Here is a 57671-nt window from a genome sequence, read left to right on the forward strand (position 1 = left end):
CCCGCTCGCTTGATTAACACAGAAGCAGTTAACGCAGAAACAGCTGGTAGGCCGTATTATCGGTTTCATCCCAATAACCATAGCCCAGCTCTTCCAGAAAACTGTGCAGCTGCTGCTGACGGTCATCAGCAACCTGCAAGCCAACCAGAACACGGCCATAAGCTGCACCGTGGTTACGGTAATGGAACAGCGATATATTAAAGTGCTTGCCCAGCTTGCGCAGGAAATTAAGCAGTGCACCCGGACGCTCCGGAAATTCGAAACGGTAAACCCGTTCATCATTAACGGCTGCCGGCGCATGCCCACCCACCATATGGCGGATATGGTACTTGGCCATTTCATCGTCGGTAATATCCAGCACCGGATAATTATCACCGTGCAGTTCATCCAGCAATGCCTGACGCGCACCGTGCTCAGCGCCAACTTTAACGCCGACATAAATCTGCGCCTGATGGTCATCGCTGTAGCGGTAATTAAATTCGGTAATCGGGCGCTTGCCGATCAGGCTGCAGAACTTCTGAAAGCTGCCAGGCTGCTCGGGAATGGTCACTGCCAGAATGATTTCCCGGCCTTCACCGATTTCTGCAACTTCCGAGATATAACGCAGCCGATCAAAGTTAACGTTGGCACCGCTTAAAATCGCCACCAGGTTCTGTCCTTCACAACCTTCACGCTCAACGTACTTTTTAACGCCGGCAATGCTTAATGCACCGGCTGGTTCACATACCGCACGGGTATCGTCGAACACATCTTTAATGGCGGCGCAGATTTCATCCGGCGTACAGGTGATCACTTCGTCGATATGATCTTTACAGATTTCCCAGGTGTTTTTACCGATCTGGGCCACGGCCACACCGTCGGCAAAAATGCCAACCTGGGGCAGAATAACGCGCTTTTTCGCTGCCAGCGCGGCCGCCAGACAAGCGGATTCGGTGCTCTCAACACCAATCACTTTAATTTCCGGGCGCAGCGCTTTGATATAAGCCGCCACACCGGCTGCCAGACCACCGCCACCGACCGGAACAAAAATCGCATCCACCGGGCCACTGAGCTGACGCAGGATTTCCATACCAATAGTGCCCTGACCGGCAATCACTTCCGGGTCATCGTAGGGATGGATGTAAGTCATGCCTTTTTCTTCAACCAGCTTCTGCGAATAGGCAAAGGCATCATCAAAGGCATCGCCCTGCAGTACCACTTTGGCACCACGGGCTTTAACCGATTTCACTTTAATATCGGGCGTGGTACGCGGCATGACGATGGTAGCTTTAATGCCCAGTTTCTGTGCCGCCAGTGCCAGTCCCTGCGCGTGGTTGCCGGCGGATGCCGCCACCACCCCTTTGGCTTTTTCTTCTTCCGTCAGCTGCACCACTTTGTTGTAGGCGCCACGCAGCTTAAATGAGTACACCGCCTGCTGATCTTCACGTTTTACCCAAATTCGGTTGCCCAGCCGTTCGCTCAGGAAGGGGGCAATATGCAGCGGCGATTCGACAGCAACGTCGTAAACGCGGGCGGCGAGAATTTTCTTCAGGTAATCGTTAAGCATGCCGGGGATTCCAAACAGACTGAAAAAATCGGTGCGGGAAGCACTCAGAGGTGAGCATTGTAACGCATCAGCGCATATAATTCGCTGCATCTGACACATCATAAGCCCGAGCTGCCATCATGACACAAGACGAACTGAAACGCGCCACAGGTATCGCCGCCGCCGACTATATCCGCCCTCATCTCGACGACGACAGCATTGTCGGTGTTGGCACAGGCTCTACCGCCAACTGCTTTATTGATGCCCTGGCCGAACACAAACACCTGTTTGACGGTGCGGTTGCCAGTTCTGAAGCTTCAGCCCAGCGTCTGCGTGATCACGGTATTCCGGTGTACGACCTGAACAGCGTCAGCAACCTCGACTTTTATATCGACGGTGCCGACGAAATCAACGAGCACCTGGAAATGATCAAAGGCGGTGGTGCAGCGTTAACCCGCGAAAAAATCGTTGCTGCGGTCGCCAAAGAATTTATCTGCATCGCCGATGAAACCAAACTGGTGAACCGCTTAGGCGCTTTCCCGCTGCCGGTAGAAGTGATTCCGATGGCACGCTCTTATGTGGCCCGTGAACTGGTTAAGCTGGGCGGCGATCCGGTTTACCGCGAAGGTGTAATTACCGATAACGGTAACTGCATTCTGGATGTGCATAACTTCAGCATCGCCTCTGCCATCGAGCTGGAAAGCAAAATCAACCAGATTACCGGTGTAGTCACCAACGGTCTGTTTGCCCTGCGTCCGGCCGACGTATTGCTGCTTGGCACCCAGAACGGCGTTCAGACCATCAAGGCTAAATAACGGCAATGCACGTGCCTGGCAAAGGATTGCTGTCACGCCTGCGGGGGTGGTTGACGTCTGTCCGCCTGCCCAAACTGCTGGCGCGCCTGCTGCTGATTCTGCTCGCCGCCATTGTGCTTATTATTGTCCTGCTGGCTGCCTTACCGACACTGCTCAAACCCGCCCTGAACCGCTGGTTGCCGGATCTGCTGGCCGATGCTGCCGCCCCTGGCAGCAGCGTGGTGGTGCAGATCGACACTTTCAGCTGGCAGCGTTTTCAGCTGACTAAACTGCAGCTGCCTCTGGCCGATGGCAGCCTGATTCAGCTCACCGATTTTGATCTGCGCTACCGCCCGTCGCAATTACTGCAGGGCCGGCTAAAAACTCTCAGTATTGCCGAATTACACGTCAGCCTGCCCGATGAAAGTGCGCGCAAAGTCGCTGCGGTAGCCGCACAGAATGCCGGTAATGCCGCACGTGAACAGTTGCACCAGCTGCTGGAAATTCCACAATTCAGCCAGTGGCTGCAACTGCCACTGGAACAGGTCAGCATTGACCATATTGTGCTGCAACATCCCGCCGCGGTGGCCGAACTCAGCGCCAGCCTGACCCCGCAGCAGTGGCGTATTCATGGCAGTGCTCAGCTGGATAATCTGCCGCTGCCGTGGCAGATCGAACTGCAATTACAACGCAGTGGCGACTGGCTGCTGCTGGTTTCGGAACAGAGCCAATTACTGTTGCAGCAGTATGGCCATATTGAACAGGACGCCGACAATACCCGCCTGACGCTGGATCAGCGCCTCGACTTTGCCGCCCTGAGTGAACGCTTACCTCAGCTCAGCGGGCTGCCCTTGCCCCTTAACCGGATGCAACTCAATGCCGGGCTGCAATTACCCAACAGCGCCTACCTGCCACAGGATCTGAGCATCAACCTGAGTGCCGGCTTCGATACCCGCCGCCAGCAACTGGCTGACAATATGCACTGGCAAAGCGGCAGCTGGCACTTAACCCTGAATAAAGAAAACCCAGCCGCCGACTGGCAATGGCAGTTGCAGAGCAACAACCAGCAACTGCAGTTCACCGATCTGCTGCCAGCGGCAGGCGGCGATCAGTTGTTTACCCTCAGCAGCAGCCAGCAGTTCAGTGGCTACTGCAACGCCAAACTCAGCAGCTGCGAAGCCGAAGGCCAGCTGAAGAACCTGCTGCACGGCAAAAAAAGTGAGCAGTTACTCGCCAGCCTGAACCTGACCCCGGCGCTGAACTGGCAACAGGGCAGCGCTCTCAGCCTGGTGCTGCCGCTGGCGCTTGATATCAGTGCCAAAGATCCGGCTCTGCCACTGCAAAGCCTGCACAGTCAGGGCGAACTGATCGCCCTGCTCGACGCCAGTGGCGACTGGCAGCTGAGCAGCATTCCCGGCATCAGCAACAGGCTGCAGCTGACAGAACCCGAAGGCTGGCAATTACCAATGCTGGAATTTCAGCTGCTGCCCACGCTGTATATCAATGGCAATCTGCACAGCACAAACAACAACACAAACAGCAGCGGCAGCCTGCACAGCGACCCGCTGCGGATGACCATTAAGCCCTGGCACATACAGCACGGGGCAGACAGCTTCCTGCAATTACAGACCAGCGAATTCAGCTGTCAGCCAGCGCCCGGCAGCTCGTTGCTGGTTGCCCTGCAAAGTGTGTTCAGCGGCCAGTGTGATATCAGCCTGCAACTGGCCAAATCACGCTGGCAGGGCTGGCCGGTTCCCGATCTCAGCGCCAAAGGGCCGATAAAACTGCTGTATTCATTGCAGGACGATCAGCAGAACGGCAAGCCGCAGCAACAACTTAACGGCGAGCTGCAGCTCAGTGGCGCCGCTAACCAACTGCACCTGCGGATGCAATTGCAGCATGATCTGCTGCAACAGCGTGGCAGTATGCAGTGGCACCTCGATGACCTGGCGCTCAACTGGGACAAACTCAACCTGCCGGAAATGACGGCGCTGACCAAACTCGAATTTTTAAATGGTGCACTGGCCGGACAAGGCTGGATTGACTGGCAACAAACCGCTAACACCTGGCAGATCAAACCCGACCTGATGCTGCGCAGCGACAATATCAGCGCCGTTTACGACAACAGCATCGGCCTTGAACAATGGAATGCCCTAATCGCCCTGCGCCGGCCATTCAGCGGTGACTATTTACTCGACGCCCAGATCAGCGGCAAAAGCCTGAACCCAGGTATCGAATTAAAAGACATACTGGCGCGCAGCCAGACGCGTATACCAGCCGATTTTTCTTATGCGCTGGCCGAGATTTATGAAATGCACACCGATGTACTCGGCGGCCGCGTTCATACTCCATTAATCCGCTTTGATACACGCAAAGACATCAATGCCTTTGGTATTGAACTCGAGCATATTCAGCTGGCACAGATAGCCGCGCTGGAAGCCAAGGCTGAAGTTCAGGCAACCGGCACCCTCGACGGTGTACTGCCGATAGTTTTAACCAAAGAAGGCCCGCAGATTCCCGGCGGCAGTTTATTTGCCCGCGACCCCGGCGGCGTTATCCGCTACCAGAACGCCACCTCCGCCGCACTGCAGCAATCTGACCAGACCGTTGGCCTGGCCATGCAATTACTGCAGAACTTCAACTACGACAAGCTGCAATCCAATATTCAGTACCAGCCCGACGGCGCACTGAATTTAGGTTTGCAGTTTCAGGGAAAAAATCCGGATTTCTTTGGCGGCCAGGCAACGCACCTGAATGTGAATCTGGAATATAACTTACTGGATTTGCTGGAAAGCCTGCGCGTTACTCAGGACGTAATCAGCAGGCTTGAAGAAAAATACCAATGAATAAAACGCAAAAATAAATAATCAGGCATATTTTATATCTGCCTGTGTCTGCCTATAAATCTATTAAAAACATAAAACATCCGTACCATATAATAGCCACAAACCCTTAAATATAAGGGCAATTCGTGCCAACTATTTCTTTTAATATATATTGCACTAACCCAAAGAGCGCGCTTATGTTTCAATCCGAGCGCCTGAACTTATCCAGGTTAACAGGCCCCGAAAACTGAGTGTCTGCATTCCTCAGAGGCCAGAATAAAAATGGCCACAATAAAAATAATATTAAATCCGCCAATAAGAGCGGGTAATTATAAAAACTTATTCTCACGGTGATCTCTATGACTGCATTCCAGACTCTGCCACAACGCGAATAGTCGCTGCCATTCCGCGATATACGGCACCATCGTACTTATATTGCATAAAACAATAACCGACCTGACATTGCCGCTATCCGGCGATGCGGATTTGTTTTGCCCTGAATAAGGAATGGATTTCAATGACTCAGAATAAAAGAGCATTAACCTGTCGTTTTCTGCCACTGGAGCAGATTTCAGTTAAACATCTGCGCGATATGTACCGGGTATTTTCCCGTTATTACGCCAATACCGATCTGGAAACCTTTGTCCAGGATATGAACCGTAAAAGCGGTGTATTTCTGCTGGCAGAAAAAGCCGGAAACCGGGTGGTCGGTTTCAGCACCTGGACCGAAGTGGCGCTGAATTATGGCAACGGAAAAGCCATTGGCGTATTCAGTGGAGATACCATTCTGGAAAAAGATTACTGGGGAAATAAAGCGCTGCAGCAGGCGTTTGCATTACGGATGCTGAAGCTGAAGTTAACCCGCCCCGGCACCCGGGTTTTCTGGTTGCTGATTTCCAAGGGTTATAAAACCTACCTGCTTCTGGCCAATAACTTTGTTCGCCATTACCCCAATCACCATAACCGCGATAAAAGCCTGGTCGGTGTTATCGACCAGTACTGCGAAAAATTATTTCCCGATTATTACGACCGTAATAATCGCCTGCTGGATTTTGGTGATAACTCCCAGCACCTGAAAGGGGATGTTGCCGACATTACGGATTGCATGCGTGAAGCCAATGCAAAGATCCGCTTTTTTGATGACACCAATCCATCCTGGCGCCGCGGTACTGAGCTGCCCTGCGTCGGTGAAGTCTGCAGCCGAACCTTTATCGGCTTTTTCCGTAAACAGCTCGGCAGCCGGCGCAGCACACTGCAGTAAGGAGTCATTATGAATATTTCTACCCGCTTACTGCATCAGATTTCCTATCATCTGAGCCGCTATGGTCAGCAACGTTTTATGCGCGCCAGTCATGCACTGAAAGCGGCGCAGCTGGCACGCTTTCAGAACATTATGGCGGTTGTATCCGGCTCAGACAGCGGTTATCAGCGCGGCCTTACGCTGGCGACCAACGTTGAAGAATTTCGCCAGCGAGTACCATTAAGCGATTATGAAGACTGGCAGTATGCCATTAACCGCCAGCGCAGTTCCGGTGAATTTATTCTGACGACAGAGACGTGCCAGCGTTATCAGCCAACCAGTGGCTCAACAGCACAGATTAAATGGATTCCCTATACCCCGGAGTTCCTGCGCGAACTCGATCAGGCCATTAATCCGTGGATGGCCGATCTGTACAGCCGTTATCCCGCCATCCGTAAAGGCCGGCATTACTGGTCACTGTCATGGGTGCCGGGCGAATTACGCAGTGTTGCCAACAGCGTTAATGACGATCTGCAGTTACTGCCGTGGTGGAAGCGTTTATTTATGAACCGCACCATGGCCGTGCCGCAGGCGGTGTCGCTGGCACCAAGCTCAGAATTATCACTGTTCGCATCGCTTTGTTATTTATGCGCAGCCCGCGATCTCACCCTGATGTCTGTCTGGAGCCCCACCTTTCTGCTCAGCCTGCTCGAGCAATTAGGACAGCAACGCATGGCCGTTGCCCAGGTTCTGGAACAGGGTCGCTGGGGAGAACAGCAAACCAGCCTCGGACATTTAAGCGCTCCGCGCAATCGTATTAATGCTGCATTGCTGCGTAACTGGAACGGCAGAATAAACGCCACCATCACCCGGAAATTATGGCCTGAACTGGCGTTGATCAGCGCCTGGGATACATCATCATCCGAACCCTGGGCCAGACAACTGCAGCAGTTATTCAGCCACAGTGATTTTCAGGGAAAAGGCTTATGGGCCACCGAAGGTGTAGTGACCATTCCTTATGGTCAGCAATATCCGCTGGCGCTGGAAAGTCATTTCTACGAGTTTGAAAATCTGGCCAACAAACAGATTTTATTCAGCTGGGAACTGGAGCCCGGTATGCAGGTTCGCCCGGTGATTACCACCGCCAGCGGCCTGTTACGTTACCGCACCAAAGACCGGCTGCTGGTTGATGGTTTTATTAATCAATGCCCTACCCTGCGTTTTATCAGCCGCTTATCCGGCACCGATATGGTCGGCGAAAAAATGTCTCCGCAAGCGGTGCTGAATATATTCAGTACCCTGACTGCCGCCCTGCCACTGCAACCGGTGTCATTACTGGCCGTACCGGCGGAACAGGGTAACCACCGTCCAACCTACGTACTGCTGGCCAGTGGTGGTCAGGAGCTGCAGACAGAAACCCAGCAGCGGCTTGAAGCTTTATTGCAGGAACATTTCCACTATAAGCTCGCCCGCGAACTCGGCCAGCTGAATCCGGCACGCGTAATCATCAGCGACAACGCCATGGCAACTTATACTCACCTGCGGCTGCAGTGTGGTGCGGTGGCCGGCAATATTAAAGTAGAACCGTTATTACTTTGCCCTGCCGCCAGCGAGTTGCTGAATACTCTGCCGGAAGACAGCCCGGCGGAAAGCGGAGCCATCGCGTGAGCAGCTATTGCATCCGGCCGGCCTGTACTCAGGATTCGGCCGGCTTACTGAAACTGCTGGCCGCAACCGCCCAACAGGGAAGTATCCGTCTGACCTTTGAGCGTAATCCTGATTATTTTTATGCCGCGGCAGTCAGTAGCCAGCGACCGGAAATCTGGGTTATGGAAAAACCCGGTCATGGCATTATCGGTACGTTCAGCATCGGCCAGCGCCGGGTATTTATTAATGGCCAGCCAACGTCGGTTCGTTATGGCAGTGATCTGCGTATTCACCCGGATTTTCAGGGTGGCCGTACTCTGTACCGCTTATTCGGCACCTATCGTCAGCAAATGCAGAACGAGTGGATGCAGACCGTTATTCTCGACGAAAACCGTGCCTCACTGAGCACCGTTGGCAGCGGCCGCAATACACTGCCGCAATATCTTCCTGCCGGAATGTTTACCACCTGGCTGATCAGCCTGCGGCGGAAAAAAAATATCGCGGATGATCCGTTAACCCATCCGGCCAGAACGGAAGATATTGCCGAGATGCAGGCATTTTTTGACCGCGAAGCTGCCAGTAAACAATTTTACCCCTGTTACGATTTCTCGCGTATCGGCAGCGATGATCCGTACTACCGCAATATTAAAATCAGTGATTTTTTTATTCTGCGTGAGCATGGGGAAATTACGGCGCTGGCTGGTCTGTGGGATCAGAAGGATTTTAAACAGACCCGGATCAGTGGCTACGCACCGCTACTGCATCATTTGCGGCCATTCTATAACAGCCTTACCTGGCTGACCGGACACCTGGCATTACCTGCCGTTAATTCGCTCAATCATTATCAGATGCTGCACAGCGTGGTGGTTAAAAATAATGATCCCGGGCGCTTTGCGCGGTTATTACGCACCCTGCGGAAAACAGCACAGCAACGTAACGCCCTGGCTCTGGCCTGTGGTTTTGACAGCCGTGACCCGCTGTTAAAAATCGTCCGCCGGCATCCCGGGCACGCCTTAAAAAGCCGGAATTTTATTGCTACCTATCAACCAGAACTGGTGCAGAAGCTGGATTTAACCCGCCTGCAATATCCGGAAATCAGCCGTCTTTAACAGGGAATTTATGCGCAAAGATTATATTGCCCAGTGGTACGAAGTACGGGAAGAACAAGGAATTTCCGACCGTATTCACTGTTTTATACACAACAGTCAGGAGCAGCAGACGCAGTGGCATCATTTCCGCCACCGCGATACCGATGGCATTGGTATGCTGGCTAATGTACGCGAGCAACTGGGCTATCCGGCCAGTTCACTGCCACGCTGCCGCGACCTGACCGAGCCCGGTTTCTGGCAAACCCTGAATAAGGTACGGCGGCAACGCAAAGACCGCACACCGAAAACCGTACACTGGAAAAAAGCCAGTGCAACAAAAGCCGGCGAAACAGCCAGGGCTGTTACAGAACCTGAATTTACCGTGCTTAACACAACCACCGTCAGCCGCTTAAAAACAGTGGCTGCTGCACGGGGAGTCTCTCTGGCAAGCCTTACCTTCGCCAGTCTGAATAAGGTTATTTTTTCCGTCTGCCTGCAACCGGGAAGCCGCGCCTGGTGGTTTTATCCGGTAAATGTCCGTGGCGCTGTCAGCGGGCCGGAACAGAGTAATTTATCATCCGGTTTTTATCTGGCACTGGACGAACACAGCAGTGCCGGACACATTCATGCACAGGTAAAAGCAAAGCTGGTCGCCAGAGAACATTGGTGGTTATGGAAGATGGCTCATATTGGCCGCTGGATTGGTAAAACCGGGGTGCGCTTTATTTACCGGCGCATCAGCGGTTCGCAGTTTTATCTCGGCTCATTCAGTTATCTGGGAGACTGGTCACTGCCACAGCATCCGCACAGTGTTGTTGGTGTCTGTGGTGCCGGCAGCGCGAATTATCCGATTGCCACCGGCGTGACTGAGTGCAACGGGCAACTGACACTGGCACTTAAATTTCACCCTTCAATTGCTCTGGCGCAGGAAACACAGCAGCGCTGCCTGCAGCTGTGGCAACAGTCATTGCAGGAGCTGAGTTATGCCTGATGTATTTTCTGCCAGCAGCACAGATAACAGACGACCGCACAAGATCCGCCATATTGCAGTCTGGCTGACCGCGGTTCTGGCCCTGTTATTAATCGCAGCATTATTGGTACTACAGGCACCGCTGCCGGCCACACAAACGCCTGCCAGCATGGCACCAAGCGTACCGGTTATCAGCGTTGTCGCGCAGGATATAACCATTCCGGTACACAGCCAGGGTCATGTCCGTATGGCGCGGGAGTTTTACCTGAGCAGTCAGGTGCAGGGGCAGGTGCAATACGTCAGCGAGCATTTTATTAATGGTCAGCAGGTACAACAGGGCGAACTGCTGCTGAGTATTGATGCTGCACCTTACGAGCTGGAGGTTCGCCAGCACCAGGCCAACCTCGACAGCCGCCTGCTGCAGCTGGAAGAAATCCGCGCTCAGGCTGAAGTGGCACGCCAGCAGGCCAGCGAAAATGATTTTGCCCGTTATATTCCGCATCTGCGCATGGCCAACAGCCAGGTTGCTGCGGCCCGCGCCGCTCTGCAATACGCACAACAGCAACTGAGTGACACACGTATATATGCGGCGGTCAGCGGACGTATTGCCCGTGCCACAATACAACCGGGGCAACAGGTTTCTCCGGCGATGGTTCTGGGTGTTATTTATGACGATAACTGGCAGGAAATCCGCTTGCCGGTCAGCGATCATGAAGCACAGTTATTAGGCATCCGTCCGGGTACAGAAAATCCATCGCTGGCAGTCACCCTGACAACAGCAGGCGGTACAAAAATACCAGCGCAAATTACCGGCAGCGAAGCCGGCCGTGATGCCTTTCAGCAAATTATTCTGCTGGCCCGGCCACTATATTCTGCGGATATAACGCCACTGTTGCCCGGCACCTTTGTTGAAGCCGAAATTCTCAGTCCGGTCATTACCGGAATCAGTCGTATTCCACGCTCAGCTCTGCAGGCCGGTAATCATTTATTAATGGTTGATCAGCAACACCAGCTGCACGATGTAAATGCCAAGCTTCTGTATGCGGGTAAAGATCAGCTGTATCTGCGCAATGAATTTTCAACGCCGGTTCTGCTGGTTAACAGCAGCCGTCACGCCCTGCTGCCCGGCAGCCAGATTATTCCGGTTAATACCGGCAGCAGAGAGCAACTGGCCACGGCGGCCGGAGAATGAGGCAGCCATGAGTGCAGTAATCCGCTGGTTTATCACCCATCGCGTGGCCGCTAATCTGGTCATGCTCTGTATTCTGGTTCTGGGACTGCTGGCCGTACCGCGCCTGCAGCAGGAATTAATTCCCAATGTTGAACTCGACCGCATCAGTATTCAGGTGCTCTACCCCGGCGCCTCGGTCAGCACCACAGAACAATCACTCTGCACACCACTGGAAAATGCTATCCACAATATTGCCGGTGGCGAAGAATTAATTTCCTGGTCGTATCCCGGTTTATGCAGCCTTACGCTGGATATCGCCGAAGGCTACGATGCCAATGCTCTGCTGGCCGAAATCCGCAGCCGCCTTGCAGACCCGGCGTTGCTGCCCGCACAGGCCGAAGCGCCCGATATTCAGATTCTGCAGGTACGTAACCGCGCGCTGCGTATTATTGTCAGCGGTGATGAAAGCTATGCCAACCTGCTCAGCAGCGCACAAAATTTACGTCGTGAGCTGCTGGCCTTACCCGCCGTTTCAACAGCGGAAATTCAGGACCGGGAAAAGCCCGAAATACGCATTCAGTTTTCGCTGGCCGACCTTTACCGCTACCCACTGCAGCTGCAACAGATCAACCGCCAGCTGATCCAACAGGCAGCACCGGCAGCCGGAGGCCTGCTGGAAACCGGCGACGGTGACATACTGATTGGTAATGACCGTGATTTCCGTTCTGCCAGTGATTATGAGCACTTATTGATTGCCAGCGATGGCGCCGGTAACCGCCTGCGCCTGGCCGATGTTGCCAGCATTCAGGATACCCGTACCGATGCCACAGCACTGGCGCTGCTGAATGGTAAACCCGCTCTGGCGCTGGATATTTACCGCAGTGGCAACGATGACATTACCGCTATATCGGAGGCGGTAAATACCTATCTGCAACAACACCCGGCCAGTGCCAATATCAGTTACTACGTCTGGCAGGACGAAGCGGTTAATTTCAGCGAGCGTTTAAACCTGCTGCTGGACAATGCCCTCAGTGGTTTATTGCTGTTATTTATTGTGCTGTTGTTATTTCTGAATGCACGACTGTCGTTCTGGGTCAGCATGGGCATTCTGGTATCCTTTGTTGGCACTCTGTTTGTTCTGCCGCTGACATCAACATCGGTTAATTTTATTTCGCTGTTTGCTTTTATTCTGGTGCTCGGCATTGTGGTTGATGATGCCGTCGTTGTCGGCGAAGCTGTTTTCGCCCGCCAGGAACTTGGCGAGCATGGCACACAGGCAGCGTTGTCCGGCACACTGGATGTTTATAAGCCGGTATTATTTTCGGTGATTACCACGCTGGTTGCTTTTATGCCGCTGCTGTTTCTCCCCGGCCCTGAAGGCATGCTGATAAAAGCAGTCCCCATTGTGGTTATTACCACACTGTTATTTTCGTTATTTGAGTCGCTCTGTATTCTGCCCGCGCATCTCAGCCATACGCCTGCCAATGCGACAAAGCCCCATCGCCTGCAGCAATACTTCAGCCGCTTTTTACAGCAGGTTGTCGGACATTATTATCTGCCTCTGCTACGGCGGATTGTGCACAACCCTTACCCGGTTATAGCCACCTTTACCGCCGCTTTTATACTGACGTTATTACTGATTAGTCAGGGCTGGATTAAATCGGCATTGTTTTCCGAAATAGAAGGTAATGTCGTCACAGCCAAAGTTACTTTTCCGCAAGGATCGCCACGCGAGGCAACCCAAAAGGCACTGCAGCAGCTCGCGGTTGCCGCCCGTAAAGTCGAAACCAGCGCGGGTTATGCCGAAGGTGAAATGATCCGTCGGATTTATCAGGTGGTCGCGCCCAATACCCTGCCATCGAATCAGAAAGTCTATGCCCGTGCCGACCATACCGGGCTGATAATGCTGGAATTACCGGCGGCAAACAGCCGGGCTTTCAGCGGCCAGGATATGATCCGTTGGTGGCGGGCTGAAAGCGGTGCCATAACCGGTGTCGATAACGTGGAATACAGCGCCACGGTAAACCCTTCCAAGGCCGATATTCAGATTGAATTTTCCGGCAGCGATCAGCAGGCATTAAATACTGCAGCACAACGCCTGAGTGATTATCTGCAGCGCTTTTCCGGTATTTACAGCCTGCAGCGTCAGCCGGATAACAATGCCCAGCAACTGGATATCCGCTTAACCGACGAAGCCATTTCCGCAGGCATCAACCGCGGCCCGGTTCTGCAACAGGTTAATCAGGCGTTTTATGGCACCACTATTCAGCGTTTTTACGACAACGATGACGAGGTGGAAGTACGCACCAGCCTGAATGCAGAAGAACGTGCATCCGCCTGGTATCTGGATAACCTGCCGGTCGAAACCGCACCCGGCCAGATGGTCGCGCTGAAATATATAGCCACACACAGCCAGCAGGCGGTTAACCCTTATATTCGCCATTTTATGCGTGAACCTGTGGTTATGGTTTCAGCCTATGTCGACCCCAGCCAGAATAATGCCGAGAGAATTAAAAAGACCCTGCAGCAGGGCGCCGTACAAAACCTGCTGCACGACCTGCCCGGTGTGCGCTGGGATGTGGGCGGTTATCAGCGCGCGGTACAGTTTTTTCTCGACTTACTGGCGCAGTATTATCTGCTCGCCATTATCGTGATGTATCTGCTGATGGCCGTACTCTTTGCATCTTATGCCCAGCCTTTGCTGGTACTGTTTGCCATTCCTTTTGGTTTACTCGGTGCGGTCGTCGGACACCTGATACTGGGGCTCGACCTGACCCTGTGGTCGTATGTCGGCATGGTCGCCGTCAGCGGTGTGGTGGTAAACGATAATCTGGTGCTGCTCGACCGGCTTAATCAGTTAAAAGCGCAAAAGCTGCCAATAGCAGAAGCATTACTACAGGCCTGCAGCAGCCGTTTCCGGCCGATTCTTCTGACCTCGCTGACAACCTTTGCCGGAGTATTACCCTTACTGAGCGAAACCAGCATTCAGGCAAAACTGCTGATACCTATGGCGGCTTCTTTAGGGTTCGGCGTACTGTTCGCAACCATCATCAGCCTGCTGCTGGTGCCGGCATTATGCGCAGTGTTTAAGCAACCAAACGCAAAAGAAGCCGCCACCGCGGCACAGGCAGGATGACAGATAAAAAAATAACGGGAGATTTTGTGGGAAAACGCAAAGCACAGAGCTGAAGCCTGTGCTTTGCGTCTTAGGATTTACAGCAGGTACTCAGAGAAAGAACTTACAGAAAATCCCGGAAAATACTTACTTATAAAAGGCTTCAACTTCGCCTTTCAGTTTAATAAGAATAGGACGGCCAAAACGGTCTTTTGCCTTAGGGGAAGGGATTTTTACCCAGCCTTCGCTGATGCAGTATTCTTCAACGTCGGTACGTTCCTTACCATTCAGGCGGATACCAATATCGTGCTCAAAACACTCAGCAACGTGATGTGGGCTGCGTGGATTACCCGAGAGATGATCCGGCAAAGCCGGCTTGGCGTTAGTGTCACTCATGTTTATAACCTGACATCAGAAAAAAGTGCCCCATTGTAGACAAGGCAGGTTAGCGACTCAATCTGGCTGACGGGTATTTTCATCGGCACACAGACCTGCCAGCCCCTGACAGACTCCGTGACTGTGTCTCGCTATAAGCAGGACACAGCCCCGGACAGTAAGAACATCAGGCGCCCAGTGCCGGGTCGGTAGCGGCAGCCTGCTCATTCTTTAACAGCTCTTTGCGGACAAACAGCTCAACCGGAATAAAGGCAAAAGGAATCAGCGACGCCAGCAACACCAGCAGCCAGGTAATCACCGACCAGCCCTGCTTATGGGAAGCCGCCAGCGAAAGAACAAAGTACAGCATAAACAGCACACCGTGCGTCATCCCGAGCACGTAAACGAAATCCCGGCTGATCACGCCCAGCGTTACACACAGAATAACCAGATAAGAGACGCCTTCCAGCAGGCTTGAAATCCTGAACAGCTTTAACATGCGATATTCACTCAGATATGGACAGTAAGGCGGTATAGCACCACATTGGCCGGCGAAGGTAGCAAGGCCCGGAAGCCGAGGCAATAAACAATAGGGCCAAAGGTGTAATGTTTGGTAAATCTGGAAAGGCCCAGCACCGCGTTAACGGGTGCATGCACGCGTTACAAAAACTACCGCACAGAGCCTTAATCACTCAACCCGACACATACAAAAAATTCTACTCGTTGCGAATCACTCTCAAACAGTTCGTTATAAACACACCCTACAACTTATTTTCGTATAGATGTTCAACAGGAAAGATCATTGTGTAGTCATCCCAGTTTAAGTTTCCATCAAGCAAATCAAACTGCACAAAGCGAGAGATGTCTTTATATACATCGTAATCAGGATGGCCATCACTAAAGATAAATGGAGCAAAATCAACTACCGAAACATGATTATCACTAAACTCAATTTCTAGAATATGACCCGTAACATGTGTAGCTTTAAGCACTGATAGCTCTGGCATTTATTACTTTCCTTGAAATTTCAGTCGGGCTTAAAAAGTCCGGTAAATTTTAACTGGCGGGGTCACTCCCAATAGCATCAGATTAACCCGGTTTTCTGTAACTGTTGCTTTTGTTCTGTTATATGTTGCTGAATATTTTTTAATAACTGAATGCGGGTTTCAGTGGTTAACTGGCGCAGTTTTTCCGAAGCTTTCGGTGCTTCAAACGGGTTACCGGACAACAGCTGGCTGCGCAGATATTCTGCACGCTGGTAAAAAGCCGAAATACCACTGACGTACTGATGTGGCATTTCAAAAATTGCAGACCCTTCCTGGGCAGCATTCCAGAAAAACGTATCCAGCTGATATTTATCGGGCTGCATACTCATACTGTTACTCTGTGGTGCCTTATCAAATTCATCGACCCAGCTTTGTAAACGTTCGGTATTCACCTGCATTTCTCCCAGCAACGACTGCTGCACATGGTAAACATCCCGCTGATGTTGCAGATTTTCAAATTCGATGGCTTTTTCAAAACCGGAATTGGCTGCCAGATAAACACCAACCACCGTCGCTAATAAAGTAAATAACTGGCCCAACCAGAATTCCTTGTTAACTTTTCCAGACATAAATAGCCTCTTGATTTCCTGAGGAAGTTATTGATATAAAAATGACCTGATACAGGTATGCCGGACTTTAGCATTTTTCCGGCGGCAGGTAAGCGGCCATTTATCGAATCCGTGATCTGCCCAACACAACCTGAATAATTAGAGCGCCTGTATATTTCCTATTTTCTTTCCGCTATTTGCTTTCCGAGCATATAGCGCAAAACTCAGATAAGTCGTCTTCTTCAGAAACTTCAAAGTCACAACCGATTATATCATTAATAGTAATAAAATTGCGCCAATACTCAGAAATCACGGTAGCCCCTAACGCTCAACACAATGCCGCAGTTTACTGCGTCCGCTTCTTTTTTTGTTATAACGCGTTGCCAAGTAACTAAATAACAATGTGGCAACGATGTAAGTGATCAGCTGTATACCTATAGTGGCCAAGAGAACTGCCTGTGACTCTGTATCTTCAGTGACATAGTGAAAACCAACTGAAACTCCATAGACTAGCCCCCCAATGCAGGTAGACATCAATAGCGACAAAAGTGCTGTAGTTATAGCAACACCTTTACCGAGGTGCTTTGTGCTAGCCAGATAAACAGCCAATGCTGACAGAACTATCGGTGTGGCGAACGGGATTAGCCATATGCTTGGCTGCCATCTGTAATCAGGAAGTAAAACGCCCCGAATCAATCCGACCAGTAGTATTAAGAGAATCCATTTCATAAAGAGTTATAACGGTGTATTAGTGTGCTTGCGCACTTATCCCGGGCGACTCTTTCGAGAAACCCCGCGCAACCTATTGACCCCACTGAGAAATCATCCATATCTCGAAAATCCTTTTTGGAAACGTGCACGCCTGTTAACTTAGGTTTTCTACGCAGCTGCATTAACCCTTCAGCTTTTAAACCATATCTGCAAGCTGTTGATGCATTTGATGTTTAACTTACTATCCTCCGGCAAGGCGGGCAAGCACGAATGTAAAGCATGCCTGAGCCGGAAAGCGCCGCTCATCCCAACCGGTGTTAAAGCCTCTGCTGGTGATTTGGATATGCTCACCTCATACTGGCGTACTCACTGGCGGTGACCGGAGCCTGACGAAGGAGCATAAAAATGGACTATCAGACCTTTCAACCCGATGCGGAACTGGATGCCATTATCAGTTGTTACTGGACCCTGGAAGTACCGGCTTCTGAAGATCACCAGAAGCAGCGTATTGTTCCCGATGGCACCATTGAGATGGCATTTATTCTGGGTGACGATATAAAACGTTATGTCTCGGATGACGAGTTTATTATCCAGCCAAGAGCGATGGTTCTGGGTCAGATCACTACCCCGTTTTTTATTGAACCCCTGGGGTATGTTAATACCTTTGCCATTCGCTTCTATCCGCACAGCTTTGCCGGCCTTATCTCCACACCAATTAAAAATCTGGTGAATACCGAAACCCCGCTGGCTGAATTTTTTGGCGAAAAGACGGCTGATGATTTAACCCAGGCAATTGTTCAGGCGAGCGATACATCGTCCAGAATTGCTATTATTGAAGCGTTCCTGAAGTCAAAGCTGAATGAGCAACAGGTTGTCGATAACATCATACAAACAACGATCGATGCCCTGATAGCCTCATCCGGGAATACACCGATTGCTGCGATAACCAAACAGGATCTGGCCCAGAGACGTCGCTTAGAAAGAAAGTTTCAGCAACAGGTGGGTCTCAGCCCAAAGCAACTCGGGAAGGTGATTCGTTTGCAGCAAGCTTTGACAATGCTGCTTAACAATAAAGACGACAAACTGATGGACATCGCCTACGCCAGCAAATACTACGATCAGGCACATTTCATCCGGGATTTTAAAGAGTTTACCGGGGTCAGTCCAAAGGAGTTTCTTGGACATAAGCATATGGAGCTGTCATCGCTGTTTTACCAATAAGCGCTGTCGTATTTGTACAATGAGCTGTCAGGCTGTTGATGTAGTCTCTGAATACGGTTTATCAACTAACCGCCATTCTGCTAATTATCAAAGGCCGACAGTATGAACAGTTATATCGCAATGTTTGAAATCCCTGCCACCGACCTTGCAAGAGCCGTGGCGTTTTATCAGGCGGTACTGGGTGTAGACATCGAATGTCTGGAGATGCCGGATATGGAGATGGGTATCCTGCCTTACGAAGGCCAGCTGGTTCCCGCTGTGATTGTAAAGGGTGAGGGCTATATCCCTTCTTCAGATGGAGTCACTGTCTATCTCAATGCCGGCGATGATTTACAGCCAATGCTGGATAGGGTCGCCGGGAGTGGTGGTCAGGTCATTCTGGAAAAGACGGCTCACGCCGATAACAGTGGATTCTTTGCTTTGTTTCTGGATTCAGAAGGCAACAAGCTGGCGCTGAACTCCGCAAATTAACAGGTGTTGCCGCTCCGGACTATTTGGGCGCCTTTATGATTTTTCAGTGAGAAATCATAAAGGCGAAATTGCTTTGTCATTCATCGCTGCAATAACTGCGCTGGCCTGGCGGGCAATGCCGACCTACATTTCAGTATGAATGAAGTACTCCGGCCTGTCGTGGATAAGATCCACTCCTACAATACAGCGTCTGATATGAAGTACGGCGTTGCGTCTGAATTATGCTCCTGAGACCCGCCACAGCGAGCGATGTTTTTCTGATCTAATCCGTCCAACGGCTACTCTCTGCCTTTCCCCGGCGCATCCATAAATTTAAAACTCACCCACAATAAACACAGAAAGACTAACGGGAAAATCGCCGGAAAAACCTCCGCTATCAGCGAAGATTCACCGCTGATTCCACTATCTGCTTCACTCAATTTATAACAACCAAAAAACACCAGCGGATACAGCAGCGTTCCCCACAAAAAGAACTTGTTCATCAGGCGGTTAAACAAAGGCATTTTTATGCCGGGCTTGCTGGCCAGGCCCATCAGGCTGGCCACCGCCATAAAAGGATACGCCAGTAAGGGTAAGGCACCGGCGGTTAGGAAAATAATTCTGATTAATTCATCCATATACAGCTTCCTGAAAACAAAATACCACCGGGCCTTAATCGCCTGCTCATAATTACGGTGTATTGTTCACTGAAGAAGAAGAGCCGTCAAAGAGACCGGCCCTGCTGTTAAACGGATGTGGTTAGCACAAGAGGCTCAACCCAAAACCAACGACGCAGAACAGCGCTGACAGCAGGCAAGTTCTGTGTCGCTTTCACCGAAATTTATCGACGCTCAAGCACAGAAGCAACAAAATCGGCCATACCTGCCGGGCCGGATGCTCTGTCTTTGATATGAATTGGCAAATCATCCCTGCTTGACCACACCAACAGGCATAGTTCAGCACGCACGGCATCCTCCAGACCGCCTCCCATAATCACTGCGCTGACGTCAGGGTTATCCAGATGAGTGGCCAGCTCCGCAGCATTGGTTGCACCTAAAAAGCGTACATCGTCGCGGCTGAGTTGCTGGGTCAGGTTATTAACAATACTGGGCAGGCGCCCGGCCAGAATAATGCTTTGCATACCATCTCCTTAAATCTGATCGTTTTCCGTAAGAGGAATCTGCAGTGTGAACAATCCAGAAAATGGAATAAACTTTGAAAAATGCAAATAACTAGTGCAATTTCGGGATTATGCTTGATCTGAATGACGTCAGGATTTTCTGCAAAGTAGCCGAAAAAGGCAGTCTGATAGGCGCTGCGAAAGCTCTGTCTTTACCCAGCTCAACTGTCAGCCGGCGTATCGCGGCGCTGGAACAGCAGGCTGGGGTAAAGCTGCTGCAACGGAATACCCGTACCCTGTCACTGACTCAGGAAGGGCAGCGTTTATACAGCGCAATGAGTCCGCCGCTGCGGGAGATTGCCAATGTCCAGCAAACACTTCAAAACGACGGCAACAAACCGCAAGGAGTATTAAGGGTGACGGCGCCACCTTTGTTCGCGCACTTTTTTCTGACCCCCGTTGCCTGCCGTTTTATGGCACTTTATGCAGATACTCAGGTAGAGATCGTTGCCTCACGCAGCCGGCTCAATCTGATTGACGAGGAGCTGGATCTGGCTATTCGGGCCGGAGAGTTAAATGATTCGGCGATGATTGCCCGGCCACTGAAACCATTGCCATTAATTCTGGCGGCAGCACCGGAATATCTGCAGCAGCGCGGACTACCGGGCAGCAGCGCAGAGCTGCAGCAGCACGATTTGATTGTCTTTAATGCCAATGCCAGCCGCCGCTGCCAGTGGCAACTGAACCCGCAGACCGCGCTGAACGTTGAAGGGCGCTTGGCAACCAGCAGCTATGATCAGACTCTGCATGCATGCCTCGCTGGTGCGGGCATTGCTTTGTTGCCGGCGTTTTTGGCCGCAGATTATCTGGCCAATGGAAAGCTGACGTTGCTGCTGCCGGACGTTGTGACACAGCAGCTGTCGCTGCATCTTCTGTACCCCAGCCGACAGCTGCAACCGGCTAAACTGCGGGCCTTTATTGATCTTCTGCTGAGCGAGCTCGGCCCGGAATAAAACTCAGCATACCCGGCATCAGCCGCACAGATAGGTGCCGGTACCCACTGCGATTAACAGCCCTTCTTCGTTATGAAATTCCATACGTGTTACGGCCACTTTATTGCCGATACGCAACAAGGTTGCACTGGCAATAAATTCTTTGCCTTTACCGGGGTGGAGAAAATCCACACGCATATCAATGGTGCCGAGTTTAGCCAGTTGTTTGGGCCGGTCTTCTTTCGGGATTTCATTTTTGTGCATGCGCTGCCAGGTCGCGATTAACGCCATAGCGCCGCCGGTTACATCGAGCGCGGTAGAAATCGCGCCGCCATGCAGAATGCCCTGCAGCCAGTTACCAACCAGATCGTCGCGCATATTCATACTGAATTCACAGCGGGTATCGCTGAGCAGCTTGGGTTTAAGGCCAAGCAGTTTGTTAAACGGAATCTGGTCGAGAAAATTCATCACCAGTGTCAGCTCGGTTTTGCTGAAGCCTTCAGCTTGTGTGGTCATGCCCTCTGCGGTCATGAAGTGCCCCTTTGTCTTTATTGTTATGACTCTGGCCCGCTCTGGTAAAACGGCGGGCAGGGCATTGTTCACAGGGGACAGGGCGGAGTCAAAGAAAACGCTGGCAAAATCTGCTGCCGGCAGCGGGATTCAGGGGTTCCGTTTTTTTGCCATGGTCCATTGACTCATTAGGTCGATTGTCCTAAATTTCATATTAGGACGGATGACCTAGATCATAAATACCCAGTGGAGCACAAACCTGTGGCCAATCAACCAACCAGAGAACGTATCGTTGCCGAGGCCGATCAGCTGTTTTACCAGCAGGGTTTTGAGCACACCTCGTTTGCGCAAATCGCAGAAGTGCTGGGGATTTCGCGGGGGAATTTCTATTACCACTTCAAAACCAAAGACGACATTCTGCACGCGGTCATCAGCCATCGCCTTGCCCGCACCTATTCGATGCTCAGTCACTGGGAGCTGGAAGGGGAAACCCCCACCGACAGAATCCGCAGCTTTATCCATATCCTGCTGACCAATCAGGCCAAAATTACACGTTACGGCTGCCCGGTCGGCACGCTCTGCACTGAGCTGGGCAAGCTCAATCATCCGGCCAGAGATAACGCCAATGAGCTGTTCACCTTATTCCGCAGCTGGCTGCGGCGGCAATTTGAGCAGCTTGGCCGCCATGCCGATGCCGATGAACTGGCAATGCATTTGCTGGCCTGCAGTCAGGGCGTAGCAACATTGGCCAGCGCATTTCAGGATGAAAAATTTCTTCACAACGAGGTTAACCGTCTTGAACACTGGTTAACGTCCATCACAACAACAGAGCAACAGGAGTCGCTTTAATGTTTATCGTGCTGTTACGTTTTTCACAGAATAAGGCACAGGCCGCTGCCTTTATGGATGGTCACAATGAGTGGCTCAGACAAGGCTTTGCTGATGGAGTTTTTCTGCTGGCAGGCAGCCTGCAACCGGGCCTTGGCGGCGCGCTTATCGCTCACGGTATTACACGTGATGCTCTTGAGGCCCGGGTAAATCAGGACCCCTTTGTAGCGGAAAATATCGTCAGTGCAGAAATACTGGAAATTGATCCGAAAAAGGCCGATGAGCGCCTGAGTTTTCTGCTGAATTAGCCCTGAACACCGGAGCGCATTATGAATACGGAAATTAAAGGCCCGGATGGTAAACCGCGCTGTCGCTGGTGTGCTGCCGCCCCTGAGTTTTTTGCCTACCACGACGAAGAATGGGGTTTCCCGGTCGACAACGATATCCGCCTGTTTGAAAAACTCTGCCTGGAAAGTTTTCAGTCCGGACTGAGCTGGCGCACTATTCTGGCCAAGCGGGATAACTTTCGCGCAGCCTTTGCCGGTTTCGATTTCAACAAAGTCGCGCTGTTTGATGAGTCTGACGTTAAGCGCTTATTAGCGGATGAAGGTATTGTCCGTCATCGCGGAAAAATCGAAGCCGTTATTAATAATGCAGCCAAAGCCCGTGACATCGTTGCTGAATACGGTTCACTTGCTGCGTATTTCTGGCGTTTCGAACCCGATAAAAACAGCCTGCCAGAACCTCAGACGGTCTCGGCCTCTGAGGCTTCTGCAGCGCTTTCCAAAGCACTGAAAAAACAGGGGTGGAAGTTTGTAGGTCCGACAACGGTGTATGCATTTATGCAGGCCATGGGGCTTGTTAATGACCATTCCGGCGGCTGCATAATCCGGAAGAAAGTGGAGCAGGCGCGCAAGGGCTTTAAACGTCCCTGATCTGCAGATATCAGACGGTGAGTCTGCCGCCACCCGCTCAGCAGACTCAGCCGGTTATTCAGACGCCGGCTTCTGCTTCGGCACGTTGTGCCGCCGGAGAGCGGGCGATATAAGCCAGTGCCTGGGCGGTATCGCCTTCGGTGATCGGGTGGAAGCGTGGTGATAACCAGCGCAGCGTGGCTTTCAGCAGAAAGCTGAAGCTCGGTACGTGGTCGGTGTTGCGGCCACAGCGCTCCATTTTCCGGGTCATTTTCAGCCAGCCCCAGCGGCCGATTTTCCGCACTTCTGCATCTTTATCCTGTGCTGCCAAAAAGCGCGTACCGGTAAAGACAAAATAAATAAACAACGGAAATACAAAGGCCATCAGCAACTGACGGCTGAGGTAAAAACCGATGCGGGTTTTGCACAGATGACGGTGCAGGTCATAGGCCACGGTGCGGTGTTCAACCTCTTCGGCCAGATGCCATTTAAACAGGTCGGCCATTACCGGGTCGGCTTTATTCCAGCTGGTGTTATCCATCGCCCACTGGCCAAGAATTCCGGTGAAGTGTTCTACCGCACCGATAATACCCACGCGGGTTATCAGCCAGGAGCGCTCGAACATGTTCAGCTGCAGAAATTTCTGCCCCAGCGGCTCATCACCCAGCAGGGTTTTAAACAGAAAGCGCACCCGCTCAAGAAAAGGTTCGCAGTCTATCTCGTGCCGGTTCAGATATTTTTGCGCGGCGCTGTGTACGCGCGAATGCACCGCTTCCTGACGAATAAAACCTTCAACATCGGCACGCAGCTCAGCGTCATTTACCAATGGCAGTGCCTTGTTATACACGCGGCAGAACCACAGCTCACCTTCCGGCAACAGCAGGTGAATGGCGTTGGTCATATAGGAAGCCAGGGCGTCACCCGGAATCCAGTGCAGCGGGGTCTGTTCCAGATCAAAGCGCACCTTGCGCGCTTTCAGTTCGTGGCGCCCGGTTTGTTGTGTGGTTGCGGTGTTCATTGCAGGCTCCTTTTCTGATTCCTTGTTTTCTGTGCCCATTTTTTTCTTCCGGAATATCAGGCCCGTTCCGGTTTATGAGCAGACGTCAGCGGCCTGGCCGAGGCTGGTGATACCCGTACGGCGCGCAGTGCGCTGTCTTCCTGATTGCTGTCGATGGTGTGGGCAAAATCAGCAATCCATTGCGCCACCTGTGGCGCATGGGTAAGCAGCACCCAGTGGGTGGCGTCGATATCGCGGCGGTATAAATGTTCAACCCAGTCGGTTAATTCGCTGAACAACTGAGTGCCGACGTAGTTATCACCGGTTGGCACAATCAGCTGCACCGGGCAGTGCGCAAAGCGCTGCTCTGGGCGGAACATTTTGTTCATAAAGTTGGCGCGGTACAGGCGCACACCAATGGCACCATCGTCACGCTGGGTTGGATTGGCTTCCGGTTCGCTCACGCCTTCGCGCAGGCGCAGATACACCGGCCAGGCCTTGGCCAGTCCGGCCTTCCACATCAATGGCGCCAGCAGCGGCAACTGGAAAAATACGATATACCAGCTGCTGAACAGCTGACGGACGGCCTTGCTGATGTTGCCGAATGACGTGGAGAACAGGTGCTTACGCATCCAGAACCCCATATGGTCGAGACAAGGCCCCGACACGCTGGAAAATGAAGCAATCCGCCCTTTTAAGGCATCGGTGGTTACCGATTCCCAGCTCTGAATCGAGCCCCAGTCGTGCGCCGCCAGATGAAACCTGCGGCCGGGAATCAGCGTATCCACAACCGCCTGAAGATCCTGTGCCAGCAACGGCATACGGTAATCGGCAGTTTTTGTCGGTTTATCTGACTGACCGGCACCGCGCACGTCGTAGGCAATCACATAAAACTGCTGCGCCAGACGTTCAGCCACCGCATCCCATACGCTGTGGTTATCGGGGTAACCATGCACCAGCACCAGCGCCGGATTTTCCGCTTCGCCACGGGTCAGGGCGTGCAGGCGCACAGAGCCCGACTGAATAATGTGTGTGCTTGCTGTCATACCAGCTCCTGTATTTTTATTGTATCGGGGCGGCCCCGCTCAGCAGGCCGGTAAAAGTAGCAAAGAACCGGAACCCGGATGCAGGTTCGCCGACGCCAACTTTGTTCGCCAGAATCAGGCACACTCCTCTCCGGATCTGATCGCGGTGCCAATCAGCAGCAATACGCTTTTGCATAAAAGCTTCATAATCGCCCGGCATACTGCGCAGCACTTTACGGAAGGCTGAAAATCTGCAGAAATCCGCTGTTTAACGCTAAGGCATCAACGCTGTGTTTATGAGCCACCGCTCAATAAAGTTGCGTTATATCAGCACCGATTCAGCTACAATTGGCATACTTTTCAATTCCCTTCCCGATCAGGAGATTCCCCATGGCTTTCAGCGATGCTCAACGCTTTTTCCCGGAAACCCGTCTGCGCCGTAACCGTCGTGACAACTTTTCCCGCCGCCTGATGCGTGAAACTCAGCTGACTGTCGACAGCCTGATCTACCCGATGTTTGTGCTGGAAGGTCATCAGGAACGCGAAGCCATTGCCTCAATGCCGGGGATTGATCGCCTGTCCATCGACCTGATGGTGGCCGAAGTTAAGCACCTGTATAAGCTCGGTATTCCGGCTGTTGCCCTGTTTCCGGTAACACCGGCCAGCGCCAAATCCGAATTTGCTGAAGAAGCCTTTAACCCTAACGGTCTGGCGCAGCGTGCGGTGCGTGCCATTAAAGATGCGGTACCGGAAATGGGCGTGATTACCGACGTTGCTCTCGACCCGTTCACCACCCATGGTCAGGACGGCATCATTGATCAGGACGGTTATGTGCTGAATGACCGCACGGTAGAAACCCTGGTACAGCAGGCCCTGTCGCATGCTGAAGCCGGTGCCGATATCGTCGCCCCGTCTGACATGATGGACGGCCGCATCGGTGATATCCGCCAGGCGCTGGAAGAAGAAAGCTTTGTAAACACCCGCATCATGGCGTACTCGGCCAAATACGCATCCGCTTATTACGGCCCGTTCCGTGATGCCGTAGGCTCAGCCGCCAATCTTGGCAAAGCCGATAAAAAGACCTACCAGATGGACCCGGCCAACAGCAACGAAGCCCTGCACGAAGTGGCGATGGATCTGGCCGAAGGCGCCGACATGGTGATGATTAAACCGGGCATGCCGTATCTGGATATCGTACGCCGGGTAAAAGATGAATTTCAGGTACCAACCTTCGTTTATCAGGTGAGTGGTGAGTACGCCATGCACAAAGCAGCCGCACAGAATGGCTGGCTGGATGATAACGCCGTCATGGCCGAATCCCTGATGTGTATGAAGCGCGCCGGTGCCGACGGTATTCTCACCTATTTTGCCAAGCAATATGCAGAATGGATTAATAAATAAGGACCGAACATGAGTGACGCAGCCGCAGAAAAAAACATCGATTTAAGCAGCAGCGAATATTATATAAATCGCGAATTAAGCCATTTGCAGTTTAATATTCGCGTACTGGAACAGGCACTGGATGACAGCTATCCATTACTGGAACGGCTGTTTTTTCTGTGTATTTTCAGCAAAAATCTCGATGAGTTTTATGAGGTTCGCGTCGCCAACCTGACCCAGCAATTAACCTTTGCGCGTGAGCAGACCGGTGCCGATGGTATGCACCCGCAACAAGTATTAAGCAGTATTCATGCATTATGCAGCGCGACCGTTGAGCGCCAGTATGAAATTCTGAATGACACTTTGCTGCCGGCACTGGAAAAAGAAAATATTCATTTTCTGCGCCGTGCCGACTGGAGTGAAGACCAGCGCAGCTGGGTTCGGGCCTATTTTGAAGACAGTATTCAACCGTTAATCAGCCCGATTGGGCTTGATCCTTCACATCCGTTTCCACGACTGGTTAATAAAAGCCTGAATTTTATTGTCGCCCTTGAAGGCAAAGACGCCTTTGGCCGTGAAACCGGTCTGGCGCTGATTCCGGCACCCCGTTCACTGCCGCGCATTATCCGCGTACCGGACGAGCTCACCAAAGGTGGTGACAATTTTATTTTCCTGTCGTCAATGATTCATGAATATGCCGACGAACTGTTCCCCGGCATGACGGTAAAAGGCTGTTACCAGTTCCGTGTAACCCGTAACGCCGACCTTGAAATTGATCATGATGACACCGCCGACCTGGCATCGGCGCTGGAAGACGAATTGCATTCGCGTAACTTTGGCGAAGAAATGCGTCTGGAAGTCGCCGACAATTGCCCGGAAGAACTGGCGAACTTTCTGCTGAAACAATTCAATCTGGATACCACCGACCTGTACCGCGTAAACGGGCCGGTTAACCTGGGTCGTCTGATTGAAGTGATCGGCCAGATTTCACGGCCAGATCTGCAATACACTCCGTTTACTCCGGGGCTGCCGAAAAATATTAACTTCAACAAAAGTATTTTCGAGAGTATCCGCGACAAGGATACACTGTTGCTGCACCCGTTCGAGTCTTTTACGCCTGTGGTCGATCTGCTGCGTGAAGCAGCCAAAGACCCTAACGTACGCGCGATTAAACAGACCCTGTATCGTACCGGGGCAAAATCAGAAATTGTGAACGCTCTGGTGGATGCTGCCCGTAACGGCAAAGAAGTGACCGTGGTTATTGAACTGCGTGCGCGCTTTGACGAAGAAGAAAACCTCTACTTGGCTAACCGCTTGCAGGAAGCCGGTGCGGTGGTGGTCTATGGTGTGGTGGGCTATAAAACCCACGCCAAGATGATGCTGATTGTGCGCAAAGAAGGCGATAAATATAAACGTTATGTGCATTTGGGTACCGGTAATTATCATGCCGGTAACGCCCGTGCTTATACCGATTACAGCTTCCTGACCGGCGATGATTCCATCGGTGAAGACGTACACAAGGTTTTCCAGCAGTTAACCGGTATGGGCGAAGCACTACGCATTAAAAAATTATTCCATGCGCCTTTTACCCTGCACAAAAAACTGATTGAACTGGTTGACCGTGAGCGTTCCCATGCCGAAGCCGGCAAACCCGCGCTGATCCGCATGAAGGCCAACGGTCTGACCGAGCCAAAATTAATCCGCGCACTGTATAAAGCTTCACAGGCCGGGGTAAAAGTGGAACTGATTATCCGCGGCATGTGCTGTTTGCGTCCGGGTGTTGAAGGCGTGTCGGAGAATATCCGCGTACGCTCGATTATCGGCCGTTTCCTTGAGCATTCGCGTGTTTATTATTTTCTGAATAACGGCAAAGATGAAATCTACGCCGCCAGCGCTGATCTGATGGAACGTAACCTGTTACGCCGGGTAGAAACCGCTTTCCCGATTGAAACCAGCAAACTGAAAGAACGTATGAAAAGCGAGCTGGAAGTGTACATGCTGGATAACTGTCAGGCCTGGGACTTACAGTCCGATGGCAGTTATATTCGCGCGCAACCTGCTGAAGGTGAAGACATGGTGAAAGCGCAGGCGATTCTGCTGGAAACACTGGCGGCAAGTTCGTCGTAAACAATGCCGCTTGGCATTGATAAAAAAAGAGCTTCTGTTGAAGCTCTTTTTTTATGCCTGGTTTACAGAAGCAGCTACAAAAGAAATTACAGCGAAAAATCCCGTCTTAAGGTCAGCATCAGACGATCCTGATCATCAAACTGACCAAACTGCGTATCGTCTTTACCATCAAAGGCAACAGCCGCAAAGCTGACTTTCCACTGTGGTAAAAATTCATAGCTTACGGTTGCGCGCCATAACTGGCTGCTGTCGTCGACCCAGTTAACCAGCCATAACAGCCCTGTGGTTAAGCGGTATCGGCTCCAGTTTTTTTCCACCGAAACAGACGATTCCCAGATATCATCGTGATTGCTTTCTTCGTCGTACCAGTGGGTAGTCGCCAGCTGCAGATTCCAGGTCCATTCATTTTCCACCCGGTCAAATCCGAGCAGTGCCGAGGTACGGCTGCTGTCTTCTATACCTGCCGCAGTCTGCCGTCCTTCGCGCAGGTAATGCGCAATATCGCTGCGCAATACCCAGTCACCCATGGGGCGCGCCAGTGACGTACCCAGCATATCGCGTTTGGCCTGCTCGCGTACCAGCCGGGTATTTTCAGGGGTCAGCATTTCATCGGCGTGATAACCATGAAAGGCATACAGCTCAATATCGTTGCCGCCCCAGAACAGTTTTCCGCGCCAGCCAATATCCACACCATTACCGTCCTCATGTACTGGCGGCAGGCTGGCAGGCATGCCATTGGCAGCAAAATCACTGCCGGCCGGCGCCAGCCGGGTCGCTTTGCGTTGTGCGGCAATAATCAGTTGCTGTTCCCAGACATCACCAAAATAATCGGCAATTAACATTCCCCGCGGTTGCCGGCCGAGTGAATAATTATCGAAATAAGGTAAAAGAAATTCGCGCAGGTCGAGCGGATTCCACACATCAACGATGCGGAAGTAATCCGCGCGGCCCCATGCCTGCTGTTGTTTCCCTGCGCGAATTTCAAAGCGGTCGGCCGACCAGGTCAGGTAGAGCTCGCGCAATTCGGCATCGCTGCGCATTTCATCCCTTACCTCACCTTCGGCGTCGTCATACTGGCTGCGGTAACGGCCCAGTAAAATAGCGTTGGTTTTAAGCCGGCCGGTATTCATTTGCCCTTCCAGCAAACCTTCATAACGCTGACCGGGGTCTTCACCAGTGTTTTTTCCAGCCCTTTCCTGCTGGCGTATTTCTGCATGCCCTTTGCCACTGAACGAAGGTGCGGCAAGCGCCACACCATTCGCCAGTAACAGCGTAAATACAAGTGCAATCCGGATCATTACTGAATCCCGCTGCGCAGCGTACGCTCATTAAACAGGCGGTCGGCAATGCCAACGTTGTAGGTTGTTTCTTTGCGCAGTAAGCGGGTAAAACCACCTTCGACATGGTTGGTCATTACCGCTTCGGTTACTGTCCAGTAGCCGTCGATTTCTTTCAGGCCGGTAACCTCAAAGGTTTTGATATGGCGGCCTTCGCGGTAAAACTCATCACGCATAATCAGCTGACGTTCGGCATCAACATAAATTACGCGCTGGCTGTAACCGGTGCGTGGATTTTCCAGACCATTGGCGGTATGCGCAGCAATTTTTTGCAGCGTTCGGCCGTTTATTTCTGCCGTACCCTGATCTTCGTAGAGGTAATCATCGACGCGCAGACGTTCGATATCGGCGAAGGAAAAATCGGTCCCCAGAAACGGGCCTTCTTTCGAGTTTGTAGCAATACGGCGCGACTGACGCAGTGCCGGTAAATACAGCCACTGGTCATCATCTTTGCCGCTGGCTTCTTCGTAGCTGAACATCAGAATGCCGGTGCCGGCGGTATCGGCCGGGGCGGTGAAATACAGCACGGCTTTACGCTCGGCGCCGAACTTTTTTTCCAGCATTAACAGCTCACGTTCACGCACAAAACCATCACTCATGGTCTGTTCCAGAATCATGCGCGAACGGCGGTCATCACCGTCATCACGGTCACGCACCTGTTCCAGCAGAACTTCCGGTTTAATGGATTTTTCGCTGACGGCATAAGCAGGCAGCATGGTCAGACCCAGCAGCGTAAGTGCGGCACTTTTCAGCAGTAATTTCATTATTCAGTCTCCGACGTCACCAATGCCTGAGCGCGGCAATCCAGCACGCGGTAATCACGCGCAGACGCCTGCCAGACACTGGTATGGGTAAGTTGATATTGAGCAAGAGGAGGGGCGCTCAGTGGTGTTTTATGGCCCAGCACCACCAGCTGCAACTGGCGGAAATCCGGGCGCGCCAGCGCCTGCAGATCACGGCTGCGCAGGCTCTCGGCCATCATGTACATCTGCGCCAGTGCAGCATTGCTTTGCGGCAGGCCATTGGCATCGAGCAGCTCGCCACCCAAAATGCCGCCCAGATACGACAGCAGATTCAGCGCCGAATAATTACGTCCGTGCTGGCTGTCCGGCGCACCCGGTGCGTTTTGCAATTGCTGCTGTGCCGTTGCCAGAGCCTGCAACGCGGCCACGCCATCAGCACGCTGAGGCGTATCGTATTGCCACTGGGTCATATATAAACCGGCCAGCGGCCCCTGGTTTTCCGGCACGCTGACACATTGCGTACCGGCAGCGTTCAGGCTGGCGGCCAGATGCTCACTCAATTGCTGCAAGCCTTCTGCGGTGGCCGGTTTTTTCAGCCGCAGCCACAGATGCGTGGCCTGAGCATCAGCCGATACCAGCCGCCGCTGCACCAGCGGATGCTCTTCCACCAGCGCCTGCAGACGCTGCATACCGGCGGCGTTCAGTTCGCCTTTTTCGATAATACGGCGGAAGCGCACTTCATCCTGCTGGGCGACGATCACATTCATGCTGGCCAGGCTGTCGATGGTGCGCAGCAAGGGCTCACCGGCGCTGTCCTGCACCTGCCACAGCCCTTCAACAGCAGCCACCAGTTGCGGCAACAGCTCCGCCCGATACACGCCGTGCGGCGGGTACAGGCTGATCACCTGCCATTCGTTATCCTGTATGCCCGGCTCTGCCTGCGCCGCCTGCACCGCTGCAAAAGGCAGCGAGCAGGCAAACGAACAGGCCAGCAGCAGACGTTGCAGCCTACGCATTGGCAGGCTCCGCCAGACCATCGTCGGCACCTTCGGCAACACTGGCCTGTGGTGCATCCGGACGATGGAAGGCCGGCAGCACCAGCAACGCAAACAGTGCACTGAACAGCATGGTGAGCGAGATAAAGTAGCCCAGATTCACCAGTGCCTGATAACCCGACAGCGTCAGCACCAGGAAGCCAAAACCCAGCGCCAGGGTGTTGATCAAAATCGGCTTACCGCAGTATTGCAGCGCATTGGCCACCAGCTCGGCCTGATCCTGACCTTTGCTGAGACGCAGCGCCGCGATGGTGTGAATGGCGTAGTCGATGCCGATACCAAAGGAGATAGCCGCAATAATGGATGTGCCGATATCCAGCGCAGTGCCGGTCAGCGCCATCAGGGTAAACACACCCACCAGTGTGAACAGCAGTGGCAGCAACGCCAGCAGACCCAGACGCAGCGAACGCAGAATAGCGACCACCAGCAGCGCAATCAGCACCACCGCCAGCAGCAGACTCTGGATCTGACCGCCAACCACGGCATCGGTGGTGGACACCAGAATTTCACCATAACCGGCGGCGCGGATGCTGACTCCGGCCGGCAGCACAGTGCGGGCTTCGTTCATCACGCGCTCAATAACGGCGCCCACTTCGGATGAGCGGTCACTGTGCAGTACGGTGAGAATGCGGCCATTGGAGAAGCGGCGGTCAACCACATCAAACAGATCCTGACCGTTGGCGTTTTCGTACAGCAGGTAGTACTGCGCCAGCATCGGCTGGGTCAGGTCTGACGGCAGACGGTAATCTGCAGCACTGCCGCTGCTTTCACCTTCACCAGCGCTCAGCACCTGATGCATGCGCTCGATAAAGTTCACCGGCGAAATGGTAAAGCCCACCAGCGGATCGTTATTCAGCTGCTGCTGCAGTTTTTTCACCGCCAGCATCACCTGCGGCTGCTTGAAGGCATCCACGTCTTTGCTTTCCAGCAGGAAGCTGACCACGGTGGAGCCACCGAAGTTGGCGTTGATCGCGGCGTCATCCTGACGGATACGGCTGTCCGGCTCGAAGTAGCCGATTACCTGATTATCCACCGTCAGGTTCTGCTGGGTGTACACCAGCCCCACCACCATCAGTGCCAGCACCGCCAGCACCACGGTTTTACCATGGCCGGCGACGCGGCCGAGCAGGCCCATAAAGCGGCTGATCAGATCGCTGACCAGTAAGCCAAAACGTGGCCGCGGGGCTTTCCACAGAATCACCAGCGCCGGTAAGAACAGCATGGTAACGATCCAGGCGAACATAACACCCAGACCGACGAAGATGCCGAACTCACGGATAAAGATCACCTCGGTCCAGCTCAGGGCGAAGAAACCGGCCATGGTCGTCACGCTGGTTACCAGCATCGGCCAGAACAGCTTGCGCAAAGCATCCGAGGCAGCCTGGGTACGGGCCGCACGGTCCGGGTTATCCGGCAGCAGACGGTAATAGGTGGAGAGGAAGTGGATCGCGTCGCAGACAGCGATGGCGATGATAAACACCGGCAGCATAGAGGTAACGATGTTCTGTTTTACGCCGAAAGCCGCCATGGCGCCCAGCGTCCAGAACAGCGAAATCACGGCAATCAGCAGTGGCGCAACCACGCCCTGCAGACGGCCAAAGCTGAGCAGCAGCACGATAATAATCACCAGTAACACACCCGGCAGCAGGGTCTGGTTGTCCTGCTCCATACTGGTGGCGGTCTGCGCGGCGATCATTGGCGGGCCGCTCAGGTAGACGCGGTCGCTGAAGCCTTCACGCGCGGAGATATCGTTAATAATGCGGCTGATTTCACCGTAGGCCAGCAGCATCGCCGGAGAGTCGTCTTCGGCGATATTAAACTCCACCTGAATGGTGGTGGCGTTACCTTTGGGCGATATCAGGCCGTTAATAAACATCGGGTTGGCCAGTACGGCTTCACGCAGCGCCTGACGCTCGGCATCGGTCTGCGGCAGGGTTTTCATCAGCGGACGAACATCCAGACCGCCGGTAAAGGCTTCGATATGTTCCATGCGCGCCAGGCTGCGTACGCGCTTAACCGGACGCAGACGCACCGCCAGATTTTCCAGCCAGGCCTTATCCGGCACGCTCAGACCTTCCTGCTGCGCCAGACGCTGCAGTACAGGAATATCCTGCGGTGTAAGGCCATCCTGCAGCAGAGCATTGACCTGCGGCGTGGTCAGCACCTCTGCCGCCGCCAGTGCATTCAGGCGCTGGCTATCGGCATCGCTGATCAGCAGCATACGCTCAAAGGCACGGCTCAGTTCCAGCACAGTGGCCAGACTCTGGGCGTTGAAGACATTGCCTTCAGGGTTATCGATAGCGACAAAGGCCTGCTCACCGGAGTTGGAGAACAGACGCTTGGTGTCGTGATCGGCCACCCGGCTGGGATGGCTGTTATCGATCATGTAGGGCGTGCTGTTAATCTGCAGCTGGCCGGCAGCGCCGAGGGCGACAACGGTTACCAGCAACAGACCCAGCATCATCAGCCAGGGATGACGCTGCACCCCGGTAAACAATTGCATTACGGCGTTCATGCGATGGCCTCCTCAGCCGGTTTGCTGAAGGCGGTGGTGCCCTGATTCTGGTACACGCCAAGGTTCAGACCTTCGCGGGCCTGCTCACCACGGCGGAAACCTTCGACCAGATTGGTCCAGATCACATGGCGGTGAATTTCGATGGTGCCACCGGCAAAGAACACGCCGATGGAGTCACGCAGCAGACGCTCAAAATACTTGTCGCGGCGGTAGCCGGAATTACCGTGAATACGGATAGCGTTGATACAGGCTTCGTGCAGGCTTTCGGTGGCGATCATCTTCACCAGCGATGCCAGGCTGGAACAGTCGACACCCTGCTCCATGCTGTCCATAGCCCGCAGCAGTACACTGCGCAGCACTTCAATCTGGCAGTACATTTCGACGATCTGGCCCTGAATATACTGGTTTTCACCAATCGGACGACCAAAGGCCAGACGCTCCTGGCTGTAGCGCAGGCAGTCTTCCATCAGCGGTTCCATACAGCCGGTAATCACCAGACCAGTCAGCACACGCTCGACCAGGAAGGCGAAATACAGCACGTTCAGGCCACCGCCAACGCCGCCAACCACGGCCGATTCCGGCAGCAGGACGTTATTAAAGTTAAAGGCACCGATCGGCGTGCCACGGTTGCCCAGCAGCTCAAAGGGTTCACTGCGCTCCAGCCCCGGCACATCGGTGCCGGTAATAAAACAGGTAACGGATTTATCACCGGCGCCTTCAACATGGGCAAAGGTCATCACCACATCGGCCTGCGGTGCGTTGGTGATGTTCCACTTCTGACCGTTAATACGGAAACCATCCAGCTCCTGAGAAGCGGCGAGTTTCATCGCCCGCACGTCCGAGCCACAGCCCTGTTCGGTGATGGCAAAGGAGCCCAGCAGCTCGCCACGGATCAGCCCCGGCAGCCAGCGCTGTTTCTGTTCTTCAGTGCCGTAGCTGAGCAGACCGGCCTGCACCAGACCGACCTGAGCGACAAAGGACACCAGCACGCCCATGTCCTGACAGCCACGGGCAAAACCTTCAAGGGCGGCGGCGAATTCGCGCAGGCCCAGACCACGGCCACCGAATTCTTCCGGCATATGCAGACCAAACAGACCGCTGGCGCCGAGGTCACGCCAGATCTGACGATCAAAAGTCAGGGTCACATCACGCGAGGCGGCACTCGGGCGCACGCGCTTAAGGGCAACCTGTTCGTAAAAATCACGGATTTCCTGCTGTTGTTCATTCCATACCGATTTCATAACTGAGCCTCCAATTCCTTAGCTGCGTTGCTGCGGCTTGCACTTAAGGCAGCCAGCAGTGCGTTGTCATCCAGATCGAGCAGAGCTTCTACTTCATCGGCACGCGCCTGATTAATGTCCGCCAGCAACAGCCAGAACGGACGCACATCGCGGCCAACATAACGGTGGTGATAGAGATGATCCGCCGGCAGGCAGGATTCGCGCGCCGGCAGCAGTTGCGGGTTAAAACCGAAGAAAGTGAGGTTGCGCAGGGTGACGTTTTTCTCGCCGTCACCAACAAAGGCGCTGATGCCATAACGGCTATCAGAAACCACCCGACGATAAGCGGTCAGCAGCATGATACCGACACGGGCATTGCGTACCGGATCATCCAGCTCGGCTTTGGTTACCCGGCCAATTTCACGCACGGCTGCGGTTGGCAGGCCCTGCAGTTCGCTGACAGCGGCATACAGATCGCGGCCAAACGCCTGCTCAACACCAAAGTGCGGACGCTCTGCGCTGGAAAACGGCAGGCTGTCAGACAACGGCGCTTTCAGCGTGGAATAACCCAGCAGCTGGCCATTGTCGGTATCGATCAACACCAGATGCACATCCTGCGGATGCAGGTTGCTCAGCGGTTCATGGTGCAGCAGACGGCGTGCGGCCTGATCGGGGTTGATAAAACCAACACGGGCGTAATGCACAAAGGCAAAACGCAACAGTTGGCGTGCCAGCGGCCCGGCCAGTTGCTCATGGGGAATAGCAAAGGCCGAGATGCCGGCACGTTCGGTCAGCAGCTGATCGCGGTAGTTATGCAACTCCGGCATCAGCGGCAATTGGTAATGGCGCAGCGAGCGCTCCAGAAAGAACGGATCGCTGTCGCCACCCGGGCCGTTAGCCCAGGCACGCAGACCCGTGCGCAGTTCATTCAGTGCCGCTTCGTCGCGGGCCTGATCATCACTGACCCGGGGCTTGCGCATCAGGCTCCACAGGTCGACGTAGTTTTCGGTTTCAACCGCACGGTCGTTAATAATATCAAGCACCAGCGTCGAACCCAGCACACCAAATAAATTCGCCGCCAGACACAGCTGCGAGGTGTAATCCTTACCCTGCTGGTGACGTGCCAGTTCATCAAACATTTCCACCGGAATAAATTCATCCGGAATAAGCCGGGCACAGGCCTGCAGCGGGTCCAGCGTTGCGACCTCTTCGGCGTTCAGCAGTCCGGCCATTAATGGCAGTGTGCCATCGCGGTAATCAAACACCGGTACGTACTGCGCGGCAGCCATGTCGTAACCACAGATCACGGCTTTTTTATTGCGGTGCGCCACTTCGTGCAGCAGGAATTTCATTTCCAGCCCCGAGCGGCCGGTAACATCCACCGCATCAACAATGACATCCGCCCATTCAACCAGCGCATCGACGTTGTCGGGGGTAATGCCATTGCCGTAACCGTCGATCTGTACAAACGGATTTATCTGGCTCATGCGCTCGTGGAAAACATCCACTTTGGAGCGGCCGACATCGGTCAGTACCATATTCTGACGGTTGGCATTATTCAGTTCATAACTGCCGTTATCGGCCAGCACCAGATGCTCTGCACCGCTGCGCACCAGCACCTCAATAACACTGCCACCGGTCGAACCACAGCCGGCAATCAGGATGTGTGCATTGCGCAAACGCTGTTGTTCTTCATCGCTGATAAAACCCGCATTGCGCAGCGTAAATTCGTGATAAAAACTTTGGGCGTCTCCCGACCAGCCCGGATTTTGCTCTGCCATAATCCCCTCCTGACAAGCTGCCATTCCATCCTGAAAATTAATTCCACAGATCTGCCGGTATTGATGCGGACACGGAAAAACAAGGGTTTTTCGTTGTGTATGCCACACGACCGTTCTGCTCAGGTCTGCGGAGCCCGGATGCTAGGGAGGGCATTCATGACAGCACAACCACCGATTCCGGATTGCTGTCATGAAAAAAACTGCTGAGTTTTCTGATAATAAAAATTGTGTAAAAACTGCAATAAAAGTGACACGACCGTACAGTCAAAATAGGCGGCGGACAACGCAATAAGGTCGGTGAAATACAATACGGAAGTGGTTGATTTTTAAGCGCTGGTAAAATGAAGTTAAAAAAAACAGCGCTCATGGCGCTGTTTTTTATGCTGTATTTTTTTCAGGCCGAAGCCGGTAATAAACGATGCAGATCGGGCGGCACCTGTGCCAGATCCCAAAGGAAACTGTCCAGTTTGAACGTTGCATTACGGATCTGATGATCAATCTGTGTCAGCTCCTGCTGTACCTGTAAAAAACGCTGCTGGCGACGCATAGCCGACAAAGCCAGTTTTACTTTTTCCGGATCGGAACCCACATACTGGCGTTTGCGCTTACCATTTTTCTGCGGCTCAATCAGATACAGATAACGCCCCTGATGCCAGAACGGAGTGGCATCAACCCTTGGCAATTGCCGCATATCATCCAGTTCGCTGAGTAAATGCGTGCGCAATACCTTCAGGCGTTCCAGCTGATCGTGAATACGTTCAACTTTATCGCCCAGTAATTGCTGATCTCCCATTCCCTGTAAATGAATCTGCTGCCGCGATAAATCGGTCACGGTCATCATACAACCACGGAAACTGCCATCACTGCTGGGAATTGCGGTAGCGGAAATCTGCACCCAGTGCATATCGCGGCTGCGGCTGATCAGACGGACGGTAAAACGGCTGCTGCCCTGCATGCTGAATAACCGCTGGCGTAATAATTCGGCGTCGTCGCGCGGCATCAGTTCGGTTAAGGGCCGCCCGGCCAGTTCTGCCGGAGCATAACCACAGAGACGAACCAGATACGGATTCATATAGGTGATATGTCCGCCGGCATTCACCACCAGCATGCCGTCTTCGGCAAGCTCTACCAGTGTTTCATAGCAGCGGCTGCGCTCATTGCTGGTACAGGTAGTGATTTTTGGCAGTGGCGTTTCATCCACTGCGCTGTGCGAGAAAGACACCGGTACTTCCATATCAGGATCGTACTGGCTCAGCAGGTGAATCAGATCTGCGGCACGCATTGGCCAATCCTCCGTGATACTGCGCCAAAAGACTCTGCGGCGGGAGTCACGATGCTGAATCATCTCGTGCATCGTAATCCTGTCGCCAAAAGACAATAGTCACGATGCTGAATCATTTCATGCATCGTAATCCTGTCGCCAAAAGACAATAGTCACGATGCTGAATCAGCTCATGCATCGTAATCCTGTCGCCAAAAGACATTGCCCGCGATGATGAATGAGCCGGACAGGCGACGCAAGCTTCAGGCGATTTCGAGGCTGAAACCTGCACCTTTCTGCTGACTGACTTCCGCCGCCAGATCGCGGGCGGTCAGCGGATGCTCTGCCAGCCAGCCTTCCGGCAATACCAGTTGCAGACGATCGCCCTCGCTGCGCAACAGCGGACAGGGAACCGGATGCGCGCCACGACTGTGATTGAGCACCACCGCCAGACGCAGTAAGCGCGTGATCTGAATCATCGCCGTGCGGCTGGCCGGAGCGATTTCGGAGAAACTCTCAGGCAGAAATTTACGCCGGTGGCTGCGAACCATGGCCGCCAGTTTGGCTTGCCCCTGACGGGTAAAACCGAGTAAATCCGCATGCTGCACTAAATAAGCGCCGTGTTTATGGAAGCCACTGTGCGCAATGCTCAGACCGATTTCATGTAACTGTGACGCCCAGTCGAGCCAGTAACCCCAGCCGTTATCCAGCTTCCAGTCTTTCTGTACCTGAGCAAACAGGGCGCGCGCCATTTCTTTCACCCGCTGCGCCTGAGCAGTATCGACATAAAAGCGCTCGGCCATGGCCTGTACCGTACGTTCGCGGACATTCTCATGGGTAGAACGCCCGACCAGGTCCCACAATGCGCCTTCGCGCAGCGCACCATCGGAATAAATCATGCGTTCCAGACCGAAGGTATCGAACACCGCCTGCAGAATCGCCAGTCCGCCGATAAATACCTGACGCCGTTCCGGTTTCACTCCCGGCAGACTGACATCATCTGTAGTAGCGTATTGCAGCATCTGTTTGCGCAGTTTTTTCAGCCCGGCAGGCGTGATGCCTTCCGCTTCCCAGCCGTTTTCCACCAGAGCCTGTTCCGCTGCACGGATAGTACCGGAGGAACCAACCGCGCTGTGCCAGCCCAGCTGTTTGTAATGGGTTTCGATATTCAGCAGTTCCTGACGCGCCGCATCAACGGCGTCGTCAAAACGCGCTTCGGTTATCACCCCATCCGGGAAAAACTGTTTCGTATAGGAAACGCAGCCCATATGCAGGCTTTCCAGCGCCTTGGGCTCAAAGCGTTCGCCAATAATAAATTCGGTGCTGCCACCGCCGATATCCACCACCAGACGGCGACCGGCATCGTCAGCCAGCGTGTGCGCCACACCGAGATAAATAAGGCGTGCTTCTTCCCGCCCGGCAATGACTTCAATCGGGTAACCCAGAATCTCTTCGGCACGTTCAATAAACTGCTGACGGTTGCGCGCCGCGCGCAGTGCATTGGTGGCCAGCACACTCACCCGGCGTGGTTCCATGCCCTGCATAAACTGCGCAAACTCGCGCAGGCACTCAAGTCCGCGCTGTTGCGCTTCTTCCGACAGAATACCGCGTTCATCCAGACCGGCAGCCAGCTGAACCTTCTGACCACGACGTTCAAGGGTACGTATTTCGCCCTGAAACTCCTGTGCGATGACCATATGAAAACTGTTGGAACCCAGGTCCACCGCTGCGATCAGATCGTTCATCGCGCCAGTGTTATCTGTCATAACTACTTTCCTGAATACTGGTAACCCTGCACCGCGAATACACCGGATGCGGGTTTATGCTCTGCCGGAACAGACTTTAAAAGTGCTGCCGCCGACCCCATTTAGCGAATAAGACTGAATATGCAGCCAGCGACATCCTACGTCCAGCGGAGAATCGGTAATTGATTCCAGACAAAGCCGGCGTACAATGCGGGGCTGCGAAACTTAAATTCCACAGGGGAAACACATGAGCGACAACATCCTGACCGTAACCGACGACTCCTTCGATGCCGATGTACTGGGCTCTGACGTACCTGTACTGGTTGATTTCTGGGCTGAGTGGTGTGGTCCGTGCAAAATGATTGCGCCGGTGCTGGAAGAGATTGCCGAAGAATATGACGGCAAACTGAAAATCGCCAAACTGAACATCGACCAGAACGAAGCCACTGCACCTAAGTTTGGTATCCGCTCTATCCCTACCCTGATCCTGTTCAAAAATGGTCAGGCTGAAGCCACCAAAATTGGTGCGATGAGCAAATCTGAACTGGCTGCTTTCATCGAGCAGGCACTCTGATAAGCCATTGTCTACCTTGGTAGCAGCTTGTTTATAAAAAGGCGCCACAGGCGCCTTTTTCTGTAGACACCCAAAAACAATGTGTCTATAGTCTGTTGATGTTCGGGGTTCCCCCACGCATTCCTCTCTTGATGAATCATCAAAAATCCTTCAATAACTGCAATAAACACCAGCCCTTTATGAATCTTTCTGATCTGAAACTGAAGTCCGTTCCTCAGCTCCTGGAAATAGCCAAGGAGATGAATCTTGAGAACGTCAGCCGCACCCGCAAACAGGACATTATCTTTGCCATCCTGAAACACCACGCGAAAAGCGGTGAAGACATCTACGGTGATGGCGTACTGGAAATTCTTCAGGATGGTTTTGGCTTCCTGCGCAGTGCCAACAGCTCCTACCTTGCAGGCCCCGACGATATCTACGTGTCACCGAGTCAGATCCGTCGTTTTAACCTGCGTAAAGGTGATGAGGTTGCCGGTAAAATCCGCCCACCGAAAGAAGGCGAACGCTACTTCGCGTTACTGAAGGTTAACCAGATTAACGGCGATAAGCCGGAAAACACCAAATCCAAAGTCCTGTTCGAAAACCTTACCCCACTGTTCCCACAAGAGCGTTTTGTCCTCGAACAGGGTAACGGCTCTACCGAAGATTTATCCTCCCGTGTACTCGACCTGGTGGCGCCAATCGGTAAAGGCCAGCGTGGTCTGATCGTGGCACCGCCAAAAGCCGGTAAAACCATGCTGCTGCAGACCATTGCACAGTCAATTACCCGCAATAATCCTGAGTGCGACCTGATCGTTCTGCTGATCGACGAACGTCCGGAAGAAGTAACCGAGATGAAACGTTCGGTACGCGGTGAAGTGGTTGCCTCGACGTTCGATGAGCCACCGGCACGTCACGTTCAGGTTGCCGAAATGGTAATCGAAAAAGCCAAGCGTCTGGTTGAACACAAACGCGACGTGGTGATTCTGCTCGACTCCATTACCCGTCTGGCCCGTGCTTACAACACCGTTGTGCCAAGCTCAGGCAAGGTACTGACCGGTGGTGTGGATGCCAACGCGCTGGAAAAACCAAAGCGCTTCTTTGGTGCTGCCCGTAATGTTGAAGAAGGCGGCTCGCTGACCATTATCGCCACCACGCTGGTTGATACCGGTTCGAAGATGGACGAAGTGATCTACGAAGAATTTAAAGGTACCGGTAACCAGGAACTGCACCTCGACCGTAAAGTGGCCGAGAAGCGTATCTACCCGGCCATCAACATCCGTCGTTCCGGCACCCGCCGTGAAGATATGATGTTTGATGAAATGTCGCTGCAGCGTCTGTGGATTCTGCGTCGCCTGCTGACCGAGATGGAAGATGTTCAGGCCATCGAGTTCCTGCTCGATAAGCTGCGTCAGACTAAAACCAATGACGACTTCTTCGACTCCATGCGCGGTGGTTCAGGCAAATAAGCCTGACCTGCGCGACCAGAAAGGCCTCCCTTGCGGAGGCTTTTTTGTGTCTGCAGGAAACGCGTGCATACAAACAGCGCGCATAAAAAAACCGCCAGCAGGCGGTTTTATAAGAGAGGCGGTTTAATCATAAAACCGCATCGGCATCAGGCTGGCAGTAATGCCCCACCCATAGCTTCTTTCAGTTTCTTCATCGCGTTCTTTTCCAGCTGACGGATACGCTCAGCAGATACCTGATAAACCGCCGCCAGATCGTGCAGAGTGGCTTTTTCTTCACTCAGCCAGCGCTGCTGCAGAATCGCACGGCTGCGCTCATCCAGCTGATCCAGCGCCATATGCAGACGGTCGTTGGAATCCTGCTCGAAGTTATCCGACTCAACCATCAGTGCCGGATCAGCACTGTGATCTTCCAGATAATGAGCCGGAGCCTGATAGGCGGTTTCGTCATCGTCATCGACGCCGGCATCAAAGGCCGCATCGTAAGCATTCAGACGACCTTCCATCTCGAATACGGTTTTGGTTTCCACACCGAGATCTTCGGCAATGGATTTGGCTTCTGCCTGGCTCAGCCAGCCCAGACGTTTCTTCTGGCTGCGCAGGTTAAAGAACAGCTTACGCTGGGCCTTGGTGGTGGCCACTTTAACGATGCGCCAGTTGCGCAGAATAAATTCGTGAATTTCGGCCTTGATCCAGTGCACAGCGAAGGACACCAGACGCACACCCACTTCCGGGTTAAAACGCTTAACAGCCTTCATCAGGCCAACGTTACCTTCCTGAATCAGGTCAGCCTGATTCAGACCATAGCCGGAGTAGCTGCGGGCAATATGGACAACAAAACGCATGTGCGCCATAACCAGACGGCGTGCGGCTTCGAGATCGGCGTGGTAATGAAGTTGTTCCGCCAGATGCTTCTCTTCTTCCGGGGTGAGCACAGGAATCGCATTAACCGTGGCAATGTACGACTCCAGGTTTGCACCAGGGGACAAAGCGTTAACGGCTTGCATACCTTTGTTCATTGAACCTTCCTCTTAATGCCTCTGTGAGGTGCTTTTTGCAGCCTCTGCGAAGTATGTTGGCGACTGAGTTTAGCACTTGCAAAGTCTGACAGCCAATATGCCATTAAGTTCCTTTACGGAACAATACATTCAGTTTTGACCAGATCAGGGCTCTATATGATCTAAATGCCGACTGACCGACCACCAGGCGCCTAACCAACCCAGCAACATCGCCGCCAGCAGCAACACCATCGCGGCTCCTGCCGACAGCGGTTTCAGTTCAAAGCCCGAACCATAAAGCTCAGCCAGATCCGCCACCGGGCCGTTCAGCAACGCCCAGCACAGAATCAGCAATAACCAGGCCAGCAGACCACCCACCATGCCATACCATAAGCCGGTATACAGGAACGGGCGGCGCACATAAGCGTTGGTACCACCGACCAGCTTCACCACGCGGATTTCGTCCACCCGTGCGGCAATCGCCAAACGGATGGTATTGCCCACTACCAGCAGAATCGCCAGCGCCAGCAACACACCCAGCACGCCGATTAAACGCTCGGCCAGTGCCAGCATCGCCTGCAGCCGTTCCACCCAGGCCATATCCAGCTGCACACTATCGACCAGCTGGTAGGATTTAAGTTGCTCAATCAGGCGTAACAACGCAGCCTGTTCGATGCCCAGCGGCGGCTCTACAAGAATGACGGCAGGCAACGGATTTTCCGGCAGAAAATCCAGTGCTGCCTGCAGGCCACTGTTATCGCGGAAATCATCCAGTGCGGTATCGGCATCGATAAATTCGGTATTGGCCACGCTGTCGAGGGCGGCAATGCGGTCACTCAGCTGCTGACCCTGCTGCTCGGTCGCCTTTGGTGTCAGATACAGCGTGATCCGGCCCGATGCCTGAAAGCGGCCGCTGAGCTGCTCCATATTATCCAGCGCCATCCACAGCGCGCCCGGTAAGGTCAGGGCAATGGCAATCACCATCCAGGTCAGCAGGCTGCCCAGCGGTTTGCTCAGCAGACGCATCAGGGTTTCCACCGCCACCAGCTGATGGTTCGCCGCCCAGGCATTCAGCCGTTTGCGCATGCCGATTTCCTGCAGCGATGCACCGGCCTGGGTTTTTACGCTGTTTTTCGGCTCAGCCATAAATACCTCCGGCACCGGCGATCTGACCTTCGTGCAGATGACCGTGATCGAGGATCAGGCGGCGGTGCCCCATGCGTTCAATCAGGGCGATATCGTGGCTGGCAATCAGCACGGTGACGCCCACCTGCTGGAAGCGCAGAAACAGATTCATAATCTCGGCCGACAATTCAGGGTCGAGGTTACCGGTTGGCTCATCCGCCAGCAGCAGTGCCGGCTTGTTCACCACCGCACGGGCAATACCAACGCGCTGTTGTTCACCGCCGGACAGTTCGATCGGGTTGCGTTTTTCCATGCCCAGCAAACCAACCGAATCGAGGGCCGCACGCACACGGCGTCCGGCTTCGGCCGGGGTATAACCGGCAATCTGCAGAGGGAGGGCGACGTTATCAAAGACGCTGCGGTCAAACAGCAGCTGGTGATTCTGGAACACCACGCCAACTTTGCGGCGCAGGTAAGGGATTTGCCCGGCGCGCAGGCGCCCGAGGTTCTGACCATCGACAAACACCTGACCACGGGAAGGACGCTCCATCAGCATCATCAGCTTCAGCAACGTACTTTTGCCGGCACCGCTGTGCCCGGTAAGAAAGGCAAATTCGCCACGGGCCAGCTCAAAGCTGATGCCACTGAGGGCTTCTTTGCCTCCGGGGTAACGTTTACCGACCCGGTCAAACTGCACCATGGTCATATCCGGCTCCTGTTTTTATGTTTGTTATATCAGTCGACTGGATCTGTTCGCGACCGTCAGCCGTTGTCGTTCTGCTCGCGCTGGAACAGTGCACGGGTAAATTCTTCGGCATTAAAAGGACGCAGGTCATCGATACCTTCGCCCACACCGATATAACGTACCGGCAGGCCAAAGTGGCGGGCCAGCGCAAAGATAATACCGCCCTTGGCGGTACCATCGAGCTTGGTCAGGGTCAGACCGGTCACGCCGACCGCCTGCTGGAACTGACGCGCCTGGTTAATGGCGTTCTGGCCAGTTCCCGCATCCAGCACCAGCATCACTTCGTGTGGTGCGCTGTCGTCGAGTTTTTTCATGACCCGCACGACTTTTTCCAGCTCCTGCATCAGGTTGTCTTTGGTGTGCAGACGACCGGCAGTATCGGCGATCAGGACATCGACCTTACGCGCTTTGGCTGCTTCCAGTGCATCGTACAGTACCGAAGCTGAATCGGCGCCGGTGTGCTGGGCAATCACCGGCACATTATTGCGTTCACCCCAGACCTGCAGCTGCTCAACCGCTGCGGCACGGAAGGTATCACCGGCCGCCAGCATGACGTTTTTGCCATCGCTCTGGAATTGTTTGGCCAGCTTACCGATGGTGGTGGTTTTCCCCACACCGTTAATACCAACCATCAGAATCACATAAGGCTTTTTGCTGCTGTCGATCACCAGCGGGGCCTGCACATCGCCCAGCGTGTCCTGCAGCTCGCCAATTAAGGCGTTATAGAGGGCATCGGAATCACTCAGTTCCTTGCGGCTGACGCGGGCGGTCAGGCGGCTCATGATGTCCTGCGTGGCTTCGACACCCACGTCGGCCATGATCAGCTGGGTTTCCAGTTCTTCCAGCAGGTCATCGTCGATTTCTTTTTTGCCCAGCAACAGGTTGGCCAGGCCATCGCTCAGGCCGCTGCGGGTTTTGCTCAGGCCCTGACGGATACGGCTGAAAAAGCCCGGCTTTTTCGTGCCCTGATTATCCAGCGGTTTATCCTGAGTCTGCGGCTGGGCCGGAGCCGGAACTTCAGCAACCGGAGCTTCAACTGGTTCGTCGTCAGCAACTGCTTCATCTTCAGTAACGGGGCTTGCTGCGGCCACCGGCGTCACCACTTCAGCGGCTGGTGCTGCTGCCGCTTCGGTTACGGCTTCCGTACTGTCAGCCTGCACCTGTTCAGGAGACGGTTCAGCAGATTGTTCTGGGGATTCAGATTCCGCCGGGGTTTCTTTGGCGGCTTCCGGAGCATTTTTTTTGCGCTTAAAAAAATCAAACATCGGGGCACTCAGACATCAGGGACAATAATGGATGTTCGTTATGCGCCGGTTTTGCGGGGTGTTGTGGGGTTTTGCGAAACAGTGCAATCGGGCCAAAGCCCATCACGTTATTTCCGCACCCGGCGTCAGGGCGCTATCCTACCATCATTCCGCCGTATGTAATCGGCAGCGGATAAATTTCACCCCGCATTCAGGGCATGTTTGCACCTGAAACCGGCAACCACCATCAAACCGGGATAACCGCCCTATGCTGCACGGCTTCAGCCGCACCACCCTGAGCGCTCTGATTATCATCTGCCTGCTGCTGATCAGCTGGATTAATCTCGGTTGGAAAGATGAAGAGCAACAGCCATTACCGGCGCTGCAGCAACCGCCGCTGGCCGCTGCTGGCTGGCAGTTCTGGCAGAGTCTGGAAGGTGTCGGTGTTTATCTGCGCAGTGCCGGCGATGTGAATGGTGGCTATCTGGCCCTGCGCACCACCAGCGCTGTGTACACACTGAAGCTGCCTGCCACAGACTGGGCCGAAAACCTGAAACAGCAACTGCCGGGTAACCTGAAAGGAGGCCCGGCGCTGCTGCTGATTGCCGGGCCATGGGATGAACTCAGCCAGAAAACTATGGCCGCTTACGTCATCCGCAGCCTGAATCTGCAGCCGCTGGAACCTCTCAGCGGGTCGCTTCCGGCCTGTATCCAGGAGCATCTGGCGGGTGCCTTGTGGCTGACTCAGGCGCTGTTACCTGCTTCGGCGCTACAACCGGCACACGCCTGGGCAACCCTTTACAGCTTGCCGGACAGCCTTGATATGCTGATCAGTCCCGACACACAAACCAGAACCGCAGACCCAACACGCAGCGCCTGGGCCGAATGGCGGCTTGAGCAGGCCCGGTTGCTGCGCCAAAGCTGGCAGGATGACCGTGATCAGATCGACATTCAGGCCGATCTTGCCTACTATCGCCTGCCGGAAGACCTCTACCGCCAGCTGTATCATCAGCTCGGCCAGAGCCAGAAAACCGCTCCCGCTGAATTGCTGCACTGTCTGTCGGCAACTCGGCCGCAGCGCGAACCCAGCCAGCACTGAAGAACTCATGAGCAAAATCCAATCCCAGCAACTGCGTATTATTGGTGGCCAGTGGCGCTCACGCCGCCTGCGTTTTCCCGCCGTCGATGGCCTGCGTCCGACCATGGACCGGGTACGTGAAACCGTCTTTAACTGGCTGCAGTACGATGTCGAAGGCGCACGTGCACTGGACGCCTTTGCCGGTTCCGGCGCACTGGGCTTCGAAGCACTGTCGCGCGGTGCGAAGGAAGTGATTTTTCTGGAGAAGCATCCCAATGCGGCCCTGCAGCTGCGCGAAAATCTGGAAATTCTGCAGGCGCGCAACGCTCAGGTCTGGGCCGGCGATGCCCTGCTGTGGCTGCAACAGAATCCGGAGCCTTTTGATCTGGTGTTTCTCGACCCGCCGTTTGGCAAAGACCTGCTGCAACCGGCCATCGATGCCCTGCGCCTGCTGCCCGGAGCCCTGGTGTATATCGAGCATGAAGTTCGCCTGCAGCCACTGTTTCCGGCCAACTGGCAGGAAATCAAACATAAGGAAACCAAGGAGTTCTGTTTCCGCCTGTTTGAAGTAATGGCGGACCCGGAGCCCTGATTTTTATTGTTTTTTGATTGAGTTATCAAAAGGGCTGAAGAATTCCCGGGCAGGCGATGATAAAGTAGCGCCGCCTGCCATTTAGCGGCAGCTGAATTCTGCTCAATCAGCTATCAATAAGGACATTCCATGCTGAAAACCCTTTCTTTTCTTACCCTTTGCCTGTTAACCGCATTCCGCGCCCAGGCTATTGAAGTCGTTGACTACCCGGTATATCTCGGCGGCGCGCAGTCGCTGAAGGCCGTGATTCTGCCGCTGAAAAACGACGACAGCAAAGCGCTGGTACAGGTTTCCGGTGTTAACCATGCGGTCGACCGGGTGGTCTTTCTGGCAGAAATGCAGGACCGCGGTCAGGGCTCTGTTGCCTACCGCATCGCTTACGATGGCCAGCCAAGAACCCTGATTTTAAAAGGCATGAACTGGGGCAATGAGTACTTTCAGGTATTCCTGCCAGACACCGGCCGTGACGGTGTAAATGTTGGCACGGTTGAGCAAGGTGAAACCGACCCGACCCGTGAAGCACTGGTTGAGCGCTACGGTCTGCAAAACAGCGAAGGCATCCAGAAAAAGCTGGCTCAGTTTAACCGTGATAAACACGTTAAGAACACCGAAGCCATGCTCAGCGAAAAAGACAGCGAAGCCAGCCAGGCCTGCGGCAGCACCATCAAGACCCGTATTGACTGGACCAGCGTGAATGACGGCCTGCTGAAAGATGTCAGCATCGGTGCTTACTGTTCACAGGTTGCCGGCGAAATGGCCCGTATCTGTCAGTATCACCCACAGTTCAAGGCCGACCTGGCGGCACTGCAGACGGTGCAATGCAAGTTTGGTGAGGTTCTGAAGCTGCGCCGTCAGGGCAACGAAGTGACCTTTATGACGGCCAAAGACGCCGCCAACCAGTCTGATTTTGTTAACGCCTACCTGCGTAATTTCTGATTACCGCCATCGTACTTCCGGCCCGCTAACGGGCCGGAACCACGTTAACCGACGGTTTCTTCGTCGGCCTCCAGCCAGCTCGGACGCGGAATAAACTGCTGTTGCAGCTGATTCATCGCCTCGCGGTATTCGTCGGTCAGATAGGGCCGCTCCAGCGTAAACACCTGATAAATACCGCCGCGCAACAGCTCCGGCGAAATCGCATCAACGTCAGCATTGAGCAGATTGCAGCGCAGGAAAGAAAACCAGGACGTCACCACAATCCAGGTATTCAGCGCCAGACTGGCTATGTCAGCTTCGCTGATGCGGATAATGCCAGCCTCTGCCAGCCCACGGAAAATCTGCTGCACCCGTTGCAGACACAGGCGGAAAAACGCGCGGTAACGGGCATGCAGTTCAGCGTCTGCCAGTAACAGATGTTCCATATCGCGGTGCATAAAGCGGTAATCCCACAAACCGGTAAAGATGTCCTGCAGATAACGCAGTTTATCCAGTGGTTGCAGCGCGCGTTCTTCCGGCACCTGCAGAATATCCAGCACCCGGCTTTCATAGCGCTCAAACAGGGCAAAGATAATCGCCTGCTTATTCTTGAAGTGGTAATACAGATTGCCCGGCGAAATCGCCAGATGGGCGGCAATATGATTGGTTGTTACCTTGCGCTCACCCTGCTCATTAAAGAGCTGCAGGCTGGCGTCGAGAATTCGTTCTTTAGTACTCATGCCGTTTCCGCTGTCGCTGCCCGTATTACTGATAAAACGCCGGGCGTCATGTTGTCAGGCGCAGGCTCACACAGATTGGCCGCAAATGCCATGCGCAGAAGGTTGATCTTCGCCATCATTCTTTTACAGTGTTGACCTTTTAGAGTAATGACTCTAATAATACCAACCGACGAAAGCAAACCAATAATAACTATCCCGCAGGAGCCCAGTATGGTCGCGACGGTTACCAGTCTCCACTCTCCCAATGAAGAGCTCGAGCGCATGCACAGCCTGTTCAAACAACAGCAACAGGCGTTCCGTAACAACCCGATGCCGTCCGCCGACGAGCGCATTGCCGATCTGAAGCGTCTGAAGGCTGCCATCCTGAAGTATCAGGATGAACTGGCTGCTGCGGTGAACCAGGATTTCAGCTGCCGTTCAACCGACGAAACCATGATCGCTGAGATCATGACCAGCGTTGAAGGCATCAACTACGCCTGCAAACGTCTGCGCGGCTGGATGAAACCGTCTAAGCGCCACGTCAGCATGCTGTTTGCGCCGTCACACAACCATGTGATGTACCAGCCACTGGGCGTGATCGGCATTATGGTGCCATGGAACTACCCGATTCAGCTGGCCCTGCTGCCGCTGATGACCGCACTGGCCGCCGGTAACCGCGCCATGATCAAGATGTCTGAGTTCACGCCGGTGACCAACAAGGTGCTGAAGAAACTGCTGGCGGAAGTATTCAACGAGAATCAGGTGGCCCTGATCGAAGGTGAAGTGGAAGTATCCTCCGCCTTTGCCGAAATTCCCTGGGATCATCTGGTGTTCACCGGCTCTACCGCCGTTGGCCGCATCGTAATGTCCGCCGCAGCAAAAAACCTGACGCCGGTTACCCTGGAGCTGGGCGGTAAATCGCCAGCCATTATCGCTCCGGGTGCCAGCATGAAAGACGCCGTCGAGCGTATCTGTTTCGGCAAATCCCTGAATGCCGGTCAGACCTGTATCGCCCCGGATTACGTGCTGCTGCCTGCCGGTAAAGAGCAGGAGTTTATCGACACCTATCAGGCTACCTTCGCCCGCATGTATCCGACCATCCGCGACAACAATGATTACACCGCGGTGGTGAACGAACGTCAGCACCAGCGCCTGCAGGCCTGGGTCGCCGATGCGAAAGAGAAAGGCGCCAAAATCACCGTGGTGAATCCGGCCAACGAAGACTTCAGCGGCACCCGCAAGATGCCACTGCACCTGATTGAGAACGGCACCGCCGAGATGAAAGTGCTGCAGGAAGAACTGTTTGGCCCGGTGATGCCGGTGGTGCCTTACCGCTCGCTGGACGATGCCATCGACTACGTTAACGACCGCGACCGCCCGCTGGCGCTGTACTTCTTCAGCTACGACAAAACACAGCAGAAGAAAGTGCTGGAGCGCACCCACGCCGGTGGTGTCACCATCAACGATACACTGATGCACATCGCGCAGGATGATATGCCATTCGGTGGTGTCGGCCCGTCCGGAATGGGTCATTACCACGGCAAAGAAGGTTTTATCGCCCTGTCGAAAGCCAAAGCGGTACACCGTAAAGGCCGCTTCAACAGCGGACAGTTTATCTACCCACCGTACGGCGGCGCGATTCAGGGCCTGATCCGCAAGCTGTTTATCCGCTGAGGAGGCGTTTTATGTTCAACACCTCCCGTCGTGGATTTTTACAACTCAGTGCCAGCTCCGCTGCGGCACTGACCGTGGGCGCCTCGCTGGCCGGCCTGACCGGCTGCAGCAAGGTGCCTGCCGCCGAAGGCTACAAGCTGCTGCGCGCCGGCGATATTGAATTTCTCAGCGCGCTGGCGCCGGTGATTCTGAATAAAAGTTATCCAGGCACTCTGGCCGCCGACGCTCCGGTGCGCCTGACCAAAGCGCTGGACACCCTGATCGGCACCCTCGAAGACTATTCCAGAAGCCAGCTGATACAGCTGCTGGACGTGATGCAGGTTGCTCCGATCCGTGCCGCCATGGGCGCACAATGGGGCAGCTGGAGTGAGGCCAGCGCCGGGCAGATTGAAGCCTTTTTACAGGACTGGAAAACCAGCAGCATCCAGCTGAAGCGCATGGGCTATGGCTCGCTGTGTAAGCTTCTGACCATGTGCTGGTACTCTCAGCCAGAGACCTTTGTCAGCAGCGGCTACCCGGGCGCGCCAAAGAAAATCCCGGCCTGATAACACAGAATAAAAAGAGACAAGGCAATGCAGAATAATAATCAACGCCAGCCCGATATCCCGGTGGTTGCCGGTATTCCCGACCCCATTCTGGACGGTATCGCCAACGGCTGGAACGTACGTGAATCGACCGAAGTCGCCGACGGCAGCGTCATCGAAGCCGACGTCATCATTATCGGTACCGGCGCCGGTGGCGGCACCACCGCAGAGATTCTGGCCAGGGCCGGACTGAAAGTGCTGATGCTGGAAGAAGGCCCGCTGAAAAGCACCAACGATTTCCGCATGGACGAGCGTGAAGCCTACCGCGACCTGTATCAGGAAAGCGCCGGGCGCATGAGCAAAGACGGCGCGATGTCGATCCTGCAGGGGCGCTGCGTTGGCGGCACCACCGTGATCAACTGGACCTCCAGCTTCCGTACCCCGGAGCCAACCCTCGACTACTGGCAGCAGGAGTTTGGCGTGGAAGGTTTCAGCCGCGCTGAAATGGACCCCTGGTTCGAGAAGATGGAACAGCGCCTGAACGTTGCTCCGTGGCAGGTGCCGCCGAATGAAAACAACTCGGTACTGGCCCGCGGCGCCACTCAGCTGGGTATCGACTGGCATGTAATTCCGCGTAACGTATCCGGCTGCTGGAACCTCGGTTACTGCGGTACCGGCTGTCCGACCAACGCCAAGCAATCCATGCTGGTAACCACCATTCCGGCCGCGCTGGATAACCATTCTGAGCTGGTGTACAGCGCCCGTGCCGAACGCCTGATTATGGAAGGCCGCAAAGTACTGGGCGTGGAAGTCACCGCCCTCGGCCGTGATTATCAGCCAAGCGGTAAAAGCTTCGTCGCCAAAGCGCCGCACGTGGTGATGGCCTGTGGTGCGATCAACGGCCCGGCGCTGTTGCTGCGCTCCAAAGCACCGGACCCGCACAAGCGTATCGGTAAGCGTACCTTCTTCCATCCGACCACCTTCTGCTTTGCCGAGTTCGAACAGGTGATCGATCCTTACTATGGCGCGCCACAGTCGATTTACTCCGACCACTTCCAGTGGCTCGAAGTCAGCGGCAAAGTGGGCTACAAACTCGAAGTGCCACCACTGCAGCCGGGGCTGACCTCAGTACTGCTGCTCGGCCATGGTGCTCAGCACTTTGAGGACATCAGCAAGCTGCCGAACCTGCACGCCATGATTGCCCTGCTGCGCGACGGTTTCCACGCCGACAGCGAAGGCGGCAGCATTGAGCTGGCCTCCGATGGCACGCCGATCATCGACTACGAGATCAACGACTACCTGTGGGACGGGGTAATACGCTCCTGGCTGACCATGGCTGAAATTCAGTTTGCTGCCGGTGCCAAAGCGGTACGCGCCTCCCACGTTGATTCGCCATGGTTCCGCAGCTGGGAAGAGGCCAAAGCCGGTATCAGTCAGCTGGAGTTCCGCTCCAATGCCTTTACCGCCGGTTCCGCTCACTGTATGGGTGGCCTGACCATGGGTGAAGATCAGAGCCGTTGCCTGGTCGACAGCAATGGTAAGTACCATCACCTCGATAACCTCTATGTGTTTGACGGTTCGGCCTTCCCGACCAGTATCGGCGCTAACCCACAGCTGTCGATCTATGGTCTGGCCTGCAAGCAGGCCAACAAACTGCTGGAAACCATCAAAGCCAGCGCCTGACGATTCCTCTGTCAGCTGCCGTGGATCATTTGATCCACGGCAAACTTACCCTTGTTATCCGCCCCTGCACGTAACAGCCACCAGCGTTTTATTGTTTGCCGTGCGGCTTTTGTTTACTATGCGGCGCATTTACAGCGCACGCAGAAGGCTCATTCATGAATATTGCTGTCTACCCTGGCACGTTCGATCCGATCACCAACGGTCATACCGATCTGGTCGAACGGGCGGCGCGTATGTTTGACCACATCATTCTTGCGGTGGCCGACAATCCGAAGAAAAAGCCAATGCTGGATCTCGAAACCCGTGTCGATCTGGCACGCAGCGTACTCGGCCATCTGGCCAACGTTGAAGTGGTTGGTTTCAGCAACCTGCTGGCTGATTTCGTTAAAGAGAAAAACGCCAACATCATCCTGCGCGGTCTGCGTGCGGTGTCTGATTTTGAATACGAATTCCAGCTCGCCAATATGAACCGTGTACTGGCGCCGAACGTGGAAAGTCTGTTCCTGACTCCGGCTGAGCACTTCTCTTACATTTCATCTACGCTGGTCAGAGAAATCGCCTCACTGGGCGGAGATGTCAGCAATTTTGTAAATCCTCAGGTAGCCAAAGCCCTGAAGAAATGTGTGAATTAACCCGCCCCTGACGGAGGTAAGTCATGGCCCTGATTATCACTGACGAATGCATCAACTGTGATGTATGCGAACCGGAATGTCCGAACGAAGCTATTTCTGCCGGCGAAGAAATTTACGAGATTGACCCGTCCAAGTGCACCGAATGTGTGGGCCACTACGACGAGCCACAGTGCCAGTTAGTTTGTCCGGTGGATTGTATTCCACAGGATGAAAACCGTATGGAAACCCAGGAAGAACTGGAAGCCAAATACGAAAAACTGACCGGCAAAAAAATCGCCTGATCAGCGCGGAAGCAGACGCGGAGCCTGCACCACGACGGTTGCACCGCTGACTGACCTCCCACACACTAAGGCCTCCCACAAGGAGGCCTTTTTTATGCGCCCGATGTTACATACTGCGTCGCGTCCGCTGACCCTGATTCCACTGCTGTTTGCCCTGTTACTCAGCGCCTGCAGTACACCACAGAACACTGCCGGAGCCGAACGCGGCAGCGCGCCCACCAGCGCAGCCAGCAGCCACAACAGCGCTCCCGGCCAGGCCGCTATTGCCAGTGCACACCCGCTGGCAACCGCCGCCGGTATGGCGGTACTGGAACAGGGTGGCAACGCCTTTGATGCCGCCATTGCCGTGGCCGCCAGTCTGGGCGTGGTTGAGCCTTACAGTGCCGGTATCGGTGGCGGCGGCTTCTGGCTGCTGTACGACGCCAAAACAGCACAGTACCGCTTTATCGACGCCCGGGAGACCGCCCCGGCTGCCGCCCATCGCGACTACTATCTGAACGCCGACGGCAGCGTAAACCGCGACAAAGCGGTCAACGGTGCAACCGCTGCAGCCATTCCCGGCCAGGCCGCCGCCTTTGCCTATATCAGCGAACGCTATGGCGAGCTGTCGTTAAAGAAAACGCTGCGTGCAGCCATTCAACAGGCCCGCGACGGCTTCGCGGTGGACGAGCACTACCGCATGCTGATGGGCTACCGTCTGCAGGCGGTACGCCGCTATGAAGAAAGTGCACGCCTGTTTCTCGATGACAACGACATTCCGGCTGCGGGCTTTGAACTGCAGCAACCCGAACTGGCACAGACACTGGAAGCGCTGGCCAATAATGGCTTCGATGGTTTTTATAAAGGCCCGGTTGCGCAGCGTCTGCTTTCAGCGGTGAACAGCAACGGCGGCGAGTGGACAGCCGCAGACCTGGCCAATTACCGCGTGGTCGAACGCGAGCCGGTACACGTGCGTTACGGTGCACTGGAAGTTATCAGCGCACCACCTCCATCCTCCGGCGGTATCGCCATTGTGCAGATGCTGAATATGCTCAGTCATTTCAGCTGGCAGACCATGACGCCTGTGGATCAGACCCACCTGTTAACCGAAGTGATGCGCCGCGCCTACCGTGACCGCGCCGAGTTTCTCGGCGACCCGGATTTTGTCGATGTACCGGTATCCGGATTGTTATCCGAAGCACGGGCACAAGCCTGGGCCGAAAGTATCGATCCGGTACAGGCCACTCCGAGCCTTGATCTGGCCGGGCCAAAAAACCTTAACGAAGGCTTCCACACCACCCATCTGTCGGTGCTGGATAAAGACGGCAATATGGTCTCGGCCACGCTGAGTATTAACCTGCCCTTCGGCTCGGCCTTTACCGCCGCCGGAACAGGAATTCTGCTGAATAACGAAATGGACGACTTCTCTGCCAAGCCAAGCGCACCCAACGCCTATGGCCTGACCGGTAACGAAGCCAACGCCATCGCCGCGGGTAAGCGGCCACTGTCGAGCATGACACCGACCATCATCAACAGCCCGCAGCAAACCGCGATTATCGGCACCCCCGGCGGCAGCCGTATTATCAGCATGGTGCTGCTGGGCACGCTGGAACATCTGCAGGGCAAAGCGGTAAGTGACTGGGTCAGCCGCCCGCGTTTTCATCATCAGTATCTGCCGGATGTACTGCAACACGAACCCGGCGCTTTCAGCGCGCAGCAGGAGGTTGCCCTGACCCGTATGGGACACCGCCTGCAGACCGCAGGACGCCAGTACGGCAATATGCAGGCGATCCTATGGGATAAGCGCAAACAGCAGGTGACGGCGGCCTCCGACCCGCGTGGCATCGGCAGCGCTGTCGTGAATCCGGAACATAAGCCATGAAGAAGGTTGCTCAAGCACAATGATCGCGTTCACCCTGAAGAAAATCGTCGGCATGCTGCTGATGCCCATTCCGCTGACGCTGATCGCACTGCTGGCCGGACTGTTACTGCTTAAGCACCGTCCGGCGCTGGGCAAAGGGCTGATCAGTGTCGCCGCGTTGTGGCTTGCCCTGACCAGCTGGCATCCGTTTGCAGATCGCTGGCTGGCACCTTTTGAAGATGACTTCCCTGCCTTCGATCTCAGACAACCGGTCAGCATTGTAGTCGTACTGGGCGGATGTCACGCCAGTGATGACAGCATGCCGCCAGCCGCGCAGTTGTGTTCCAGCTCACTGTTCCGCCTGAGCGAAGGGTTGCGCATTCTGGCTGCAAATCCGCAGGCGCAGCTGTTTGTCTCCGGTTATGCCGGCAACGACAGCCGCCCCCATGCTGAGGTTATGCGTGACATCGCACTGAGCATGGGGATCGCTGCGGAGCGCATCCGCACATTCCCGCAAGCCAGAGATACCGAAGAAGAAGCACAGCTGATGACGCCCTTCCTGACCGGGCAGAGCTTTGCTCTGGTCAGCGAAGCCTCGCACCTGCCGCGGGCGCTGGTGTTTTTTCAGCGTCAGGGACTGCAGCCAATACCTGCGCCAGCGGTACGTCTGAGTACCGAGAACAGCGACTGGCGGATTGAAGCGCGGGCAGCACTGAAAAGCGAACGTGCCATGTACGAAGGCATTGGCCAGCTCTGGCAGTGGCTGAAAAGTATCTGAGCCGCACAAAAAGCAGAAACAAAAACGCCGGGCAGTGCCCGGCGTTTTTTATCACAACCTGATGATCAGAACAGGTAGCTGACGTTCAGATCCAGCGTATCGATACCGGCGTCATAGCCGTCGTCTTTGTTTTCCATCGAGTAGCTGGTGTAATCCAGACCTACACGCAGCTTGTCACCCAAGCCTGTATCCAGACCTACACCCCAGAGGAAATCGTTACCGGAGGTGTCGCCCTTCGAGCCAGTGTTCAGCTTGCGCTCGGCCGACCAGTGATGGGCACCCAATTTGAACATCAGATCCACATTGCCGAAGACTTCACGGCCAAAGCGGCTGACGATCTGATAAGAGGTTGCCGAATCTTTGAATGTACCGGTCGAAGCTTTGATCTCTGTTTCCGCCAGACGCTTAGCCCCCAGCATCACATCAAAACGGCTCTTATCGGTCAGCTCAAAATGAGTACCCAGATACAAGCCATAAGTGGCACCGTTACCGGTTTCTCCATCGGTATCCAGCTGCGCAGCACCACCGCTGAGCATAACGAAGTGACG

Annotated in this window: 52 protein-coding genes (1 of these 52 only partly in view); 28 read left to right on the forward strand and 24 right to left on the reverse strand. The window is 54.1% G+C overall.

The annotated features are described in order from the left end of the window. Window positions 1-28: 28 nt before the first annotated feature. Entirely contained in the window at window positions 29-1546 is a 1518-nt protein-coding gene (gene ilvA / locus MT343_RS18530) for a threonine ammonia-lyase, biosynthetic (RefSeq protein WP_145467685.1), read from the reverse strand. 119 nt (window positions 1547-1665) lie between these two features. On the opposite strand from ilvA, the gene rpiA reads away from it, so the two are divergent. From rpiA to MT343_RS18570, 8 genes are all read left to right on the forward strand, one after another. After that, window positions 1666-2340 carry a ribose-5-phosphate isomerase RpiA gene (gene rpiA / locus MT343_RS18535; RefSeq protein ID WP_145467683.1) on the forward strand — a complete coding sequence of 225 codons (675 nt, stop codon included), beginning with the start codon at window positions 1666-1668 and terminating at the stop codon, window positions 2338-2340. A gap of 11 nt (window positions 2341-2351) precedes the next feature. After that, window positions 2352-5165, forward strand: a complete 2814-nt coding sequence (locus MT343_RS18540) for an intermembrane phospholipid transport protein YdbH family protein (RefSeq protein ID WP_243989434.1) — start codon at window positions 2352-2354, stop codon at window positions 5163-5165. Between the two features lie 496 nt (window positions 5166-5661). Continuing rightward, complete coding sequence (locus MT343_RS18545) at window positions 5662-6405, forward strand: hypothetical protein (protein ID WP_145467679.1); 744 nt, start codon at window positions 5662-5664, stop codon at window positions 6403-6405. Between the two features lie 9 nt (window positions 6406-6414). Next, window positions 6415-8052 carry a GH3 family domain-containing protein gene (locus MT343_RS18550; protein WP_145467677.1) on the forward strand — a complete coding sequence of 546 codons (1638 nt, stop codon included), beginning with the start codon at window positions 6415-6417 and terminating at the stop codon, window positions 8050-8052. Beyond that, window positions 8049-9140: a GNAT family N-acetyltransferase gene (locus MT343_RS18555; RefSeq protein WP_145467675.1), complete on the forward strand. Its 1092-nt coding sequence runs from the start codon at window positions 8049-8051 to the stop codon at window positions 9138-9140. The genes MT343_RS18550 and MT343_RS18555 overlap by 4 nt, the downstream gene beginning before the upstream one ends. A 10-nt stretch (window positions 9141-9150) precedes the next feature. Further along, the gene (locus MT343_RS18560) at window positions 9151-10110 is read left to right on the forward strand and encodes a hypothetical protein (RefSeq protein WP_145467673.1); all 960 of its coding nucleotides are present in this window, start codon (window positions 9151-9153) and stop codon (window positions 10108-10110) included. After that, window positions 10103-11281 carry an efflux RND transporter periplasmic adaptor subunit gene (locus MT343_RS18565; RefSeq protein WP_145467671.1) on the forward strand — a complete coding sequence of 393 codons (1179 nt, stop codon included), beginning with the start codon at window positions 10103-10105 and terminating at the stop codon, window positions 11279-11281. The genes MT343_RS18560 and MT343_RS18565 overlap by 8 nt, the downstream gene beginning before the upstream one ends. 7 nt (window positions 11282-11288) lie before the next feature. Beyond that, a complete protein-coding gene (locus tag MT343_RS18570; protein ID WP_186435832.1) occupies window positions 11289-14396 on the forward strand; it encodes an efflux RND transporter permease subunit in 3108 nt (1035 codons plus the stop codon). 126 nt (window positions 14397-14522) lie between these two features. On the opposite strand, the gene MT343_RS18575 is transcribed toward MT343_RS18570, so the two are convergent. The 4 genes from MT343_RS18575 to MT343_RS18590 all read right to left on the reverse strand — a co-directional run bounded on the left by MT343_RS18575 (window position 14523) and on the right by MT343_RS18590 (window position 16365). Continuing rightward, window positions 14523-14771 (reverse strand): DUF3297 family protein, encoded by a 249-nt coding sequence (locus MT343_RS18575; RefSeq protein ID WP_145467667.1) that lies wholly within the window; start codon window positions 14769-14771, stop codon window positions 14523-14525. Between the two features lie 166 nt (window positions 14772-14937). Continuing rightward, window positions 14938-15249: a DUF3817 domain-containing protein gene (locus MT343_RS18580; RefSeq protein ID WP_145467665.1), complete on the reverse strand. Its 312-nt coding sequence runs from the start codon at window positions 15247-15249 to the stop codon at window positions 14938-14940. 262 nt (window positions 15250-15511) lie between these two features. Further along, window positions 15512-15757: a DUF2442 domain-containing protein gene (locus MT343_RS18585; protein ID WP_145467663.1), complete on the reverse strand. Its 246-nt coding sequence runs from the start codon at window positions 15755-15757 to the stop codon at window positions 15512-15514. Between the two features lie 77 nt (window positions 15758-15834). Next, window positions 15835-16365, reverse strand: coding sequence for a hypothetical protein (locus tag MT343_RS18590; RefSeq protein WP_145467661.1), 531 nt, complete (start codon window positions 16363-16365; stop codon window positions 15835-15837). A 1095-nt stretch (window positions 16366-17460) separates the two neighbouring features. Here MT343_RS18590 and MT343_RS18595 point away from each other — a divergent pair. Both MT343_RS18595 and MT343_RS18600 read left to right on the forward strand, forming a co-directional pair. Then, window positions 17461-18276: an AraC family transcriptional regulator gene (locus tag MT343_RS18595; RefSeq protein ID WP_145467659.1), complete on the forward strand. Its 816-nt coding sequence runs from the start codon at window positions 17461-17463 to the stop codon at window positions 18274-18276. 102 nt (window positions 18277-18378) lie between these two features. Then, window positions 18379-18747 (forward strand): VOC family protein, encoded by a 369-nt coding sequence (locus tag MT343_RS18600; protein WP_145467657.1) that lies wholly within the window; start codon window positions 18379-18381, stop codon window positions 18745-18747. Window positions 18748-19025: 278 nt separating this feature from the next. Here the strand turns inward: MT343_RS18600 and MT343_RS18605 are convergent, their stop codons facing one another. Continuing rightward, window positions 19026-19364, reverse strand: coding sequence for a hypothetical protein (locus MT343_RS18605; RefSeq protein WP_145467655.1), 339 nt, complete (start codon window positions 19362-19364; stop codon window positions 19026-19028). A gap of 203 nt (window positions 19365-19567) precedes the next feature. Beyond that, window positions 19568-19867, reverse strand: a complete 300-nt coding sequence (locus tag MT343_RS18610; RefSeq protein ID WP_145467653.1) for a hypothetical protein — start codon at window positions 19865-19867, stop codon at window positions 19568-19570. A gap of 110 nt (window positions 19868-19977) precedes the next feature. On the opposite strand from MT343_RS18610, the gene MT343_RS18615 reads away from it, so the two are divergent. Beyond that, on the forward strand, window positions 19978-20859 hold the full coding sequence (locus tag MT343_RS18615; protein WP_145467651.1) for a LysR family transcriptional regulator: 882 nt from the start codon (window positions 19978-19980) through the stop codon (window positions 20857-20859). A gap of 18 nt (window positions 20860-20877) precedes the next feature. Here the strand turns inward: MT343_RS18615 and MT343_RS18620 are convergent, their stop codons facing one another. Then, entirely contained in the window at window positions 20878-21354 is a 477-nt protein-coding gene (locus MT343_RS18620) for a thioesterase family protein (RefSeq protein ID WP_145467649.1), read from the reverse strand. A gap of 255 nt (window positions 21355-21609) precedes the next feature. On the opposite strand from MT343_RS18620, the gene MT343_RS18625 reads away from it, so the two are divergent. From MT343_RS18625 to MT343_RS18635, 3 genes are read left to right on the forward strand one after another with little or no spacing between them, the layout of a single operon-like run. Next, window positions 21610-22197, forward strand: a complete 588-nt coding sequence (locus MT343_RS18625; RefSeq protein WP_145467647.1) for a TetR/AcrR family transcriptional regulator — start codon at window positions 21610-21612, stop codon at window positions 22195-22197. Further along, window positions 22197-22484, forward strand: coding sequence for a YciI family protein (locus tag MT343_RS18630; protein WP_145467645.1), 288 nt, complete (start codon window positions 22197-22199; stop codon window positions 22482-22484). The genes MT343_RS18625 and MT343_RS18630 overlap by 1 nt, the downstream gene beginning before the upstream one ends. Before the next feature lie 21 nt (window positions 22485-22505). After that, on the forward strand, window positions 22506-23111 hold the full coding sequence (locus MT343_RS18635) for a DNA-3-methyladenine glycosylase I (RefSeq protein WP_145467643.1): 606 nt from the start codon (window positions 22506-22508) through the stop codon (window positions 23109-23111). 58 nt (window positions 23112-23169) lie between these two features. Here the strand turns inward: MT343_RS18635 and MT343_RS18640 are convergent, their stop codons facing one another. Together MT343_RS18640 and MT343_RS18645 are read right to left on the reverse strand one after the other, a co-directional pair. Continuing rightward, complete coding sequence (locus MT343_RS18640; RefSeq protein WP_145467641.1) at window positions 23170-24108, reverse strand: metal-dependent hydrolase; 939 nt, start codon at window positions 24106-24108, stop codon at window positions 23170-23172. A 56-nt stretch (window positions 24109-24164) separates the two neighbouring features. After that, the gene (locus tag MT343_RS18645) at window positions 24165-25133 is read right to left on the reverse strand and encodes an alpha/beta fold hydrolase (protein ID WP_145467639.1); all 969 of its coding nucleotides are present in this window, start codon (window positions 25131-25133) and stop codon (window positions 24165-24167) included. Window positions 25134-25502: 369 nt separating this feature from the next. Between MT343_RS18645 and hemB the strand changes: the two genes are divergently transcribed. Next, window positions 25503-26513, forward strand: coding sequence for a porphobilinogen synthase (hemB, locus tag MT343_RS18650; RefSeq protein ID WP_145467637.1), 1011 nt, complete (start codon window positions 25503-25505; stop codon window positions 26511-26513). Window positions 26514-26522: 9 nt separating this feature from the next. Next, a complete protein-coding gene (ppk1, locus tag MT343_RS18655; RefSeq protein ID WP_145467635.1) occupies window positions 26523-28619 on the forward strand; it encodes a polyphosphate kinase 1 in 2097 nt (698 codons plus the stop codon). A gap of 86 nt (window positions 28620-28705) precedes the next feature. On the opposite strand, the gene MT343_RS18660 is transcribed toward ppk1, so the two are convergent. The 8 genes from MT343_RS18660 to ppx form a co-directional block, all read right to left on the reverse strand. After that, window positions 28706-29917: a DUF1302 family protein gene (locus MT343_RS18660; protein WP_145467633.1), complete on the reverse strand. Its 1212-nt coding sequence runs from the start codon at window positions 29915-29917 to the stop codon at window positions 28706-28708. Beyond that, on the reverse strand, window positions 29917-30720 hold the full coding sequence (locus tag MT343_RS18665) for an outer membrane lipoprotein-sorting protein (RefSeq protein ID WP_145467631.1): 804 nt from the start codon (window positions 30718-30720) through the stop codon (window positions 29917-29919). Before MT343_RS18665 ends, MT343_RS18660 begins: the two co-directional genes overlap by 1 nt. Further along, window positions 30720-31715 carry a hypothetical protein gene (locus MT343_RS18670; RefSeq protein ID WP_145467629.1) on the reverse strand — a complete coding sequence of 332 codons (996 nt, stop codon included), beginning with the start codon at window positions 31713-31715 and terminating at the stop codon, window positions 30720-30722. The genes MT343_RS18665 and MT343_RS18670 overlap by 1 nt, the downstream gene beginning before the upstream one ends. Then, the gene (locus MT343_RS18675; protein WP_145467627.1) at window positions 31708-34269 is read right to left on the reverse strand and encodes an efflux RND transporter permease subunit; all 2562 of its coding nucleotides are present in this window, start codon (window positions 34267-34269) and stop codon (window positions 31708-31710) included. Before MT343_RS18675 ends, MT343_RS18670 begins: the two co-directional genes overlap by 8 nt. After that, window positions 34266-35510 carry an acyl-CoA dehydrogenase family protein gene (locus MT343_RS18680; protein WP_145467625.1) on the reverse strand — a complete coding sequence of 415 codons (1245 nt, stop codon included), beginning with the start codon at window positions 35508-35510 and terminating at the stop codon, window positions 34266-34268. The genes MT343_RS18675 and MT343_RS18680 overlap by 4 nt, the downstream gene beginning before the upstream one ends. After that, window positions 35507-37270, reverse strand: coding sequence for a HesA/MoeB/ThiF family protein (locus tag MT343_RS18685; RefSeq protein WP_186435831.1), 1764 nt, complete (start codon window positions 37268-37270; stop codon window positions 35507-35509). Before MT343_RS18685 ends, MT343_RS18680 begins: the two co-directional genes overlap by 4 nt. 394 nt (window positions 37271-37664) lie before the next feature. Further along, window positions 37665-38552: a PAS domain S-box protein gene (locus MT343_RS18690; RefSeq protein WP_186435830.1), complete on the reverse strand. Its 888-nt coding sequence runs from the start codon at window positions 38550-38552 to the stop codon at window positions 37665-37667. 242 nt (window positions 38553-38794) lie between these two features. After that, complete coding sequence (gene ppx / locus MT343_RS18695) at window positions 38795-40297, reverse strand: exopolyphosphatase (protein ID WP_186435829.1); 1503 nt, start codon at window positions 40295-40297, stop codon at window positions 38795-38797. A 226-nt stretch (window positions 40298-40523) separates the two neighbouring features. Here ppx and trxA point away from each other — a divergent pair, with 226 nt between their 5' ends. Together trxA and rho are read left to right on the forward strand one after the other, a co-directional pair. Further along, on the forward strand, window positions 40524-40850 hold the full coding sequence (gene trxA, locus MT343_RS18700) for a thioredoxin TrxA (RefSeq protein WP_145467618.1): 327 nt from the start codon (window positions 40524-40526) through the stop codon (window positions 40848-40850). 179 nt (window positions 40851-41029) lie between these two features. Then, on the forward strand, window positions 41030-42298 hold the full coding sequence (gene rho, locus MT343_RS18705) for a transcription termination factor Rho (protein ID WP_145467616.1): 1269 nt from the start codon (window positions 41030-41032) through the stop codon (window positions 42296-42298). 146 nt (window positions 42299-42444) lie between these two features. Here the strand turns inward: rho and rpoH are convergent, their stop codons facing one another. The 4 genes from rpoH to ftsY all read right to left on the reverse strand — a co-directional run bounded on the left by rpoH (window position 42445) and on the right by ftsY (window position 46428). After that, the gene (gene rpoH, locus MT343_RS18710) at window positions 42445-43314 is read right to left on the reverse strand and encodes an RNA polymerase sigma factor RpoH (protein WP_145467614.1); all 870 of its coding nucleotides are present in this window, start codon (window positions 43312-43314) and stop codon (window positions 42445-42447) included. 144 nt (window positions 43315-43458) lie between these two features. Continuing rightward, window positions 43459-44439, reverse strand: a complete 981-nt coding sequence (ftsX, locus tag MT343_RS18715) for a permease-like cell division protein FtsX (RefSeq protein WP_145467612.1) — start codon at window positions 44437-44439, stop codon at window positions 43459-43461. Next, window positions 44432-45118 carry a cell division ATP-binding protein FtsE gene (ftsE, locus tag MT343_RS18720; RefSeq protein WP_145468118.1) on the reverse strand — a complete coding sequence of 229 codons (687 nt, stop codon included), beginning with the start codon at window positions 45116-45118 and terminating at the stop codon, window positions 44432-44434. The genes ftsX and ftsE overlap by 8 nt, the downstream gene beginning before the upstream one ends. 62 nt (window positions 45119-45180) lie before the next feature. Then, entirely contained in the window at window positions 45181-46428 is a 1248-nt protein-coding gene (gene ftsY / locus MT343_RS18725; RefSeq protein WP_145467610.1) for a signal recognition particle-docking protein FtsY, read from the reverse strand. A 247-nt stretch (window positions 46429-46675) separates the two neighbouring features. Here ftsY and MT343_RS18730 point away from each other — a divergent pair, with 247 nt between their 5' ends. The 3 genes from MT343_RS18730 to MT343_RS18740 all read left to right on the forward strand — a co-directional run bounded on the left by MT343_RS18730 (window position 46676) and on the right by MT343_RS18740 (window position 49013). After that, a complete protein-coding gene (locus tag MT343_RS18730; RefSeq protein WP_145467609.1) occupies window positions 46676-47506 on the forward strand; it encodes a hypothetical protein in 831 nt (276 codons plus the stop codon). Window positions 47507-47513: 7 nt separating this feature from the next. Beyond that, complete coding sequence (gene rsmD, locus MT343_RS18735; RefSeq protein ID WP_145467608.1) at window positions 47514-48077, forward strand: 16S rRNA (guanine(966)-N(2))-methyltransferase RsmD; 564 nt, start codon at window positions 47514-47516, stop codon at window positions 48075-48077. Window positions 48078-48206: 129 nt separating this feature from the next. Beyond that, complete coding sequence (locus MT343_RS18740; protein ID WP_145467607.1) at window positions 48207-49013, forward strand: hypothetical protein; 807 nt, start codon at window positions 48207-48209, stop codon at window positions 49011-49013. 44 nt (window positions 49014-49057) lie between these two features. On the opposite strand, the gene MT343_RS18745 is transcribed toward MT343_RS18740, so the two are convergent. Continuing rightward, window positions 49058-49732 carry a TetR/AcrR family transcriptional regulator gene (locus MT343_RS18745; RefSeq protein ID WP_145467606.1) on the reverse strand — a complete coding sequence of 225 codons (675 nt, stop codon included), beginning with the start codon at window positions 49730-49732 and terminating at the stop codon, window positions 49058-49060. Window positions 49733-49942: 210 nt separating this feature from the next. Here MT343_RS18745 and MT343_RS18750 point away from each other — a divergent pair, with 210 nt between their 5' ends. The 7 genes from MT343_RS18750 (at window position 49943) to elyC (ending at window position 57123) form a co-directional block, all read left to right on the forward strand. Continuing rightward, entirely contained in the window at window positions 49943-51385 is a 1443-nt protein-coding gene (locus tag MT343_RS18750; RefSeq protein WP_145467605.1) for a coniferyl aldehyde dehydrogenase, read from the forward strand. Between the two features lie 11 nt (window positions 51386-51396). Continuing rightward, window positions 51397-51930 (forward strand): twin-arginine translocation signal domain-containing protein, encoded by a 534-nt coding sequence (locus MT343_RS18755; RefSeq protein ID WP_145467603.1) that lies wholly within the window; start codon window positions 51397-51399, stop codon window positions 51928-51930. A gap of 27 nt (window positions 51931-51957) precedes the next feature. Further along, window positions 51958-53592 carry a GMC family oxidoreductase gene (locus MT343_RS18760; RefSeq protein ID WP_145467601.1) on the forward strand — a complete coding sequence of 545 codons (1635 nt, stop codon included), beginning with the start codon at window positions 51958-51960 and terminating at the stop codon, window positions 53590-53592. A gap of 155 nt (window positions 53593-53747) precedes the next feature. After that, entirely contained in the window at window positions 53748-54224 is a 477-nt protein-coding gene (gene coaD / locus MT343_RS18765) for a pantetheine-phosphate adenylyltransferase (RefSeq protein WP_145467599.1), read from the forward strand. 23 nt (window positions 54225-54247) lie between these two features. Further along, window positions 54248-54505 (forward strand): YfhL family 4Fe-4S dicluster ferredoxin, encoded by a 258-nt coding sequence (locus tag MT343_RS18770; protein ID WP_145467597.1) that lies wholly within the window; start codon window positions 54248-54250, stop codon window positions 54503-54505. A gap of 94 nt (window positions 54506-54599) precedes the next feature. Then, entirely contained in the window at window positions 54600-56366 is a 1767-nt protein-coding gene (ggt, locus tag MT343_RS18775; protein ID WP_243989435.1) for a gamma-glutamyltransferase, read from the forward strand. 19 nt (window positions 56367-56385) lie between these two features. After that, window positions 56386-57123: an envelope biogenesis factor ElyC gene (gene elyC / locus MT343_RS18780; protein WP_145467595.1), complete on the forward strand. Its 738-nt coding sequence runs from the start codon at window positions 56386-56388 to the stop codon at window positions 57121-57123. 65 nt (window positions 57124-57188) lie between these two features. Here elyC and MT343_RS18785 read toward each other — a convergent pair whose 3' ends face one another. After that, window positions 57189-57671: the 3' portion of an outer membrane beta-barrel protein gene (locus tag MT343_RS18785; RefSeq protein WP_145467593.1), read on the reverse strand. Its footprint extends 345 nt past the window's final position; only the last 483 of its 828 coding nucleotides appear in the window; its start codon lies beyond the right edge, outside the window — the gene reads right to left on this strand; the stop codon is at window positions 57189-57191.

Origin of the sequence: Venatorbacter sp. C2-1 (genome assembly GCF_022832715.1) — a bacterium.
Lineage (GTDB): Bacteria > Pseudomonadota > Gammaproteobacteria > Pseudomonadales > Oceanobacteraceae > Venatoribacter > Venatoribacter alkanivorans.

What these genes read in the sequence shown, in the direction of transcription:
- MT343_RS18575 (WP_145467667.1), bottom strand. Translation starts at nt 14,771, where the DNA reads ATGAGTGACACTAACGCCAAGCCGGCTTTGCCGGATCATCTCTCGGGT.
- MT343_RS18620 (WP_145467649.1), bottom strand. Translation starts at nt 21,354, where the DNA reads ATGACCACACAAGCTGAAGGCTTCAGCAAAACCGAGCTGACACTGGTG.
- MT343_RS18665 (WP_145467631.1), bottom strand. Translation starts at nt 30,720, where the DNA reads ATGAAATTACTGCTGAAAAGTGCCGCACTTACGCTGCTGGGTCTGACC.
- ftsE (WP_145468118.1), bottom strand. Translation starts at nt 45,118, where the DNA reads ATGGTGCAGTTTGACCGGGTCGGTAAACGTTACCCCGGAGGCAAAGAA.
- MT343_RS18545 (WP_145467679.1), top strand. Translation starts at nt 5,662, where the DNA reads ATGACTCAGAATAAAAGAGCATTAACCTGTCGTTTTCTGCCACTGGAG.
- MT343_RS18685 (WP_186435831.1), bottom strand. Translation starts at nt 37,270, where the DNA reads ATGGCAGAGCAAAATCCGGGCTGGTCGGGAGACGCCCAAAGTTTTTAT.
- MT343_RS18635 (WP_145467643.1), top strand. Translation starts at nt 22,506, where the DNA reads ATGAATACGGAAATTAAAGGCCCGGATGGTAAACCGCGCTGTCGCTGG.
- rpoH (WP_145467614.1), bottom strand. Translation starts at nt 43,314, where the DNA reads ATGAACAAAGGTATGCAAGCCGTTAACGCTTTGTCCCCTGGTGCAAAC.
- MT343_RS18590 (WP_145467661.1), bottom strand. Translation starts at nt 16,365, where the DNA reads ATGTCTGGAAAAGTTAACAAGGAATTCTGGTTGGGCCAGTTATTTACT.
- MT343_RS18740 (WP_145467607.1), top strand. Translation starts at nt 48,207, where the DNA reads ATGCTGAAAACCCTTTCTTTTCTTACCCTTTGCCTGTTAACCGCATTC.
- MT343_RS18610 (WP_145467653.1), bottom strand. Translation starts at nt 19,867, where the DNA reads ATGCAAAGCATTATTCTGGCCGGGCGCCTGCCCAGTATTGTTAATAAC.
- rho (WP_145467616.1), top strand. Translation starts at nt 41,030, where the DNA reads ATGAATCTTTCTGATCTGAAACTGAAGTCCGTTCCTCAGCTCCTGGAA.
- MT343_RS18565 (WP_145467671.1), top strand. Translation starts at nt 10,103, where the DNA reads ATGCCTGATGTATTTTCTGCCAGCAGCACAGATAACAGACGACCGCAC.
- MT343_RS18660 (WP_145467633.1), bottom strand. Translation starts at nt 29,917, where the DNA reads ATGATCCGGATTGCACTTGTATTTACGCTGTTACTGGCGAATGGTGTG.
- MT343_RS18750 (WP_145467605.1), top strand. Translation starts at nt 49,943, where the DNA reads ATGGTCGCGACGGTTACCAGTCTCCACTCTCCCAATGAAGAGCTCGAG.
- rsmD (WP_145467608.1), top strand. Translation starts at nt 47,514, where the DNA reads ATGAGCAAAATCCAATCCCAGCAACTGCGTATTATTGGTGGCCAGTGG.
- elyC (WP_145467595.1), top strand. Translation starts at nt 56,386, where the DNA reads ATGATCGCGTTCACCCTGAAGAAAATCGTCGGCATGCTGCTGATGCCC.
- ilvA (WP_145467685.1), bottom strand. Translation starts at nt 1,546, where the DNA reads ATGCTTAACGATTACCTGAAGAAAATTCTCGCCGCCCGCGTTTACGAC.
- MT343_RS18745 (WP_145467606.1), bottom strand. Translation starts at nt 49,732, where the DNA reads ATGAGTACTAAAGAACGAATTCTCGACGCCAGCCTGCAGCTCTTTAAT.
- MT343_RS18760 (WP_145467601.1), top strand. Translation starts at nt 51,958, where the DNA reads ATGCAGAATAATAATCAACGCCAGCCCGATATCCCGGTGGTTGCCGGT.
- trxA (WP_145467618.1), top strand. Translation starts at nt 40,524, where the DNA reads ATGAGCGACAACATCCTGACCGTAACCGACGACTCCTTCGATGCCGAT.
- MT343_RS18560 (WP_145467673.1), top strand. Translation starts at nt 9,151, where the DNA reads ATGCGCAAAGATTATATTGCCCAGTGGTACGAAGTACGGGAAGAACAA.
- coaD (WP_145467599.1), top strand. Translation starts at nt 53,748, where the DNA reads ATGAATATTGCTGTCTACCCTGGCACGTTCGATCCGATCACCAACGGT.
- MT343_RS18605 (WP_145467655.1), bottom strand. Translation starts at nt 19,364, where the DNA reads ATGGATGAATTAATCAGAATTATTTTCCTAACCGCCGGTGCCTTACCC.
- MT343_RS18600 (WP_145467657.1), top strand. Translation starts at nt 18,379, where the DNA reads ATGAACAGTTATATCGCAATGTTTGAAATCCCTGCCACCGACCTTGCA.
- MT343_RS18550 (WP_145467677.1), top strand. Translation starts at nt 6,415, where the DNA reads ATGAATATTTCTACCCGCTTACTGCATCAGATTTCCTATCATCTGAGC.
- MT343_RS18670 (WP_145467629.1), bottom strand. Translation starts at nt 31,715, where the DNA reads ATGCGTAGGCTGCAACGTCTGCTGCTGGCCTGTTCGTTTGCCTGCTCG.
- ftsX (WP_145467612.1), bottom strand. Translation starts at nt 44,439, where the DNA reads ATGGCTGAGCCGAAAAACAGCGTAAAAACCCAGGCCGGTGCATCGCTG.
- MT343_RS18595 (WP_145467659.1), top strand. Translation starts at nt 17,461, where the DNA reads ATGGACTATCAGACCTTTCAACCCGATGCGGAACTGGATGCCATTATC.
- MT343_RS18645 (WP_145467639.1), bottom strand. Translation starts at nt 25,133, where the DNA reads ATGACAGCAAGCACACACATTATTCAGTCGGGCTCTGTGCGCCTGCAC.
- MT343_RS18615 (WP_145467651.1), top strand. Translation starts at nt 19,978, where the DNA reads ATGCTTGATCTGAATGACGTCAGGATTTTCTGCAAAGTAGCCGAAAAA.
- ggt (WP_243989435.1), top strand. Translation starts at nt 54,600, where the DNA reads ATGCGCCCGATGTTACATACTGCGTCGCGTCCGCTGACCCTGATTCCA.
- hemB (WP_145467637.1), top strand. Translation starts at nt 25,503, where the DNA reads ATGGCTTTCAGCGATGCTCAACGCTTTTTCCCGGAAACCCGTCTGCGC.
- MT343_RS18630 (WP_145467645.1), top strand. Translation starts at nt 22,197, where the DNA reads ATGTTTATCGTGCTGTTACGTTTTTCACAGAATAAGGCACAGGCCGCT.
- MT343_RS18640 (WP_145467641.1), bottom strand. Translation starts at nt 24,108, where the DNA reads ATGAACACCGCAACCACACAACAAACCGGGCGCCACGAACTGAAAGCG.
- MT343_RS18585 (WP_145467663.1), bottom strand. Translation starts at nt 15,757, where the DNA reads ATGCCAGAGCTATCAGTGCTTAAAGCTACACATGTTACGGGTCATATT.
- ppx (WP_186435829.1), bottom strand. Translation starts at nt 40,297, where the DNA reads ATGACAGATAACACTGGCGCGATGAACGATCTGATCGCAGCGGTGGAC.
- MT343_RS18570 (WP_186435832.1), top strand. Translation starts at nt 11,289, where the DNA reads ATGAGTGCAGTAATCCGCTGGTTTATCACCCATCGCGTGGCCGCTAAT.
- MT343_RS18675 (WP_145467627.1), bottom strand. Translation starts at nt 34,269, where the DNA reads ATGAACGCCGTAATGCAATTGTTTACCGGGGTGCAGCGTCATCCCTGG.
- MT343_RS18770 (WP_145467597.1), top strand. Translation starts at nt 54,248, where the DNA reads ATGGCCCTGATTATCACTGACGAATGCATCAACTGTGATGTATGCGAA.
- ftsY (WP_145467610.1), bottom strand. Translation starts at nt 46,428, where the DNA reads ATGTTTGATTTTTTTAAGCGCAAAAAAAATGCTCCGGAAGCCGCCAAA.
- MT343_RS18580 (WP_145467665.1), bottom strand. Translation starts at nt 15,249, where the DNA reads ATGTTAAAGCTGTTCAGGATTTCAAGCCTGCTGGAAGGCGTCTCTTAT.
- MT343_RS18690 (WP_186435830.1), bottom strand. Translation starts at nt 38,552, where the DNA reads ATGCGTGCCGCAGATCTGATTCACCTGCTGAGCCAGTACGATCCTGAT.
- MT343_RS18680 (WP_145467625.1), bottom strand. Translation starts at nt 35,510, where the DNA reads ATGAAATCGGTATGGAATGAACAACAGCAGGAAATCCGTGATTTTTAC.
- MT343_RS18730 (WP_145467609.1), top strand. Translation starts at nt 46,676, where the DNA reads ATGCTGCACGGCTTCAGCCGCACCACCCTGAGCGCTCTGATTATCATC.
- MT343_RS18755 (WP_145467603.1), top strand. Translation starts at nt 51,397, where the DNA reads ATGTTCAACACCTCCCGTCGTGGATTTTTACAACTCAGTGCCAGCTCC.
- rpiA (WP_145467683.1), top strand. Translation starts at nt 1,666, where the DNA reads ATGACACAAGACGAACTGAAACGCGCCACAGGTATCGCCGCCGCCGAC.
- ppk1 (WP_145467635.1), top strand. Translation starts at nt 26,523, where the DNA reads ATGAGTGACGCAGCCGCAGAAAAAAACATCGATTTAAGCAGCAGCGAA.